Annotated in this window: 34 protein-coding genes and 5 pseudogenes (1 of these 39 running past the window's edge); 18 read left to right on the plus strand and 21 right to left on the minus strand. The window is 69.6% G+C overall.

The genetic code is table 11. The annotated features are described in order from the left end of the window. Positions 1–100: 100 nt before the first annotated feature. The 3 genes from PV350_RS01670 to PV350_RS01680 all read left to right on the plus strand — a co-directional run bounded on the left by PV350_RS01670 (position 101) and on the right by PV350_RS01680 (position 5,396). Positions 101–1,402 carry a VWA domain-containing protein gene (locus PV350_RS01670; protein ID WP_500332581.1) on the plus strand — a complete coding sequence of 434 codons (1,302 nt, stop codon included), beginning with the start codon at positions 101–103 and terminating at the stop codon, positions 1,400–1,402. 80 nt (positions 1,403–1,482) lie between these two features. Then, complete coding sequence (locus PV350_RS01675) at positions 1,483–2,601, plus strand: ATP-binding protein (RefSeq protein WP_499514984.1); 1,119 nt, start codon at positions 1,483–1,485, stop codon at positions 2,599–2,601. Beyond that, complete coding sequence (locus tag PV350_RS01680; protein ID WP_500332582.1) at positions 2,598–5,396, plus strand: DUF5682 family protein; 2,799 nt, start codon at positions 2,598–2,600, stop codon at positions 5,394–5,396. The genes PV350_RS01675 and PV350_RS01680 overlap by 4 nt, the downstream gene beginning before the upstream one ends. A 221-nt stretch (positions 5,397–5,617) precedes the next feature. On the opposite strand, the gene PV350_RS01685 is transcribed toward PV350_RS01680, so the two are convergent. Both PV350_RS01685 and PV350_RS01690 read right to left on the minus strand, forming a co-directional pair. Next, positions 5,618–6,709 carry a hypothetical protein gene (locus PV350_RS01685; protein ID WP_500332583.1) on the minus strand — a complete coding sequence of 364 codons (1,092 nt, stop codon included), beginning with the start codon at positions 6,707–6,709 and terminating at the stop codon, positions 5,618–5,620. A gap of 351 nt (positions 6,710–7,060) precedes the next feature. Beyond that, the gene (locus PV350_RS01690; RefSeq protein WP_500332584.1) at positions 7,061–11,095 is read right to left on the minus strand and encodes a S8 family serine peptidase; all 4,035 of its coding nucleotides are present in this window, start codon (positions 11,093–11,095) and stop codon (positions 7,061–7,063) included. A 229-nt stretch (positions 11,096–11,324) separates the two neighbouring features. Between PV350_RS01690 and PV350_RS01695 the strand changes: the two genes are divergently transcribed. From PV350_RS01695 to PV350_RS01725, 7 genes and pseudogenes are all read left to right on the plus strand, one after another. Next, positions 11,325–12,302: a helix-turn-helix domain-containing protein gene (locus PV350_RS01695; RefSeq protein WP_500332585.1), complete on the plus strand. Its 978-nt coding sequence runs from the start codon at positions 11,325–11,327 to the stop codon at positions 12,300–12,302. A gap of 79 nt (positions 12,303–12,381) precedes the next feature. Then, positions 12,382–13,018: pseudogene (pnuC, locus tag PV350_RS01700) on the plus strand (nicotinamide riboside transporter PnuC). Then, positions 13,015–14,110: pseudogene (locus PV350_RS01705) on the plus strand (AAA family ATPase). Before pnuC ends, PV350_RS01705 begins: the two co-directional pseudogenes overlap by 4 nt. A 744-nt stretch (positions 14,111–14,854) precedes the next feature. Further along, positions 14,855–19,759, plus strand: coding sequence for a DUF3320 domain-containing protein (locus PV350_RS01710; RefSeq protein ID WP_500332586.1), 4,905 nt, complete (start codon positions 14,855–14,857; stop codon positions 19,757–19,759). Positions 19,760–20,136: 377 nt separating this feature from the next. Continuing rightward, positions 20,137–20,538, plus strand: coding sequence for a hypothetical protein (locus tag PV350_RS01715; protein WP_500332587.1), 402 nt, complete (start codon positions 20,137–20,139; stop codon positions 20,536–20,538). Between the two features lie 164 nt (positions 20,539–20,702). Further along, positions 20,703–22,586 (plus strand): DNA/RNA helicase domain-containing protein, encoded by a 1,884-nt coding sequence (locus PV350_RS01720; protein ID WP_500332588.1) that lies wholly within the window; start codon positions 20,703–20,705, stop codon positions 22,584–22,586. Between the two features lie 162 nt (positions 22,587–22,748). Then, positions 22,749–24,869 carry a DUF2075 domain-containing protein gene (locus PV350_RS01725; protein ID WP_500332633.1) on the plus strand — a complete coding sequence of 707 codons (2,121 nt, stop codon included), beginning with the start codon at positions 22,749–22,751 and terminating at the stop codon, positions 24,867–24,869. A gap of 51 nt (positions 24,870–24,920) precedes the next feature. Here the strand turns inward: PV350_RS01725 and PV350_RS01730 are convergent, their stop codons facing one another. Then, positions 24,921–25,052 carry a DUF6408 family protein gene (locus PV350_RS01730; protein WP_500332589.1) on the minus strand — a complete coding sequence of 44 codons (132 nt, stop codon included), beginning with the start codon at positions 25,050–25,052 and terminating at the stop codon, positions 24,921–24,923. A gap of 283 nt (positions 25,053–25,335) precedes the next feature. Here PV350_RS01730 and PV350_RS01735 point away from each other — a divergent pair. Beyond that, positions 25,336–28,041: pseudogene (locus PV350_RS01735) on the plus strand (BREX-2 system ATPase PglY family protein); the annotation flags it as partial. Next, entirely contained in the window at positions 28,038–30,923 is a 2,886-nt protein-coding gene (gene pglZ / locus PV350_RS01740) for a BREX-2 system phosphatase PglZ (RefSeq protein ID WP_500332590.1), read from the plus strand. The pseudogene PV350_RS01735 and the gene pglZ, both read left to right, overlap by 4 nt. 18 nt (positions 30,924–30,941) lie before the next feature. Here pglZ and PV350_RS01745 read toward each other — a convergent pair whose 3' ends face one another. Beyond that, positions 30,942–31,991, minus strand: coding sequence for a CBS domain-containing protein (locus PV350_RS01745; protein ID WP_500332591.1), 1,050 nt, complete (start codon positions 31,989–31,991; stop codon positions 30,942–30,944). Continuing rightward, complete coding sequence (locus tag PV350_RS01750) at positions 31,988–33,823, minus strand: GmrSD restriction endonuclease domain-containing protein (protein WP_500332592.1); 1,836 nt, start codon at positions 33,821–33,823, stop codon at positions 31,988–31,990. Before PV350_RS01750 ends, PV350_RS01745 begins: the two co-directional genes overlap by 4 nt. Positions 33,824–33,996: 173 nt before the next feature. Between PV350_RS01750 and brxD the strand changes: the two are divergent. Next, positions 33,997–34,842 (plus strand): annotated as a pseudogene (gene brxD / locus PV350_RS01755) (BREX system ATP-binding protein BrxD); the annotation flags it as partial. 1,294 nt (positions 34,843–36,136) lie between these two features. Then, positions 36,137–36,313 (plus strand): hypothetical protein, encoded by a 177-nt coding sequence (locus PV350_RS01760; RefSeq protein ID WP_500318377.1) that lies wholly within the window; start codon positions 36,137–36,139, stop codon positions 36,311–36,313. A 324-nt stretch (positions 36,314–36,637) separates the two neighbouring features. On the opposite strand, the gene PV350_RS01765 is transcribed toward PV350_RS01760, so the two are convergent. The 13 genes from PV350_RS01765 to PV350_RS01825 form a co-directional block, all read right to left on the minus strand. Next, complete coding sequence (locus tag PV350_RS01765) at positions 36,638–37,399, minus strand: Rv1363c family protein (protein ID WP_500332593.1); 762 nt, start codon at positions 37,397–37,399, stop codon at positions 36,638–36,640. 34 nt (positions 37,400–37,433) lie between these two features. Beyond that, positions 37,434–37,907: an Rv1363c family protein gene (locus PV350_RS01770; RefSeq protein ID WP_500318379.1), complete on the minus strand. Its 474-nt coding sequence runs from the start codon at positions 37,905–37,907 to the stop codon at positions 37,434–37,436. Between the two features lie 8 nt (positions 37,908–37,915). Continuing rightward, positions 37,916–39,190, minus strand: a complete 1,275-nt coding sequence (locus tag PV350_RS01775) for an MCE family protein (RefSeq protein WP_500332594.1) — start codon at positions 39,188–39,190, stop codon at positions 37,916–37,918. After that, on the minus strand, positions 39,187–40,479 hold the full coding sequence (locus PV350_RS01780) for an MCE family protein (RefSeq protein WP_500332596.1): 1,293 nt from the start codon (positions 40,477–40,479) through the stop codon (positions 39,187–39,189). Before PV350_RS01780 ends, PV350_RS01775 begins: the two co-directional genes overlap by 4 nt. Continuing rightward, complete coding sequence (locus PV350_RS01785) at positions 40,476–41,585, minus strand: MCE family protein (protein WP_500332597.1); 1,110 nt, start codon at positions 41,583–41,585, stop codon at positions 40,476–40,478. The genes PV350_RS01780 and PV350_RS01785 overlap by 4 nt, the downstream gene beginning before the upstream one ends. After that, positions 41,582–42,748 (minus strand): MCE family protein, encoded by a 1,167-nt coding sequence (locus PV350_RS01790; RefSeq protein WP_500332598.1) that lies wholly within the window; start codon positions 42,746–42,748, stop codon positions 41,582–41,584. The genes PV350_RS01785 and PV350_RS01790 overlap by 4 nt, the downstream gene beginning before the upstream one ends. Continuing rightward, on the minus strand, positions 42,745–43,785 hold the full coding sequence (locus tag PV350_RS01795) for an MCE family protein (RefSeq protein WP_500332599.1): 1,041 nt from the start codon (positions 43,783–43,785) through the stop codon (positions 42,745–42,747). The genes PV350_RS01790 and PV350_RS01795 overlap by 4 nt, the downstream gene beginning before the upstream one ends. Next, positions 43,782–45,038, minus strand: a complete 1,257-nt coding sequence (locus tag PV350_RS01800) for an MCE family protein (RefSeq protein ID WP_500332634.1) — start codon at positions 45,036–45,038, stop codon at positions 43,782–43,784. The genes PV350_RS01795 and PV350_RS01800 overlap by 4 nt, the downstream gene beginning before the upstream one ends. An 11-nt stretch (positions 45,039–45,049) precedes the next feature. Further along, positions 45,050–45,874, minus strand: a complete 825-nt coding sequence (locus PV350_RS01805) for an MlaE family ABC transporter permease (RefSeq protein ID WP_386993463.1) — start codon at positions 45,872–45,874, stop codon at positions 45,050–45,052. Between the two features lie 3 nt (positions 45,875–45,877). Then, positions 45,878–46,648 (minus strand): MlaE family ABC transporter permease, encoded by a 771-nt coding sequence (locus tag PV350_RS01810; protein WP_500332600.1) that lies wholly within the window; start codon positions 46,646–46,648, stop codon positions 45,878–45,880. Beyond that, positions 46,645–47,574, minus strand: coding sequence for an ABC transporter ATP-binding protein (locus PV350_RS01815; protein WP_500332601.1), 930 nt, complete (start codon positions 47,572–47,574; stop codon positions 46,645–46,647). Before PV350_RS01815 ends, PV350_RS01810 begins: the two co-directional genes overlap by 4 nt. A gap of 110 nt (positions 47,575–47,684) precedes the next feature. Then, positions 47,685–48,794, minus strand: coding sequence for an RNA polymerase sigma factor (locus tag PV350_RS01820; protein ID WP_500332602.1), 1,110 nt, complete (start codon positions 48,792–48,794; stop codon positions 47,685–47,687). 83 nt (positions 48,795–48,877) lie between these two features. Further along, positions 48,878–49,900 carry a lytic transglycosylase domain-containing protein gene (locus tag PV350_RS01825; RefSeq protein ID WP_500332603.1) on the minus strand — a complete coding sequence of 341 codons (1,023 nt, stop codon included), beginning with the start codon at positions 49,898–49,900 and terminating at the stop codon, positions 48,878–48,880. Between the two features lie 468 nt (positions 49,901–50,368). Between PV350_RS01825 and PV350_RS01830 the strand changes: the two genes are divergently transcribed. Both PV350_RS01830 and PV350_RS01835 read left to right on the plus strand, forming a co-directional pair. Next, positions 50,369–50,962, plus strand: coding sequence for a galactose oxidase early set domain-containing protein (locus PV350_RS01830; RefSeq protein ID WP_500332604.1), 594 nt, complete (start codon positions 50,369–50,371; stop codon positions 50,960–50,962). A gap of 721 nt (positions 50,963–51,683) precedes the next feature. After that, positions 51,684–52,365 (plus strand): annotated as a pseudogene (locus PV350_RS01835) (transposase); the annotation flags it as partial. On the opposite strand, the gene PV350_RS01840 reads toward PV350_RS01835, so the two are convergent. Beyond that, positions 52,251–52,544, minus strand: coding sequence for a hypothetical protein (locus PV350_RS01840; protein ID WP_500332605.1), 294 nt, complete (start codon positions 52,542–52,544; stop codon positions 52,251–52,253). The pseudogene PV350_RS01835 and the gene PV350_RS01840 overlap by 115 nt on opposite strands. A 698-nt stretch (positions 52,545–53,242) precedes the next feature. Here PV350_RS01840 and PV350_RS01845 point away from each other — a divergent pair. Continuing rightward, a complete protein-coding gene (locus PV350_RS01845; RefSeq protein ID WP_499515044.1) occupies positions 53,243–53,569 on the plus strand; it encodes a hypothetical protein in 327 nt (108 codons plus the stop codon). A 369-nt stretch (positions 53,570–53,938) separates the two neighbouring features. On the opposite strand, the gene PV350_RS01850 is transcribed toward PV350_RS01845, so the two are convergent. Further along, complete coding sequence (locus tag PV350_RS01850; protein ID WP_500332606.1) at positions 53,939–54,505, minus strand: hypothetical protein; 567 nt, start codon at positions 54,503–54,505, stop codon at positions 53,939–53,941. 451 nt (positions 54,506–54,956) lie between these two features. Next, positions 54,957–57,185, minus strand: a complete 2,229-nt coding sequence (locus tag PV350_RS01855; protein ID WP_500332607.1) for a carbohydrate-binding protein — start codon at positions 57,183–57,185, stop codon at positions 54,957–54,959. A 382-nt stretch (positions 57,186–57,567) separates the two neighbouring features. Between PV350_RS01855 and PV350_RS01860 the strand changes: the two genes are divergently transcribed. Beyond that, positions 57,568–57,671 carry the beginning of a carbohydrate-binding protein gene (locus PV350_RS01860; protein ID WP_500332608.1) on the plus strand. The gene runs 2,983 nt beyond the window's last position, so 104 of the gene's 3,087 nt are visible here — the first part of the coding sequence; the start codon lies at positions 57,568–57,570; the stop codon falls past the right edge of the window.

A 57,671-nucleotide genomic window follows, 5' to 3' on the forward strand; every position in this document is an offset into this window, starting at 1 on the left:
GGGCGGGCGGGACGAGCGACAAGAACGGCGTCAAGGCCGAGAAGGCCGCCACCGACGCCGTGGACGTCCTGCGGGAACGCGCCGGAAGGCTGCTGCGCAAATGACCGAACAGACCACCGGGCAGACCGGGCACACCGACGGCCCCGACGGGCCTCCCGTCGCCGACCCGCACGACAACCGCCGCCAGGTCCTGTACTGGCGACTGCTGGCCCGGCTCTTCGACCCCGAGGAGCAGGCCGGCCTGGAATCGGCGAGCCTCGCCGTCGTCGAGGACATCGGCCTTCCGCCCGCCCTTCTGGACCCGCAGACCTCCGTCGACTCCATCGTGCAGCGCCACCCGGAGCTGGCCGCCGAGCTCGACGGCCTGATGACCCCCGAACCCGACCCTGAGGACGGCGCACGCGACCGGGCCGCCGAAGTCCGCCGCGCCGGGGGACGGGCGGCAGGACCGGGCGTCAGCCCGACCGGCACCGGCGGCGGGGGCACCACCCCCGACCTCAGCCGGCTGATCCCGGCCATCGGTCCCGAACTCGGCTCCATCGAGGCCGACCTCGTCAAGCGGATGCATCTGCGCGAAGTCCTGGCCGACCCCAAGCTCGCCGCACAGCTGACCCCGAGCATGTCCCTGATCGAGCAGCTCCTGCGGGACAAGAACAACCTCTCGGGCGTCGCCCTGGCCAACGCCAAGTCCCTGATCCGCCGCTTCGTCGACGAGGTCGCCGAAGTACTGCGCACCCAGGTCGAGAAGGCGTCGGTCGGCGCGCTCGACCGCTCGATCCCGCCCAAGCGGGTGTTCCGCAACCTCGACCTCGACCGCACGATCTGGAAGAACCTCACCAACTGGAGCCCGGAGGAGCAGCGGCTCTACGTCGACCGCCTCTACTACCGGCACACCGCCCGCAAGACGACACCCCAGCGGCTCATCGTCGTCGTGGACCAGTCGGGCTCGATGGTCGACTCCATGGTGAACTGCACCATCCTGGCCTCGATCTTCGCCGGGCTGCCGAAGGTGGACGTCCACCTCATCGCGTACGACACGCAGGCCCTCGACCTCACACCCTGGGTCCACGACCCCTTCGAGACCCTGCTGCGCACCCAGCTCGGCGGCGGCACCGACGGCACGGTCGCCATGGCGCTCGCGCAGCCGAAGGTCGCCGAGCCCCGCAACACCGTCGTCGTGTGGATCTCCGACTTCTACGAATGGCGGACGGAGCCGCTGTTCGAGAGCATGGCCGCCCTCCACCGCTCGGGGGTCAAGTTCATCCCCGTCGGCTCGGTGACCAGCTCCGGCCGCGGCAGCGTCAACCCGTGGTTCCGGGAGCGCTTCAAGGACCTCGGCACCCCGGTGATCTCCGGTCACATACGCAAGCTCGTCCACGAGCTGAAGACCTTCCTCGCCTGAGCGCCCCCAGGCGGCCCAAGGCACCACGAAGCAACCCAAGACAACCCGAGCAGCACCCCACCCTGCCCGAAAGGCCCCTCATGTCCGACCTGTTGCGCGCCCCCGCCGAGACCAAGTACGCCGAGGAACTGGACTGGCTGGAGTCGGTGGACGACAACCCCAAGCCCTTCTCCTGGCGCCTGTCGCCCAAGATGGTCCGCCTGTTCATCCTGGGCTCCGAGCCCTCCGACGGCCTGGACCGCGAGATCGCGCAGAAGTGGTTCGGCGACCGCAGCTTCGTCGAGCGCTCCATCGTCACCCTCGCCTCCGACCGCGGCCTGCTGCTCATCGGCGACCCCGGCACCGGCAAGAGCTGGCTCGCCGAGTTGCTCTCCGCCGCGATCTCCCGCAACTCCACCCTCGTCGTCCAGGGCACGGCCGGCACCACCGAGGACCACATCAAGTACTCCTGGAACGTGTCCATGGTCATCGCCAAGGGCCAGTCGCGGGAGTCGATGATCCCCTCGCCGATCATGACCGCGATGGAGACCGGCGCCATCGGCCGCTTCGAGGAACTCACGCGCTCCACCAGCGACGTCCAGGACGCGCTGATCTCCATCCTCTCCGAGAAGTACATCTCCGTCCCCGAACTGGACGGCGACAGCGACAACATCGTCTTCGCCAAGCCCGGCTTCTCGATCATCGCCACCGCCAACAGCCGCGACCGCGGGGTCAACGACCTGTCTTCCGCGCTCAAGCGCCGCTTCAACTTCGTCCGCATCCCCGTCGTGACGAACAAGAAGAGCGAGGCGGAGATCGTCCGCTTCCGCACCGAGGAGCTGCTGCGTCGCCACCAGATAGAGCTGGACGTGCCGCCGACCCTGCTCGACGTGCTGCTGCAGAGCTTCGCCGACCTGCGCGCCTCGGCCGCCGCGGCCGGCAGCGACGACGAGAAGCTGGAGTCGGCGCTGTCCACCGCCGAGCAGATCGGCGTGCTGGAGGACTCCATCCTGCACAGCAACTTCTTCGGTGAGCGCGCCCTGACCGCCCGCGCCCTCGCGTCCTCGCTCGTCGGGTCGCTGGCCCGGCGCGAGCCCGAGGACCTGGCGATCCTCAACAAGTACCTGCACGGTGTCGTCGAGCCGCGCAGCAAGGACGAGGGCGGCGCCTGGCCCGAGTTCCTGGAGGGCGGCCGCGACGCGATCGCCACGCTCTCATGAGCGCCAACCAGAGCCCCGACGAGGGCACTTTCGAGGCGCTGCGCAGCCAGCTCCGCGAGGCGGCCACGACGTTCGCCGACGGGCCCGACGCCCTGGAGGGCATCCTCCTCGGCATGGTCGACGACGTCGACCGCGCGGTGCGCGAGCCGCTGGAGGTCTTCCCCGTCTGCCACCACTCGCCCGCCTCGGCGGTCGCCATGGCACGCCGCCTGCGCGAGAAGCAGCCCAAGGTCGTGTACCTGGAGCTGTGCGAGGACATGACGCCGCTGCTCACCGAGCTGCGCAACTGCCGGCTGCCGGTCGCGGTCCAGGCGTACGCGAGCGAGGCCGACGGCTTCCCTGCCGACTGGGCCCCGCTGTCGGTGGTCGCCCCCATCACCGAGGCCTCGGCGGAGTACCAGGCCATCGCCTACGCGCTGGACACCCCGGGCGTGGAACTCGTCCTGGTCGACCGCTCCTCCGACCACGTCTTCCAGTGGGACGCCCGCGCCGAGCAGCCAGCCGGACCGGACGATCCGGACGCGTCGCCCACCAAGGCGGAGGCGGCGCTGCACGGCGACGCGGTCGGTGTGGAGATCGGCGACCTGCGGCCGCGCTTCGCCGAACTGGAGGAGCACCTTCTGCGCCACGGCCGCGTGCGGCACTGGTCGGAGTGGTGGCACCAGTACGTCGAGCTGCCGCTCGGCGACGCCGACCACGACACGTACCGCCAGGTCATGTTCCTCATCGGCAGCCTCTTCCGGCGCCTCGCCCCCGGCGACCCGCACCGGGTGCGCGTGGACGAGGACCGCGAGCGCCACATGTGGACCCGGATGCGCGAGCACCTGGCCGCCACCGCCACCGACCCGGCGGACTGCCTCTACGTCTGCGGCGCCTTCCACGCCGCCAGCCGCGTCGCCGAGTTCGGCGTGGACGGGGCCGACACCTTCGAGATCACCCCGCGCAGCGCCACCAAGTGGCTGCACGGCCTGATCCCGTCCAGCCACGCGGCGATCGAGGCGCAGTTCGGCCTGGCCGCGGGCTCGGTGTCGATCGCCGCGACGCAGTGGACGAAGAACCTCAAGCGGACCCGGGTCAAGCCGTACCGCCTGACGGGACAGGCAGGCGCGAAGAAGACGACGCCCGCCAAGGCCCCGGCACCCGCCCCTCGGGCCGTACCCGCCGACCAGCTGACCGGGTTCCTGCAGCGCCCGCCCGCCCTGGACCAGCTGGACGAGGCCGAACTGCTCGGCTGGTCGGTGGAGATCGTGCGCGCCGCCCGCCGCAACGGCTACCTCGCCTCCACCGCCGACGCCATCGCCGTGTTCGAGACGTCGATCCTGCTGGCCGGGATGCGCGACCGGGCCAAGCCCACGCCGTACGACTTCCAGGACGCGGCCGTCACCTGCATCGAGAAGGACGCGGTGCCCGGCCGGCGCGACGTGCGCCGGCTCGTCGAGATCATGATGGGCGGCGACCGCATCGGCCAGGTCGGCTACGACGCCCTGCCGCCCCTCGCCCGCGACGTCCACGATCGGCTCGCACCCCTGAACCTCAAGCTCCAGCAGCGCGGCGTGCAGCGCGCCCTGCTCGACATCGCCGGCCGGCCGGAACTCGGCCCGTGCTCTGACGTGCTGTGGATGCTCCGCCGTCTGATGCCCGAGGGCACCGCCCGACCCATCATGGGCGAACGGAAGCTCGGCGAGCGCCCGATCCAGGAGTCCTGGGACCTCGCCCTCGGCACACACCAGCGCGCCCTCATCGAGCTCGGCTACGAGGGCGTCAGCATCGAGCAGGTCCTGGAACAGCGCCTGCGCCGCCGCGCCTACGACCCAAAGGCCACCGCGGCGACCGTCCTGGAAGCCGTCGAGGACGCCACGCTCTACCTGAACAGCCGCCGCCTCGCCGACGAACTCGGCACCCGCGCCCTGGAGGTGCTGTCGGCCGAACGCACCGTCGACGGCGCCCCGGAGGTGCTGCACCGCGTACGCCGGCTGCTCTCCTACTACCGCACCAGCGAACCGACGCTGCCGTCGTGGATCGAGTCCTTCACCAAGGCCGGCTACGCGCATTACTGCACCCTGCTGCCGACGGCGTTCACCGACGAGGACGCCACGGTCCGCCAGGTGGCGGCGATGCTGGGCTTCCTGTTCAGTATGGAGACCCTGGCCCTGTCACTGGGTTGCGACCGCACCCAGCTGGAACTGGCCGTCGCGCAGTCCCACCCCCAGGACCCGTCGAAGACGGCCCTGCTGTGGGCGTCCCAGGTCCACCTCGGAACCCTCACCCGCGCGGAACTGCGGTCCAAGTGCGAGGAACTGCTCGCCAACCCCCTGGTGGTCCCCGCCTACCCCCGCTACCTCAGCGGCCTCCTCCACGCCCTGGAACCGGTCCCGGGCCTCGCCGACGTCGTCGTGGAGGCAGTCTCCAACGCCTTCGCCCGCCTGCCCGACCAGGTCCTCCTCCCGTGGCTCCCCACCCTGATCATGAGCCTCCGCTCCGGCGGCACGGAGCTGGCCCCCCTCCTGATCCGCGAGGCGGGCCGCATTTTCCCCGGCCGTCTCCCGGCCCTCGACGCCTGGATCCCCCCGTGGCGCGCCGCCCAGCCGGCGCCAGCGGCCCTGCACCCGGCACGACAGTCCCCCCGCGGCGCCACCCTCCTCACCGCTCACCCGGCAACGACCGACGCACTGGCCCACCTCCTGGGCTGCAACGACCCTTGGGCAACGCCAGAACCCGAGCTGGCCGGCGCGGCACTGCTCGACCGTTACCCGGAGACGGCTGAGGCACTGGAGGCGTTGTTGGCCAGGGCATGAGATCGGCCCGCGCGGCTGCACTGGACGCAGCGGATCTCGGTGCTGTGCGTGGTGACCGCGTCGGCCGGCGCCCTGTGGCCGGAGGCCCGGACGCCGGGTCGTGGGCACGGGTATGGGAACGCCATCGGTTCCTCGGCTTCCGTAGTCCGGCTTCCCGGCGCAGTGTGTGACAGCCTTCCGCGAACCGCGCACGGCGGCGGTGGCGGGAGTGCCAGCCCGGGTCACGAGATGGCCGGGTCCGACTCCTCGCGCACCGTCCAGGTCGGGCCGTCCGGGAGGGCCCGGCTCGCCGCGCCGACTCCCCGCAGCGGCAGTTGGACGATCACCGCCGAGGCGAGGGCGCACAGAAGCCAGGTGAGGAACCAGGGCAGTTTGTCGGGTCCGAACCAGAGGACGGGGGAGGCGATCACGGCCGCGAGGAGGGCGCCGCCGAGGATGAGTCCGTGCACGGGCGCGGAGAACTTGGCCGTGCGCGGCACGCGTCGGACGGTGCTGTCGGCGGTGCCCGGACTGGCAGCGCCCTTGAGGTAGGGGCGTGCCTCGTCCGGGTCCGTGAGCCCCATGACCGTCTCACCGTTGTCGGCGACGAACGCCGCGGGCAGTTCGTCCTCGATCAGCTTCCAGCGTTCCGGCCAGCAGAGCCATCCCTCCTGGCCGCCGAGGCGCAGGGCCGCCCTGCCCACCTCCCCGTCGGGACCGGCGAGCCTGATCTCGCGTCCGCCCTCCTCGAGGACGATCCAGTGGAACTGCGTGACGTCCAACTGCCCCGGTTTGTCACCACGCTTGAGGTAGCGCATCCGCACCGGCTCACCGACCCGGACACGCACCGTGTGGAGTCCGCCCCGGCCCGCGTCCTCGGACAGCACGCGCATCTTGGCGCGGATGTCGGCCTGCCTGGTCTGGCGGCGGGCGAACTGGAGCGTCTTCGCCGTCAGGACGAAGACGAGGATGATCAGCACGCCGGCGAGCACCCCGCCGGTCCCGGCGGCCAGCCGGGTGAGGAAGAACGGCGTCACGATGAGGAGCACGGCCCCTGTCGCGCGCCCGCCGTCACGAGCGGGCATCGGCAGCCGGCGCGGCACGGGTGGCGGTGAGGACGGCTGCGCGGTGGAGGGCGCCGGGCGCAGCGGCGGTGCCAGGCGGCAGGCGAGCGCCCAGGCCCCGGCGGCCGCTGCGGCCGCACCGAGCGCCGTCAGGATGTCCCACCGCGGGGCGGGCGCGTCGTAGCGCACGAAGACCAGTGCCAGGGCGACCGCGGCGCACGCCAGGGCGCCGCCGCCGAAGCCGCGGGTCAGCAAGGTGGAGTGTCGCATTTGCGTCCTTCGCCGGAGGTCGAGCCGGGGTGGGGCACCGTCTCGCGAGGCCGGGTGGGCGCACGCCGACGGGCTTTCGGGCGAGGTGCGTGGGGGCGAAGAGAGCCGACGGCCGTGCGGTGCACCAGTGTCGTCGGTGATCCACTGCGAAGTAAAGGGCCGAAGCCGCCGCGTTCATCAGCGGCGCAGCGGGAAGCAAGTCCGGTGTCCGTGACATGGATTCGTCCGTGCGAGCCACCCGCGGCACCCACTCGTGGGCCCGATGCCGCGACCGGATAGGTTCGCCTGGCCGGTAGGTGGGCGAGAAGCGGTGACCGCTTCTCGCCCCCCGTGGCACAGATCGCCCCGAGCTCAGTAGGAGAACTGGCGGATCTGACCGTCGTACGCCCCGTACGTCCAGCCCGTGCGGGTCGCCGGGTCCAGCTGGACGGAGTTCATCACACCGCCGTGGACCAGGGGACCGCCGTGGCCCGTGATCTGGAATCCGGTCAGCGTTTTCACCACCTCGCCCGTCGTGACGTCGAAGACGAGCAGCTGACCGGTGGCGTTGTTGTCCGTGACGACGGCGGTGCCGGAGCCGGCGTAGCTCGTGCCCTCCGGTGCTGTGAACGCCGCCACCGCGAGCCCGTTGGCGCCGTCCACCGCCATCCCCGTGGCGGGGCCGCGCCGTACCGCCACCGGGTCGTCCGTCTCGCCGGTTGCCACGTCGAGCGAGCCGAGGACGCTGGTCGGGACAATTTTGGTGCTGATCGCGGTGGCCGACAGGTTGTAGAGCGTGCCCGCGCCGTCGGAGCCGAAGCCGTTGCTGCAACCGGACATGGTCCCCACGAGGCTGACGCTGCGGGTCCCCGTGTTCACGCGCGGGATCTGGACGCCGCCCAGGCAGAGGGCGATAGGAGCGCCCTTCGCCAGGTAGACGTCCCCGGTGGAGGAGTCCATGTCCAGGAGGCTGTACGAGCCCTTGGCGACGCCCGGCAGATCGGCGGGGATGGGATCCTCGGTGGTGCCGTCCTTCAGGTCGACGGGCAGCACCAGGTCGGTGTTGTCGGCGACCGCCCGCAGCAGCAGCGCACCGCGGGAGCGGGCAGCGTCGACGCGTCCGACGACGAAGCGGTAGTCGGCTGCCGCGAGCGTGCTGCGTCCGACGAGGGTGCCGGTGGCGGTGTTCCAGGTCTCCACCTGCACATCGCCGCCGGGCTCCGCCTGGTGCACCGCAAGGGCGCGGTGCGTGGCGGGGGCCACGCCGAGGACCTCGTACTCCGATCCGTCGCCGCTGTCCGAGGCGATGACCGGGCCGTAGGCGCCGGTCCTGGTGGAGTAGTGGCGGATCTCGGTGGCACCGGAGACGGTCCGCAGTGCGGCGACCGAGTCGTCGCCTGCGGCGGCGAAGGACAGCACCGTGCTTTCGGCCGGGGCGACGCCGTCGTCGACCTCGAGGGTCGAGACGGGAGACGCCTGGCCGATGACCCGGTGCTTGCTGTCGAGGGCCATGACGCGGACGCCGTAGACAGTGGAGGAGGACAGGCCCAGCCGCAGGGCGTCGAGGTCGATGCTGCCCTTGGTGGCGGGCAGGACACGGTGGGCTGTGGAGGGCGCGTCGACGCCGTTGTCGTCGAGGGCCGTGCCGTTGGCGTTGGTGAAGGTGTTCAGCGAGTTGTGGAGCGTCGGGGCGGGCGCCGCGAACTCCACCTGCGCGTACTTCGCCCCCGGCACGTCGCGCACGTCGTACCGGACGGCAAAGCCGGCCTTGGCACGGGTGACCTGGGTGCTGTGCGCGGGGATGCCGCCCTGCCCGGTGACCAGCGGTGCCTGCGGGCGCTGCTCGGCGGTTCCGCCATCGACGCGGACCGGCGCGAACTCCCCGTAGGTGGTCAGGCTGGGGTTGCCCCCGAAGCCGGACTGGGCGATGCCGATGCCGTAGAGGCCACCCCCGGCGCTGAACGCGTCAGCGGGGATGGTGACCGTCCCGGAAGTGGCGGTCAGGGACTGGTGCCACGCGGCGCTGAACAGGGGCGCGAGGGCGGGGTTCCAGTGGCCGACGGTGGACACGACGAGCTGCGGGTCGTTGAGCTTGGCGACGCCGGTCATGTCGTAGGTGACGGTGACCGAGTGGCCGGCCTTCACCACCGCGGACGTTTTGGGCGCGGTGCTCTCCACGTAGCGGCCGTCGCTGGGACCGACGGTGAGGGTGCGGCGCACGGTGGCCTGGGTCCGGCCGCCGATCTGTACGCGGTAGGTGGCGGTGATCGTGCGGTCGGAGTCGGAGACCACGGGGAGTCCAGCGGCATTCAGCAGTTCCGTCGGCGTCACCCGGATCGCCGGGGTGGCGGACCGCCAGGTCCGCGCGCCCACGGTGAGCGTGTACGTGGGGCTGGCGCCCTTGGGGAGGCCGGTGACGTCACCGGCGAAGGTGACCGGGCCCACCAGGCCCATACCGTTGCCGCCGGAGGCCATGTCCCCGAGGTCGATGCGGTTCTGGTCGGTCGTCTCCAGGAACTGACCGCCCAGCCCGCCGTTGGTGACCCGGTGGGCGACCGACAGCCGTACGGCTGCGACCTGGCCACCGCGGTGCCCGAGGACGTCCTCGACGGCGGCGGTGACGTCGATCTGCCTGCCGACGTTGAGCTCGCGGTCGATCTGCGCCGGGGTGGCGACCTCGCGGCCGGTCCGCTGCAGGACGTCCCGTACCTGTGAGGGCGTCAGGTGGTGTCCGGCCAGCCCGGCGGCCTGGAGCACCACGGCGGCGGCCGCCGCGATCTCGGGTGCGGACGCGGACGTACCGCCGTTGAGGACGGGGGTGACGGACTGCGCGTCGCCGCGCTCGGTGTGGGTGAAGGCGACGATGTTGTCGCTGGGCGCCGAGAGGTCGATACGGGCGCCGAAGCCGGAGGAGAAGGTGCCGAAGCCGCTGATCCGGGTCTCGGCGGTGGTGGCGGGCCCGGTCCGGGAGGCGAGGGTGTCGTCCAGGGTGGTGCCGCCGGCGGCTATCGCGCCGCTGTCGGGGACGCGCGACGGGGTGGTGGAGTAGGCCACGTCGTCGATGTCGGTGGCTTCCTTGCCGTTCTTGTCGTTCCTCGCGGTGTCGGTGGGCGTGCTGCCGCCGTCGGGGCCGACGGCGGCCGGGGTGTACAGGCGGGTTCCGTCGTTGGAGGAGATCACCACCACGACGTGGTTCTTCTGGACGATCGAGGCGACGACGGACCGGATGTACGGGTCGTCCTCGAGGTAGCGTCCCGGGAAGCCTTGGGCGTCGGTGCCGAAGCCGAGGCTGGCGGTGATGACGTCCGGCTTGGGCGACTGGTGGGCGGCGGCCAGGAGCGCGGTCGCGATCTGGTCCATCGTCGGCTGCTGCGGGACGACGAGGCGGTAGTCGGCGCCGGGGGCGACACCGAGCAGGTCGGTGTAGTCGCTTCCGGTCCGGTCGGGGCGCTGCCGGTCGTGGGCCAGGGGCGCCATGACACTGAAGTCGAGGAGGACTTCGCCGAGGCCGGGGTCCTGGTCCTTGGTGGACGCCGAACCGCTGAGGCTTCCGTCGGGAGCCGCGACGTAGGCGGGGATCAGCGGCATCGAGGGGAGGTCGAGGTAGCGCTGACCGTCCTTGAGGACGGTGGTCGGGCCGTGGCCCTGCACGTAGGGGTCACCGGCGTCGGCCATGGCCTGGTCGGTCAGGTCGCCGATGGAGACGTTGGTGATGGTGCGGCCCGCGCCGGGCTGCTGCCCGTAGCGGCCCTGGAGGATGCCGAAGGCGCCCACCGCGTTGACGCCGCCGGCGTTGAGGAACGCCTGGGCGGAGTTGGTGAGGGCGAAGTTGGTGGGGATGGGGGAGGCACTCGGCGCTGCCGGTGGTGCGTGCTCCGCGGACGCCTTCACGGTGGCGGGCAGTCGCTGCCCGCCGGTGTTCATCGTGTTCACGTAGCGGTTCGGCTCGGCGTGGGTGATCCCCGGCGTGCCCTGGAGGGTCCGGGCGACGGCGGCAGAGTCGCGGTTCCCGGTCCGTACGACGTAGGTGCGCGACAGGTCGGCGGCGTCATCGCCCAGGCGCGTGCGAGCCGATGTGGTCATCGACTCGGTGGCCACGGCCGACAGGGAAGGGAGGAGCGGCTGGAGCGAGGTGGCGCCGACCGCGTTCAGCTTCTCGTTCACGGCGGCGCTGCTGGTCCCGGGGGAATGGGCCTGTGCCCTGTTGCCCGGCAGCTTGCGGCCGGTCACGGCGGTCTGCGGGGAGAGGGTCACCAGCACCTGGCCCGGGACGACGCCGGCGCGCTGGGCGGGCAGCGACTTCTGCGGCGACGCGTCACCGAGAGGCGTAGGGCTGGTAGGAGCGGGAGCGGCGGAGGCCGGGAGCGCGGCGGTGAGGGCCAGGATCACGACGGATGTGACGGACACGGCACCGAGCCGCCGTCTTCCGTGCGGATGGGCACGCGACATGGGACACCTTTTCAGCGGGGCGAGGGTGTGCGGGGGGACACACCGTGGCGCGCTGACGCCCACCTCAACGCAGGGCAGCGCGCTCGTTGCTGGAAGATGTCAAGTGCGGCGGACGAGACGCAAGGTGGGAAAGGTGGCCTACCTTCGCCAGGTGGCCGGTTGGTGCCACGGAGGTGTGGGAGAGGGCATGGATTTTAACGTTCTGGGGTTCACGGCGGACGCGGAGCGCGTATATACGGCGCTGGTGGGAATGCCGCGGTGCACGGCGGCGGAGGTCGCGGACGTGTGCGGCCTGACCGCGCCCGCGGCGGGGAAGCTGCTGTCCGGCCTGGTCAGGGACGGCCTGGCGGTGCGCAGCGCGGGGCGGCCGCCGAGATTCTCGGCCACGGCTCCCGATGTCGCGGTCGGCGCGCTGATCCACGAACGGGAGCAGCAGCTCGGCGAGGCGCGGGCGCAGGTGCAGCGGCTGGTCGAGACGCACCGGGAGGCTGCCAGGATCAGCCACCCGGACATGGCCGCGGAGCTGCTGACGGACCGCGACGACATCAGCAAGGCGGTGCACCGGCTGACGACCGGGGCGCGCCGCGAGGTGTGCGCCTTCGACCGCCCTCCGTACGTCGACCGGCCTGGCAGCAACCTCGACGGCCAGCTGGAGCGCCAGCGGACGGGCGTGACCCACCGGGTGATCTACGACCGCGAGGCGGTGGCCTGGCCGGGCCGGCTCCAGGGCGACATCGTGCCGAGCGTCCGGGCCGGGGAACAGGCTCGAATGCGCCCGGAGTTGCCGCTCAAGCTGGTGATCAGCGACAGCCGTGCCGCGATCATTCCCTTCAGTCTGGCGCCGGGCGGCCAGTCCGCGGCGTACCTGATCCATCCGTCGCCGATGCTGGTGGCTCTGCAGTCGCTGTTCGAGGCGCAGTGGGAGCGGGCGATCCCGCTGGGGGAGGCGGCCGGTCCGATTTCGGCGGAAACGGGGCAGCCGGATGCTGAGACCCTGGCCCTGGTGAGCCTGTTGGCCGCGGGGCTCACGGACGCGGTCATAGCCCGCACGCAGGGCTGGAGCGCCCGGACCACGCAGCGGCGCATCCACCGCCTGATGACCGAACTTGGCGCGTCCACCCGTTTCCAGACGGGGCTGGCGGCGGCGCGGCGGGGGTGGCTCTGAGCCTTCGACCGCGGGCGTAATTCCCTTGCCGGGGGTCGCGGCCCGATTCTCGGCAGGGTGACATTCATGAGGTCGCCGCGTGGTTCTCGCGGACATGGTCACCCGGATCCAGGAGCCCCTGATCACCCTGCTGGACACCCCGTCAGCTGGGTGGAAGTGCTGGGCTTCGGCAGCGGAGCGCTCTGCGTCTGGCTCGTCGCCCGCCGGCACATCGCCAACTGGCCGATCGACATCGCGACCTCTTCTTCATCCTCCTCTTCGCGGGCGCCGGACTGGACGCGGACGCCGCCCTCCAGGTCGTCTACGTGGCGCTGGCCGGGTACGGATGGTGGTCGCGGATCGCCGGTGCCTCAGTGCATCTCGCCGTCTGCTGCACCGACGCCCGCACCTCGCGGATCCTGGCCGCCGCGACGGCGCTCGCCACCGTCTTCCTGACCCTCCTCCTCGACCGGGCCACCGACTCAACGGTGCCCTTCTGGGGCGCGCTCACCAAGGCGCTCTCGCTGGCCGCTCCGTATGGCCAGTGCCGGAAGAAGATCGAGTCCTGGTACCTGTGGATCGCCGCCGACGTCATCTACATCCCGCTGTACGCGTACAAGGCGCTCTATCTCACCTCGCTCCTCTACGCGGGCTTCCTGCTGCTGTGCGCGGTCGGACTGCGCGCGTGGCTCGGCGAGTCGACGGCAGCGGCCCGTAGTAAGGAGGCCCTGGCGTGAGCGAGTTCGACCACGGGCTGGTGGGGCAAGTTCTATCCGCCGCACGCGGGCCACCACCACCTGGTCCGCACCGCCGCCGAGCGATGCAGCCGGCTCACGGTGCTGGTGTGCACCTCCGCCGTGGTCGATCCCGCTCGCGGACCGGGTGGCGTGGATGCGCGAGGAGCACCCGGAGGTGAGCATCGAGGTCGTCGGCGCGGTCGACGACATACCCGTCGACATCTCCGACCCCGCGGTATGGGACGTTCACATGGCCATCTTCCGCTCCGCCGTCCCCGATCCGGTGGACGCCGTCTTCACCTCCGAGACGTACGGCGACGAACTCGGCCGCCGCTTCGGCGCGACCTCGGTGACCGTCGACGTCGTCCGCACGACCTACCCGGTCTCGGGCACCGCCTTCCGCAAGGACCCGGTGCGCTGCTGGCCGTACCTGGCCGCCCCGGTACGCGCGTCGCTGACCCGCCGCGTGGGCGTCGTCGGCGCGGAGTCGACGGGTACCACGACCATGGCCGAGGCCCTGGCGGAGCACTACCGTGCGCGCGGCGGGGTGTGGGCGGCGACGCGGTGGGTGCCGGAGTACGGGCGCACGTACAGCGAGGAGAAGTACGCACAACTCCTGGCGGCCAATCCGAACACGCTGTTCAACGACGTCACCTGGAACTCCGAGGAATTCGAGCTGATCGCCGAGCACCAACTCGCCAGCGAGGACGCGGCAGCGCGCGCAGGTTCCCCCGTCCTGTTCTGCGACACGGACGCCCTGGCCACGACCATCTGGCACGAGCGCTACATGGGCGCCCCCAACCCCCAGGTGGAATCCATCGCCGCCCGCGCCGCCACCACCTCTGGCTCCTCACAGACGACGCCGGCGTCCCCTTCGAAGACGACGGCCTCCGCGACGGCGAACCCTTCCGCTCATGGATGACGACCCGCTTCCGCGAGGAGCTCACCCGCCGAGCCCTCCCGCACGTGCTCCTGACCGGCCCCCACGCCCAGCGCCTGCGCACAGCAGTGTCCTCCGTCGACGCGCTCCTCACCCGCGCCTGGCAGTTCGCCGCCCCACTCCCGGAGCGAGGGCGGCCCGACGGGCTGTAGTGACCCTCATTTCACCCGGGGCGGACCGAGGTGAGCTGTTCCACGGTCCGGCGCCGCGCGGCGTGGGACATCGGGCGTCATCAAGGAACGACGATGCGGAACTGACGCAGGGACGCCGCGAGATCCGATCCGCCCGCGTCGTCGTCCCGGAGGCGGTGCAGTTTCGCATTGGCGAATTCCTCGGCTGCCCGCAGGACCTCGGCGAAGAGTGCCCACCCGGCGACGGCCGATGCAGTGGCCGGCCTCCTGGGCTGCGACGGCACATGAGCAACGGCAGACCCCGCCCCGGCGGGCGCGGGCTGCTCGACCGGTACCTCGAGACGGCGGAGGTACTGGAGGGGCTGCTGGCCAGGGCATGAGGGAGACGGGGTGGGAGCCCGGTGGTGGCGTCTCGCCGCCGGGCTCCACCGCATTCCGCGCCAAGCTGCGCCTACCACCACTTGCACGGAAGAAGTCTCCTGGCGAGCCTGTGGTGGAGAGCGGTCGTGGGGGCAGCAACCGAAGTCTTCCTGACCCCCGACCGGGCCGACCGGGCGAAAACGGGGACAGTGAGGACACGCGGTGGTCCCTGAGGAGTACGCGGGCGCCGACGTAGCGATGCCTGTCTGCCTGCGGGACATGGGCAACGAATTCGTATCTCATCCTGCTGTTTCCGTCGTGCCGTCGGTTGTCCACTGATAGGGAATGTGGCAGGGGGACACGTCGTGGCGCCCTCTTCGACTTGTCCTGTGGAGGTACCCCCCTATGCCCAACCGGCCGACGACCGGCACCGCGCGTTCCGGCAGCAGCGATCCCGGGCTTGGCCGGCTGAAGTCTGTCCTGAACACGTGGCGCGATTCCCTGATCGATTTGGGTGGACGCAACCGGCTGCTCAACTTCCGTCATACCAGGACCGCCACGCTGGAGCTGACCACTCCGGATGCGTCCGCGCTGCTGGCGGGTCTGGCCCGCGGCTTGGACTTCGCACCGGTCGAGGAAGAGCTGGAGTCGGCCGACATGCCTCCTCGCCGGCGCCCTACGGACCGGTCCGGGCTGGTGACCCAGAAGGCGACTCAGGCCGCGCTGGATGCCGCACTGAACCAGCTACGGCAGAAGTCCGGCCAGATGTACAACGACTACGGACTGTGGGTGTTGTGGCTGGGCGTCGGCATGCTCGACTGGCGCGAGATGGGTGCGCACGAGAGCAGCGCGGCGCCCCTGTTGCTGGTCCCGGTCGAACTGCGCCGTGACGGACGCGGTCGTACGCGCCTTCACCTCGCCGATGACCAGGACCGGATCCACAATCCGGCGCTCGCGGTCAAGCTCGACCGGCTCGGTGTCGACTGGACCGCCGTCGCCCAGAGCGACGTCTCCGACTTCGGTGCTGTCCTTGCCGCGGCGCGCCGTGTCGCGGCCGGCCAGCAGGGATGGTCGGTCGGGGAACGGGTTGTCCTCGGTCTCTTCGCCTCGTACAAGGAGGCCATGTACCAGGATCTGCAGCAGAACGAGGAGCAGATCCTCGCCCACCCCCTGGTCCGGGCCGTCGGTCTCGGGCCCGACGCCGGTCTCCCCGACGACCTGATCGACTTCGAGCCACCAGAGCTGGACCGCATCGACGAGATCCAGCTCCCCGAGCGCACGCCGCTCGTCCTCGACGCTGACGCCTCGCAGCGGCAGTGCATCGCCGCCGCGCTGGACGGACGCTCCTTCGTTGTCAGCGGCCCGCCGGGAACGGGCAAGAGCCAGACCATCACCAACATGATCGCTTCCCTGATGCACACGGGGCGCAGCGTCCTGTTCGTCAGCGAGAAGGCCGCGGCGCTCGACGTCGTCCGCAACCGCCTGCGCAGCGTCGGCCTCGGCGACTTCGTCATGGCCCTGCACAGCGGCAGCACCACGAAGAGGGCAGTGGCCACCGAACTCGCCCGGGTACTGACCACGGAGGCGCGCGTCACCGGGGCCGCGGAACACGAACTCGACCAGGCGCGCCGCCTGCGCGAGGAACTGTCCGCCTACGCGGCCGCGATGAACCAGACCCGTGAACCGCTGCAGCGAACCCTGCACGACGTCTTGGGTCGCCTGGTTCTGCTGGAACAGGCCGATACCCCACAGCTGCCCCTGAGTGGCAGGAACACGGGCGCCGTCGGCAACCTCAGCGCCGCCGCCCTGCAGGAACTGATCACTGCCGCCGGAGCCGTCAGCCGCGCCTGGAGGCCGGCCGCCGAGGGTGAGGCATTCGCCTGGCGCGGCCTGGTGGGTGCCTCAGCCCTCACCATCGCCGAAGAGGCCGCCGACGCCCTGCGGGCGCTTCGGGCAGCCGCCGAGCGCCGGCCGTTCGCCACGGCTCTCCCCGAGCCGCGCACCGTGCACGACCTCAAGCAACTGGTACGGACACTGCGAGCAGCCCTTCCGGCCCGTCCCCCTGAGCCAGCGGTGACCCTTCCAGAAGACCTGTCGACCACCCTTGCCCAGCTCGCCGACCTGTTCGGCCTGCCCAAGCCGGGGACGCCCGAGAGCGCCTTCGCGCTTCTCGAACTGGCAGACCTCACCTCCGCCGAACGGCGCCCGCCCCGGCAATGGTTCGCCTCCGAGCCACTCGGCCGGGCCCACCAGGCCGCCGGTGAATTGCGATCCGCGCTCACCGCAGAGGCCGAAGCACGACGAGCCGCCGAGGACGTCTTTGGCGAGCAGGTCCTCACCTTCGAAGACCTTCCCGCTCTGGTACAGCGCTTCGCCGAACAGCACCGCGGGATGATGGCTCGCTTCTCCGCCCAGTACAAGGCCGACCGCGCGGCCGCGGTCGCCCTCTCCCGCAGCGGCATCTGGGACAAGTCCCTCACCGGACGGCTGGAGCAGGCACTCACCTGGCAGCGCGCCACAGCCGAGGCCGCCCGTCTTGCCGAAGCCCACCGCGACCTGCTCGCCCACTACACCCCACGCGCCCTCGACGACTTGGCCGACCTCGACCAGGCTCTGGCCACCGCCGATCGCATCGCCGAGCTGAGAGGGGAGACCGAGAGCCGGGACCTGCTCGCTTCGCACCTCGCCGACGACGCCGATCCCGATCCGCTGCCGGGCCTGCTCGCCCGCAGCGCCCGTGACGCGCTGTCCGACTGGTGCGACGCAGCTGACCAGCGGGCCACCCGCTGGTCCGAGTCCGCGACCGAGTTGCTGCAACTCTTCGACGCTCCCCGCCGGGGCCAGCTCTCCCCGGCGATGCTCGGTGCCCTCGGGCAGGCCCAGCAGGCGGTGGGCGTCTTCCTCGCCGACCCGCGTGGCCCGGAGGAGTGGCAGACCTACCGCGACGCTGTCGCCCTCCTCGACCGGCACGGCGCCGGTGACCTCGCACTGCGCGCCGCCGAGCGTACCGTTCCGGCCGAACAGTTCCCCGCCGTCGTCGAGCAGGCGGTACTCAAGGCCTGGGCCGACGCCCTGCTCGCCTCCGACTCCCGGCTGCGCACCACCCGTTCCGCCGACCTCGACGCCCGCGTCGCCTCCTTCCAGGAAGCCGACCGCCGACTGGTCGCCGCAGCGGGCGGAGCCGTCATCGAAGCCTGCAACCGGCGCCGTCCGCGCCGCTTCGGGAACGGCGCCTCGGCCGTGATCACCCGCGAGGCGGAGAAGAAGACCCGGCACATGCCGGTGCGCGAGTTGCTGGGCCGCACCCGCGAGGTCGTGCAGACCATCAAGCCCTGCTTCATGATGAGCCCGCTCACGGTCAGCCAGTTCCTGCCCGCCGACTACCACTTCGACGTGGTCATCTTCGACGAGGCGTCCCAGGTCCGCCCCAGCGACGCGATCAACTGCATCTACCGGGGCAGCTCTCTGGTCGTCGCCGGCGACTCCAAGCAGCTGCCGCCCACCTCGTTCTTCGACTCGTCCGTCGAGGACGACTCCGACCAGTACGACCAGGACGGACCCGACTCCTTCGAGTCCCTGCTCGACGCCTGCAAGGCAGGCGCCATGCGCGAGCTGCCGCTTCGCTGGCACTACCGCAGCCGCCACGAGGACCTGATCACCTTCAGCAACCGGTCCTTCTACGACAACTCCATGATCACCTTCCCCGGCGCGCTCGACCACGGCAACGACGTCGGCGTCTCCTACCTCCGGGCGACGGGCGCATACGACCGCGGCGGCCGCCGCGACAACCGGATCGAAGCAGCACTCGTCGCTGAACGCGTCATCCATCACTTCGACACCCGCCCTGGCCGCACGCTCGGCGTCGTCGCCCTCTCCCAGGCCCAGGCCTCCGCCATCGACCAGGCCGTGCAGCAGGCCCGGCTGCACCGGCCCGACCTGGACCACTGCTTCACTGAGGACCGCCTCGACGGCTTCTTCGTCAAGAACCTCGAGTCCGTGCAGGGCGACGAGCGCGACGCCATGATCATGTCCATCGGCTACGGTCCGGACGAACACGGCAAGCTCGCCACCAACTTCGGCCCCATTAACCGCGACGGCGGTTGGCGTCGCCTCAACGTCGCCGTGACCCGTGCCCGCTACCGCATGGAGGTCGTTGCCTCCTTCCACGGCACCGCGCTCGCCGACAGCCAGAAGGAGAGCGTCCAGCACCTCAAGCGCTATCTGGAGTACGCCGAGAACGGGCCCGCCGTCCTGGCCCACGACATCGTCCGAGGCCCCGACGAGACCGAGAGCCCCTTCGAGGAATCCGTCCTGAAGGTGCTGCGCGGCTGGGGCTACGACGTCCAGCCCCAGGTCGGCGTCGCCGGCTTCCGCATCGACCTCGGCCTGCGCCACCCTGACGCCCCCGGCTCCTACGCCCTTGGCATCGAATGCGACGGTGCCATGTACCACTCCTCCAAGGCCGCCCGCGACCGCGATCGCCTGCGCGAACAGGTCCTGGCCGGCCTCGGATGGCGCCTCTACCGCATCTGGGGCACCGACTGGTACCGAGGGCGCACCGCCGCCGAGCTGCGGCTGCGCGAGGCAGTCGAGCAGGCAGTCGCCCGACGTCCGCTCCCGGTCTCCGGGGCGGCGCAGACCGTTGGCTCGGAGGAGGCAGGCGGCGGGATCGGCCGTCAGCGCAGCATGCCGCCGGACGCCAGACCTGCCGTGGTGCCGGTAGAGCCCGAGCGGGTCCCGGTGGACACCGAGCCGGAGCGGCCCTGGAGCGCAATGTACGAGGTATGCGACATGACCGTCAGCTCCCTGTACGAGCTCCACACCCCGGAAGCCCGGCCCCAGCTGAAGACTCTGCTGACCAGGGTCATTGCCATCGAGGGCCCCATCCACGAGGAACTGCTGGTGCAGCGCGCCCGCGAGGCATGGGGTGTGGCCAGGGCGGGCAACCGCATCCGCGACAACGTCCGCGAGGTCGTAGGAGGGCTCGAGCGTTCCGGGATGATCTCAGTCCGTACCGACTTCCTGGACGTGGCCGGCCGGGACGAGCTGAAGGCCCGCCACCCCGACGGCGATGACGCGCCACGCAAGGCCGCGCATATTGCCGCCGCGGAGCGCCAGCTTGCCCTCTACGAGCTCGCAGCGGAATGCCCGGGCATGTCACGGGACGAATTGATCCGGGAAGCATGCGACTTCTTCGGCTGGCGGCGGATAGGACGCGACATCCGCGGATTCCTGGAGACCGACATCGCGGATCTCTACGGCCAGGGGAAGCTCATGGGCTCGGACGGGGGCATCACAGCGGTGCGGTGAGCCATGCCTCAGGCACGCGCCGCGTACCCGTGGGCTCATGTCCTTGGCCGCGGCAGTCGCATTTGCCTCCCCGTCGAAGTATTGGAGCACCTATTTGATGGCCTCAGCGAGGGCGATGCGGCGGCAGTTGCCCACCCTGACGCCCGGTTGTTCCAACGCGCGTGCCCCTCGTAGCAGTCGCTGAATGCCCTGAGGTGCGGAGATTCTCCTAGGGGCCCCCGAGAGGTGGTGCACGTTCAGGGGCACGGACGCCCACTTTGGCGGAGTGTGCCGTGACCGGGCTTACAACTCCGGGGATGTGGCTACCGTGGGTGGCCCGGTGTGCTCCACCACTGACGCGCACTACGGGGCCGGGGCCGTTCCGTCGAGGGGGAACTGTGGAGAACTGGATCTACATCCTCAACCCGAACTTGGACACCCTCGACGGGTTGCCGTCCAACCGGCACATCATGCTGCGGCTCGCCGAGAGCGCCTCACCGCACCTCGACCTGTGGCTCCGCCGACGCAACCGCATGAAGCCGGGCGACCGCCTGTGGATCTTCTTCAGCCAACCGGAATCGGCTGTCGCCGCTGTGGCCGAGGTCGACGCGGTACCCCGACCAGAGCCCGACGACTTCGAGCGCCCCTACCGAGTCAAGGCGACGTTGTTGCCAAAGGCCACTCGCGCGCTGCACCGCGAACCGGTCCCCCTCGCGGAACTGCAACTTCTCCAGGTTCGCTCGGTGCAGAAGGTCAAGGCTGCCTTCTTGCCGACCCTGTTGGCCCGATCGGGCCTGTGAGCGGGGCCTTTCCCACGAAGATGAGCCTTCACCATCATCTGCCGCATGAGTACCCTTGATCACATCGTCATTGCGGCCCGACGGGCTTCCGCTCCGCTCCGGTGGAGTCTCGAAGGACATGCCCCCACCCGCACGAGTCACTTCGTGCTGCCTGGGGGAAATCCTTGCTGCTCCGCGCGTCAGCCAGGACGGTCGCCGTCATGGCCCATGACGGGTCGCTCATCCATCACCTCATCGAGCAGTTCGTTCACATGCACGGCTACCGGCCCGGCACGTCCGAGACCCGATCCTGGGAGCGCAGCATCCCGGCACTGACTGCGGCGCTCAACGACGCCGGTCTCGGGGACGTAGAGGTCATGCTGGAGTACGCGCTGCCGCTGAACAGCAAGCGCGCCGACGCTGTGGTCGCCGGCGTGCACCCGGTCACCGGGGAGCCGTCCTACGTCGTCGTCGAGCTGAAGCAGTGGAGCCAGGCCGCCCCGCACGACGACGATCCGGAATTGTGCCAGATCGACGCCTATGCGCGACCGGTCCTCAACCCCATCGAGCAAGTACGGCGCTACTGCGAATACCTGGTCAACTTCAACGGCGCCGTCGCTGAGCATCCGGAGCGAGTCAGCGGCGTGGCGTACCTTCACAATGCGACCGAATTCGGCGTGAGCGGCCTGCGGGAGATCGAGCGGGACGACCGGGGCCGGATGTTCACCGCGGAGGGCCGGGGCGCGTTCCTCGACTTTCTGCGCAACAGGCTGAGCAATAGGCGCTTGGGCGCTCGCGCTGCGGACGAGCTCCTCGCGGGCAAGACGGTTCCGTCCAGGCAACTGATGGCCGTCGCGGCACAGGAAGTGCGCGAGCGGGAGCAGTTCGTTCTGCTGGACGAGCAGCAGGTGGCGTACCGCCTGGTGCTCAATGCCGTACGTAAGGCGAAGCAGTCCGACCACAAGGAGGTCGTGGTCGTCACCGGTGGACCCGGCACCGGTAAGAGCGTCATCGCGCTGTCCCTGCTCGGAGAGCTGTACCGGCAGGGTGTTCCGGCCCTGCACGCCACTGGCTCCCAGTCGTTCACGAAGACCATGCGCAAGGTGGCCGGCGCCCGCAAGCGCGAGGTGCAGGAGCTGTTCAAGTACTTCAACAGCTTTATGACGACCGAGAAGAACACGCTCGACGTGGTGATCTGCGACGAGTCCCACCGCATCCGGGAGACGTCCGCGAACCGCTACACCGCGGCTACCCACCGCACGGGAAAGCCCCAGATCGACGAACTCCTTGACGTGGCTCGCGTTCCTGTCTTCCTCCTCGACGAGCACCAAGTTGTGCGCCCCGGGGAGATGGGCACGGTTGCCGAGATCAAGGCGGCCGCGGCCCGCAAGGGACTCGCCTGCCGTGTTGTTCCGCTGGAGAGCCAGTTCCGCTGCGGCGGCAGCGACGCCTACCTGCGGTGGGTGGTACGGCTCCTTGGCCTCGAGCCGGGTGGTGCGGTGACGTGGGAGCCGGACGACCGCATGAAGCTCTTGGTCGCCGAGAGCCCGCAGGAGATGGAGGCGTTCCTCAAGGAGCGCCGTGCCCAGGGTTACGGGGCACGCATGTCCGCCGGCTACTGCTGGCCGTGGTCACCGGAGCCGAAACCCGGCGACCCGCTCCCGGCGGACGTTGTGATCGGCGACTGGGCCCGCCCCTGGAACCTGCGAGGGGAACGCGCTATTTCCGGGGCGCCCCCGTCCGCCCTTTGGGCGACCGACCCGGCCGGCTTCGGCCAGATCGGCTGTGTCTACACCGCGCAGGGCTTCGAGTACGACTGGTCCGGCGTCATCATCGGCCCTGACCTGGTCTGGCGCGGCGACCTCTGGGTCACCGACCGTACGAAGTCCAAGGACCCGGTCTTCAAGAAGTCCACACCGGACGCAGACGTGGACCGCCTGATCCGGAACACCTACAAGGTCCTGCTGACGCGGGGGATGGTCGGAACGGTCGTGTACTCGACGGACCCGGAGACTCGGGAGAAGCTGCGCGAACTGGTGGGCGTGGACCGGAGCGACGCTCTGGTTTGATCAGCACCCGTGCGGTCCCCACCGGCAGCTGGCAAATGCCGACCGCATGACCGATCGATTTCATAAGATTCTTCATACCGGTTGCGGCCCGACGGGCTTCCTCGATGGACACGCCCCCACCCGCACGAGTCACTCGTGCCCTGGGGGATCCACGTCGTGCCCATGCTCCTGCTGAAGCTTTCCGCGGCGGACCTGCTCACTCTCAACTCCAGGCGTCGGATGGTGCCGCACCTGGCAGCCCGATGGAAGCACTTCCGCGGGGCTGAGGCTTCAGAGTCGGAACGCGCCGCGTGGGCCGAGAGCCTGGTTCACCTCGCCAAGGACTTGGTGGCAGCCGGCCGAGGTGACGTGCAAATGATCGTCGAGTGCGCGGCGACACTTGACCAACCGGAGAATCCCAACGACCTCCGCCTCATCGACGTCGTTCTGGTCGGCAAGCACCCGGAGAGCCGTAATCTGTCGATCCAGCTCGTCGAGCTGAAACGGTGGTCGTCGGTGACACGGGTCGAAGCTGCCATAGCCGAACTGGTACGAGTGCCGGGCATGATCGATCTGAAGAAGCATCCGGCTGCGCAACTGCGTGAGTACTACGAACTCTTCACCGGTACGCGAGGGCCTCTGCAAGGAATCTCGTTCGAGTGTGGCGGTTTCGCGTACCTACACAATGCCACGGATGAGTCCGTCCAGGTTCTTACCGATTTTGGCGCCCCTACCGGCGCCTACGCCCGCATGTACACCAAGGACGGTCGCGCACAACTGCTCTCCGATCTACGGAAGCACTTCGCGGAGGACGGAGGTGCCTCGGCCGCCGAGCAGTTCCTTGACCGCATGTGTTTACGCAATACTCCTCTGCTCGATGCCATGATCATGTCGCGAGGGGAGGACACCGTCTTCACCTTGCGCGGTGCGCAGCAGCAAGTAGCGGAGGACGTCATGGAGACCGCTGGCAAAGTCCTCGGGGACCCGGACCGGCCCGCCCTCGTTCCGGACGACAGGCAGGTCGTCTTCCTGGTGACCGGAGGCGCCGGCACGGGCAAGAGCGCCATCGGTCTCGAGATCAAGGCGGCACTCGAGGCCCAGGGACGGACAGTGAATTACGCCAGCGGGAGTCGTGCTTTCAACGGCGCGATGCAGGAACACGTGGGCTACGGCGACAGGGAGTTCAGGGAGAGCTTCACCTATTTCAGCAGTTTCGTCACCCCGCCCGAACCGCGTCTGGACGTACTGATCTGCGACGAGGCCCACCGTCTCCGGGACCGCTCCACCAACCGATTCTGGCGCCCTGAGCAGCAGGGGACGAAACCGCAGGTGGACGAACTATTGGATGCCTCGCGCGTGACCGTGTTCTTCCTGGACGAGAGCCAGTCCGTGAGACCGAACGAAGTGGGCACGGTCGCGTTGATCGAGGACGCCGCAGCACGGCGTGGCGCACAGCTGGTCCGCTACCGGCTCCGCGAACACTTCCGCTGCGGGGGCAGCGATGCCTACGTCCGCTGGGTGCGAGCCGTTCTGGGTTTGTCGCCTGACCACCCGGAAAAGTGGACGCCGGACGGGCTCATGCACATCGAAGTGGCCGACGCCCCCGAGGAACTGGAAAGAATCATCCGGACTGAAGCCAGGACCGGAGCCTCGGCTCGTATGGTGGCTGGCTACTGCTGGCCCTGGACCAAGCCGCAGGGCCCGGAGGGACGGCTCGAAGCGGACGTCCGCATCGGTGACTGGCACCGCCCCTGGAACGCCGACAGCGAGAGCTTCTGCGAGAACGGCAGCGCCCCGCCTTCGAAGATCTGGTCCGTGCACCCGGCCGGTCTCGACCAGATCGGCTGTGTCTACACGGCGCAGGGCCTCGAATGGGACTGGTGCGGCGTTGTCATGGGTGACGACATGGTCCGCCGTGACGGGCGCTGGGTCTTCCAGCGTGGCAAGGAACGCAAGGAAGCCGGAACGGGAGTCAAGCGGGTATCCGTACCGGGGTCTTTCGATCCGAAGGTGCGGGCGGGCAATCTCGACGACGACGAATTCGCCCGGTGTGTACGCCATGCCTACCACGTGCTGATGACCCGGGCGAGTCGCGCAACCGTGCTCTACTCGACGGATGAGGAGACGCGTGCGTATCTGAGGACGATGGTCGGCGAGGTCCAGATCCACGGTCTGCGCCCCACCTGGGAGAACCTTCCCCCTGCCGCACGGGTGCCCCATCTTCCGCGCCCGAAGCGCGGCAGCGGGAAACGCAAGCGTGATCGCAAGGCGAGATCGCAGGCCGGCCAGCGGCCCTTGTTCTGAGTGCCCGAGGAGTGGGAGTGGCGGGCTCGCCGGGCCCGCCACATGCCCGCCTCAGACGAGCAGGCGCGCTGCCGCCGTCAGGGCCGCCAACACGAGGTTGGAGACGACTCCGGCGGCGGCGCCGACCAGGACCTCACGGATCCAGGTACGACGCGCAGGCTTGTACTCGACAGGGTTGATCACGGACCACTCCTCGGACGTGGGTTCGGAATGGCAGGGGTCGCCCTACCGGGCATCCGCCCTCACGCGAGGTGAGGTCCTGTGGAGGCTCTGCCGTCCGGCACCCACGGCCGTCGAAACGGTCCGGGAAACCTGCTCTCGTACCCTCCGGGAAGGTGCGCAGCGCCAAGAACCCTATCGCACAAAGGAGTTAGTTTGCCGGGTCGTGGTCTCGACGCCGGCCTCGGGCAGGTCGAGTTCGGCCCACACCGACTTGCCGACGTTGGGGCGGGGGTTGGTGCCCCACCTCGTCGACGAGGCCTTCGAGCGGACCAAGAAGGTCGGCACCCAGGTGTGGGACACCCTGCTCGGCTCCGACAAGGCGACGACCGGCGCGGACGCCGAGTCGTTCCGGCTGACCTACCCCTTCTCGCCGGCGTTCATGGACACCCTCGTCCACATCTCGTCCGCGCTGCAGCGCTCCCGTACCGGTCTGAAGCTGATGGGCCAGCTCCTCGCCGACCACCGGGACGACCTGCGGCTCGGGCAGCTCGTGCCGGTCGGCGACCTCTACCCGGTGATTGCGGAGGGTGGCGACAAGCCCTTCACCGACAGTCTGAAGGTCGTTTTCGAGGCCGCCGACAAGCTCTATAAGACCAAGCTGCGGCCGTACCTGCTCACCACCTACGACGTGACCGAGGACGACGTCGAGCAGTTCCTCCACCGGCCGGACACGCTCCCAGACCCCCAGCTGGCCAACCGCTGCCGCATGTTCGTCGGCGACAACCGGCTCGTCTGCACGCTCTTGCTCTCCGCGCTCGCGCCCAGCGTGCCCGCCCTGGCCGAGCTGACCATCCGCCGGCTCGGCGCGCTCAACCACGGCTCCGTCATGGCGCCGATCCCGGGCAGCGAGGTCGGCATCATCAAGAACAAGGTCGCCGAGTGGGCGGCACGGTTCCCCGAGATCAAGGAGACCGGCACCGACGCCAACCCGGGCGTACGGTTGGAGCTCTCCGGCGTCGACGTGGACTCGGTCATCGCCAACGCGCAGGTCAACGACAACCCCGCCAACCGCCTGGCGCTCGCCAAGCGGCTGCTGTCGGAGGAGATCGGCGTCGACCACGGCCAGTTCAGCGACGAGCTGGCGTTCGTGTGGCGCGGCACCGCCCGCACCGTCGAGATCGTCTTCGGGAACCTCTCCGACGAGGACGAGCTGCCCGACCACGACCTGATGCCGCAGGAGGAGGGCCGCTGGCGGATCGCCGTCGACCTGCCCTTCGACGAGGGCGAGAAGGGGCCCGTCGAGGACGCCGAGCGGATGCGCCGACTGCGCGAGCGCCAGCAGGGCGAGCGGTCCCGCACCGTCGCCTGGCTGCCCGCGCACCTGTCCGCGCAGCGCTTCGCCGACTTCCGGCGCCTGGTCGTCATCGACAAGGCCCTCGCCGACGAGCACCGCTTCGACACCCAGTACGCGGGCCACCTCAACGCCGACAACCGCAGCCGCGCCAAGGGACTTCTGGAGACCCAGCGGGAGGCGCTGCTGAAGCAGGTCAAGGGCGCCTTCAAGCAGGCGTACGGGCTCGCGCAGAAGCAGGCCGCGGACGTCGTGGCGGGCTTCGACGACCACCTGGTGGCGCTGCCCGACGTCGACGACCTCACCCTGTCCTTCGGCCAGTCGCTCCACGACAGCAGTCGCCACGTGGCCGGCAAACTGCTCGCCCACCAGTACCCGGAGCACCCCAACCTCGACCCGGACGGCACCGACACCGCCGTCAAGCCCGCCGACGCGCGCAAGGTGTTCACCCACGTACGGGCCGCGGCCGAGGCCCGCGACGGACGCATCGAGGTGCCGGCCGCCGACCGCAAGCTGATGCAACGGATCGCAGGACCGCTTCGGCTCGGGCAGCAGAAGGAGGCGTACTTCGAGCTGTCCCGCTTCTGGGCCGACCACTTCCGCCAACTCGCCAGCAGCCAGGGCGTGACCGGTGACCTCAGCCTGATCACCCTCACCGACTGGACCGACAAGCCGTCCCCGCGCGGACTGCCCGACTTCCTCGCCAAGCTCGTCGTCGCTTCCTTCGCCGAAATGGACGACCGGGTGTGGGTGCGCGGCGGCACCGTCCTCGACCCCGCCCCCGAGCCGACGCAGATCAAGGACCACGACGCGCTGCGCAGCCAGCCCCTGCCCACCGAGGACGACTGGAACACGGCGCGACAGCGCTTCGAGACGATCTTCGGACAGAAGGCGCCGACGCTGCGCCGCGGACGCATGGTCAACCAGTTCGCGCGCCAGATCACCGAGTCGGCCCGTACTTTCCAGGAGCCGGCGGCCGACCTCGTACGGCAGTTGGAGGAGCACTCCGGCTTCCTCGCCCTGGACGAGACCGACGACTCAGGCCGGCTCGCGCTCGCGCGGCGCTCGCTGGAACTCCTCAAGGCCCTCGGCTCCACCGCCGGGCAGGGCGCGGCAGGCGCGAAGAAGACGGTGGAGACGCTCGCCTCCTTCGATCTGGGCGCGGTCAGCGCCGACCGCTACGGGACGTCCATCAAGCAGGCCCGCGCCGTCGCGGAAGCCCTCTCCGCGGCGTCCTGGCACACCCTCGAGCTCGCCTCCGGCGAGGGCCCTGAAGGAGTCGCCCTGCTCGACTCCCTGCGCAACGTGGCACGCGGCGATCAGCGCACCGGCGACCTGCGCGAGGCCCTCGGCCGTACCCAGCGCGAGATCCTGGCACTGGTGAAGCGCAACCGGGTGGTGGTCACCCCGCCGCCGGTGCCCACTCCGCCGCCTGCCGCGGGCGACATCTCCTTGAGTACGAACACCAGCCACCCGCCCGTGTCCGAGATCCCGCAGCCGACCGGCGGAGCCACTTCGCCCGGCGCCGTCCGGCGCTCGGGCGCACACAAGGCATCGGTATCCCAGGCCGCGGCCGCGCTCCAGGCGGAACTGGCCGACCTGCTGTCCCGCGAGCCGGATGCCACCATCGAAATCACCTGGCGGGTCGTCGACCGATGACCACCACGATCGCCGCCGCACCGGGCGCGGTCCGGCTGAACACCGCGACCGTCACCCAGTACCTGTCCGCCCAGTCGTCCCTCGCCGCCTCCCTCGTGGAGGGAGGCCGCGGCAAGCGCAGGTCGGTCCTGCTGCGGTCCGCGCCCCAGTGGGACGGCCCCGCCGAGCCCGTCTGGGGCGAGGGGCGCAGCGCCCGCATCGCCGCCGGACACTCTCCGCTGGCCGTCCACGAGCTCGTACTCGACCACCTCGGGGACAGGGCCCCGGGCCCCGCCGTCCTGGTCGTCCTCACGGACCGGGAACAGAACGAACTCGACCCGGCGATCCTCGCACGCGTCCACAAGCAGCGGATAGAGACCGTCGACAGCTGGGACGTGGTGCGCGAGGCCTTCGGCGCCGAGCACATCGACCCCCGGCTCAAGGACGCCAACTGGGCGGCGGAGGCGCTGCTCGACGCAACCCCGCCTGGCGGCTGGCCGTCCGTGGCAGGCGGCTGGCTGACCCGGCAGAGGGCACTCACCGCACTCGCGCTCCGTCGGCTGCGCCTCGGCCGCTACGACACCGAAAGCGGGGTACGCCGCCCCGCCGACGACCGGCTCGACGCCCACACTCTGCTGCACTGGTCGCTCAGTCGTGGCGGCCCCGAGCGACTCCTGGAGCTACGCGGCCCCGAGCGCGCCGGGCTCACCGCGTTCCTCGCCGAGGACGACCAGGCGGGTCTGGCCGGACGCGCCCTGCTCACGCTCGTCGATGCCGAGCACGGGGCGGACGCGGTGGCGTTCGGCCTGGTGTGCGCGGCACTGTGGCAGCACGCAGAGCCGGACGCGGAGACGTACCGGGCCAGGGGCCGGGCCGAGCGCTGGTTCGGTGAGCAGCCGCCGGCGACCGGAGAGCAGCTCGACGCCCTGGTATCCGTCTTCGGCCGGACCACCGAGGAGTACGTGTCATCGCTGCTCGCGACCGGCAGCAGCAGCGGTGGCGGTGAACCGGACGGCGTACGCGAGGTCCGACGCATCACCGGCACCGTTCTCGACAGGGCAGCCGCACTGGCCCGCCAGTTCGGAGCCGAAGCGGCCGTCGCCGCAAGCCCCGTCATGGCAGCCGGGCTTGAGGGACGGTTCACCGCCGTGGGCCGCACCCTTGCCGCAGGGCAGCCCCAGACCGCGGCCGACGCGATCAGCGTGCTGGCGGATCACCAGCTCGCGTCCACCTCGGACGCCCGCGCCCGCATCGAGCGGACGCGGATGGGGCAGCGGCTCAGCCAGTGGCTGGCCTCCGACCCGGCCGACGAGTCGCCCAGCGTCGGCGCTGCCATAAAACGCCACATCGAGGAGACTGGCTGGGTCGACCTCGCGCTGGAGCACATCGAGGGGGGCGGCGACTCCGATCCCGTACTGAAGGCTGCGTACGACACGCTCGGCACGCGGGTCCGCGAACGGCGCCGGGAGATCGACCGCGCCTTCGCCCGGACTCTCGCGGTCTGGACCGAGGCCGGCACGCAGCCCGGCACGATGCTGACCGTGGAGACGTTCCTCGACCAGGTCGTCAAGCCTGTGGTGAAGAACGCCGCCGGGCGGCGCCTGCTGTTGCTCGTGCTGGACGGAATGAGCGCCGCGATCGCCGGCGAACTGGCCGAGGAACTGCGTCAGTCCTGGGCGGAGTTCGATCCGCTGCCGTACGACGCGCCGCAGCGCCGCGCGATGGCGGCCGCCCTGCCGACTCTGACGGCCGTGTCCCGTACGTCACTGTTCGCGGGCGTTCTGATGAAGGGCACGCAGGCCGACGAGACGCGGCTGTTCCCCGCCCACAAGCTGTGGGGCGGCGCCCCGGCGGCGGTGTTCCACAAGGACGACCTGCGCACCGAGACCGCAGGCGACGCATTCGGCCCGGCACTCGCCCACGCCCTCGCTGACGGCAAGACCCACGTCGCCGTCGTCCTCAACACCATCGACGACCGGCTCGCCAAGGAGCAGAAGCTCGGCGACGGCGCCTGGCGCGTCGACGACGTCGCCGCGCTCCGCGAGCTCCTCCGAGTCGCCGCCGCCCAGGGCATGATGGTCATCCTCACCAGTGACCACGGGCACGTCATCGACCGCCACGGAGCCAAGACCGACGCCGCCGACCCCGCCTCCGCCCGTCACCGCCTCCCCGGTGGCCAGCTCGCGGATCAGGAGATCGCGTTGTCCGGTCCCCGGGTCGTCTGGCCCGAGCCCGGAGCGTCGATCGTCGCCCTGTGGGACGCCGACTCCCGCTACACCGCGCTCAAGGCCGGCTACCACGGTGGAGCCTCCCTGGCGGAGTTCACCATCCCGGTCCTGGCCTTCCTGCCGTTCGGCGCGGAAGCCCCCCAAGGGTGGCGCGAGCTGGGCGACCAGCGGCCGGCATGGTGGTCCCCGGAGACACGGCCCGCCCGCGCCGACCGCCCGGCGATCACCGCGCCGCCCGTGAAGAAGACCGCCGCCAAGCCGAAGAAGAAGGAAGCCGAACTCGCCAAGACCCACGACTCCCTCTTCGACGTGGCCCTGACGACCGGCGGCGACGACGCCCTCCTCACCCCCACGCTGGTGTCACCGGACGAGACCCTCATCGCCTCACTGCTCGCCTCGGACGCCTACCAGGCCCAAATCGGGCTGCTGGCACGCAAGCCGAAGCCGGAACAGGTGGAGAAGGCGCTCGCCGCACTGCTCGACGCAGGCGGCACCCTCCCCGTGACCGCCCTCGCGCAGCGCATCGGCATGCCGCCGGGCCGTGGCGACGGCTTCGCCGCCGTCCTTCGGCAGCTGCTCAACTTCGACGGTGTGCAGGTTCTCGAGACACTGCCCGATGGACGGACATTGCGGCTCAGCACCAGCCTGCTGCGCGACCAGTTCGAACTGAGGTAACCCGGCGGGGGAAGAACGTCAGGAGACGAAGTCCCGGAGCAGCTTGGCGAAGCTCGTCAGCTCGCGAATCTGCTGCTCCGGGAGCGGCTCCTCGTCGAAGTGGGCGATCCGGTTGCGGATCGCCTTCACCCGCCGGAGGTGGCCGATGAACTGGTTCCGGTCCATCGCGGGCCAGTTCAATGCCGCCCAGTTGACGTCAGCCCGCTGGGCTTGAGCCGCATTGTGCTGGTCTCCGTTCAAGAGCTTCAGGTAGTCGCCGAAGACGAGATCCGCGACCAAGCCGGAATTCCCGTAGCTCTGGGCTGCCTTGATCGTCTCCTGGTCCAGTGCAGCGCCGAGGCAGCGGCGCAGAAGCGATTCGATCTCTCCCACTACGAAGAACGGCCGGGCCGACCCCTCGAAGCGGTCGGTGACGTCGTCAGTGGTCACGATGCCGCAGAAGCAACCGTTGCCGTCGCGGAGGAGGAGGTAGCCGTGCTCCCTGAGCGTGGGCAGGGCGCTGAAGAGTTCTTGCCGGGCGTCAACGACCGGCAGCGACTCCTTGTCCATCGCGTTCTCCAGCGTGGGTTCCTTACCCGCTTGGTACATCCGAGCCAGGGAACGCCAGGTGACCACGCCGTGCAGCGTCGTCATGCCCGTCGTCACGGGCAACTGGGCCAGGCCGTGGGCGTGCATCAGCCAGGTGGCCTGGGAGAGCGCGTGGCCCAGACCGACGGACCTGACCCCACGGCGCGCAGCGGGAAGATGTTCGAGCAGCAAGCGCTGGGGCAGCGCGCGGGAAGGCAGTGCTTCCTCGCGCTCGTCCTCAGCCGTCGCGGCATCCGACTCTGCGGCAGCCGGCCGCTGTCCGGGGACGGCGGCCAGAGGGACGATCTCGACTTCGCCGCGTGCGCTGCACACGGCGAAGTCGGGGAGCGTGGTCAGTCCTGCGTCCGCGAGGCACTGCGAGATCAGGTGCACGCTCTGGTGGTCGCGCACCCGTACCTGGAAGAGGTCCAGGATCCCCTGCACGGGCATGGTGGTGCCCTTGCACGCCAGCAACTGCTCTTGAGAAGGCACGGCGTTCATCGCTGCTCGCCCCCCGGCAGCTCACGGTGCATGGTCCGCTTGCCCATGGCCGAGCGCACCAGTTCCTGGAGCTGCATCGAGCGGTCCCGGTAGAAGCGCTCGTAGTCGTTCGCCCGCAGCGCCTCGGGATCGATCAGATGCGTGGCAACCACATCGTCGAACCATTCGGGGCGCATGTCCGAGGCCGCGGCGAGCGTCGGGAGGTAGGAACTGGGCTGGCCCGTCATGGCCTGTGCGGCGCGATAGGAAAGCGGCGTCTTGTTGACGATGGAGTTCGTCGGGGGATGGCTCGAGCCCGGGTTGCTCTCGTTCATCCGCTCGACCCATGCCTTGCTGAAGATCTGTCGGAGGTCCACCGAATACTCCGACAGCTTGCTCGGGCTCAACGGAGCGCCGGTGTGGTGCCAGTCGACCGCACCCTGCTTGATCAGCAGGGCGTAGATGCCCTTGTAGGCCGCGCTGTTGCGCGTGGTGAGGTTGTCCAGGCGGTCGGAGATGAAGAACGCGTCACCGACTGTGTCGGGCGCGATGCCGGCGTCTCTGATCCAGGCGATGAGCTGCTCGACGTCACGAGTGAACCTGGTTTCCGTCGAACCGCCATACATCTCTCCCAGCACGCCGCACCAGTACCACTGAGAGATCATCTCCTCGGCGCGCTGACTGTCGGTCTCCTCACCGATGATCGCCCGCACGGCGGCCAGGGGTACCAGCTGGGTGCGGTACGGCAGGTCGGCGGAACGGACGATGCACTGCTGCTGGAGAAACTCCCCGACCCAGGCGAAAGCGTCGGCCACCTGGGGTGCCAGCCGCACGAAATCGGCCAACGGCAGCTCGAGCAGATCACGCCGCTTGCAGGAGACCGCTGTGCCGGTGCCCGACTGCTTCCGTTCCCAGGTACGGGCCAGAGCCACTGCCTGGAGGAAGTCGCTGCTGCTGAGACCGTTCTCGAGGCCCTTCTCCAACTGCCCGAAGACCGGGTACTTACCCGCCAGATTCTCCTTGATGTCCCGCCACACGTCGGGGAGGCGGTAGTAGTCGCCGTTGTCACGGACGTAGTCGCGGTCGCCGGCGTACGTGGCGGTCAGCAGCTCGAACACGTTCAGAGGCACGCCGCCCGTGTTCACCCGCTCGAAGACCGCGCAGACCGCCTCCATCGAGGTCGAGGCCGCCAGACGGATCATGGGCACCTGGAACGTGCGGATCTGCTGGAGGACCAGCTCGTCGAACTTCCCCCACAGGTCCCAGTTCCGGTCTTCGTCCGCCTTGATGTACGACTTCTTCCAGGCGTTCACCCTCACGCTGTCGAAGATGAAGTGCAGCGGGAAAAGACCGGCTGCGCACTCCTTCTCCTCGGTACTGAGATCGAGGACGACCGTGCGGTTGAAGTCGGTCCGCAGGACCTTGTCCTCCGGCACGGAGATCACCGACTCGTCACGGTCGGTGGATGGTCCGACGGCCTTGGCGACGTCGATGTAGTACCAGCGCCTGATCGGCTTGTTGCGGGCATCCGCCGTCTCAACCGGGACGTCCAGGCACAGGGCCTGGAACAGAGAGGTGAGGCGTTGCTGGCCGTCCAGCAGCAACAACTCAGGCTCGCGGTGTTCGTTCGGCTGCCCGGCGCCGGTGAGCGTACGTGCCCGGAAGGGCGAGGCGGCACCGGTCTGGAGTGTCATGACGACACCCAGAGGGTAGTCGAGGGTCACCGTGGCGATGATGGCCCGGATACGGTCGTCGTCCCACTTCCACTCGCGCTGGAAGTCCGGTAGCTGCAGTGTCCCCGAGGCGACGTCCGCGAGCAGTTCCTTGAGCTTGACGTTGTCGAGCGCAGCCATCTAAAGGCTCCCCCATTGCCTCGCACCACCCTGTACAGAGAGTGATTTCACCAACATGATCGGGTTACCGTCAACCCATTCGGCCAAGCCCGTCACAATCGCTGCCCTGACCGCCACAGGCTGCGGGCTCGAGGGGCGTACGGCACAAGCGTGACAATGGGACACTGGCGCATGTGAGTGCCACCGGATCCACACGTCCCACCCAGGTCAGCGCGGCACGCCGCCGCGCTGTCGTCGATGCGCTGCGGCGCGGAGCCGTGCCAGAAAGCGGGCTCGACCTGCTCGCCACCGGGCTCGACCGGTTCGAGGCTGCGCTCGACGCGGAACTGGACACAGTCGCCTCCGGTGGGTCGGTGTTCAAGGCCGTCCGAGGTGAGTACGGCTCCGGAAAGACCTTCTTCACCCGGTGGCTGGGGGAGCGGGCCAAGCGACGGAACTTCGCGGTGGCCGAGATCCAGATCTCGGAGAACGAGACTCCCCTCCACAAGCTGGAGACCGTCTACCGCAGGCTCACCGAGAGACTCACCACCTCCAGCTTTCCGCCCAGTGCGCTGCGGTCCGTGGTCGACGCCTGGTTCTATGCGCTGGAGGAGGACGCCCTCGCCGCCGGCGCCACCGAGGATGAACTGCCGGGTGAGGTGGAGAAGCTGCTCCTGGCTCGCCTCGCAGAGGTGTCGCGCCACGCCCCGTCCTTCGCTGCCGCCCTGCGCGGCTACCGGGCAGCGCTGGCCGAGGGTGACGAGGCCACCGCGGCCGCAGTGATGGCCTGGCTCGGCGGGCAGCCACACGTCGCAGCGGCCGCGCGCCGAGCCGCGGGTGTGCGAGGGGACCTCGACCACTTCGGGGCGCTCGGCTTCCTGCAGGGCCTGCTCACCGTCTTGCGAGATTCCGGGCACGCAGGACTGTTCGTCGTCCTCGACGAAGTGGAGACACTCGCCCGTGCAGATCGACCCCTTCTGAACCGGGTCGGTGGGGGTGGCGTCGACGGTCACCCAGGACTGGCCGCCGTCGTAGGTGGTGGCCACGTACAGGTGCCAGACGCCCGTGAAGTTGGCCGCGTCCTGATAGTTGCCGCCGGTGGTGGTGCCCAGGAAGGCGAACGCGGCGCGGTTGTCGTCGCCCGCGGTCACGGCCGGAAAGACGATGTTCTTGATGCCGAGGGCCGCGCCGACGTTCTGGTCGTACAGCCACGTCTTGCCCTTGTCGTGGCTGACGGCGATACGCGGCGTGCCGTCGCTGTTCTGGTAGCCCATGTAGACGGTTCCGCCGGCCCCGACTCCCACGCTCGGGTCCGAGTCACCGGGGGTGCTGGACGGGTTCTTGCGGACGGTCCACGTCAGCCCGTTGTCCTCGGAGACGGCCACGGCCTGATTGCCACCGCAGCCCTTGTTGGGCACGTACACCGTGCCGTCCGGGGCGACCTTCACATGCCCGTGCAGGCCGCCGCAGTCCAGCAGCGAGTACATCGGAACGGCGGGACCGTACGTCAGACCGCCGTCCCGACTGACCGCGCAAGAGGCGTCGGCGATGTCCTGGGAACAGTAGTAGACGGCGTTCGGGTACGACGTGACGGTGCCTGGACCGCCCGTGGCGAAGGCGCCGCCACCGATGGTCTGGTGGTCCACACCGGAGTTGATGCCCGAGCCGCCCGTCGGCGTCCACATGTCACCGTCGTCGTCGGTATAGCAGGTCAGGGCGGTCTTGCCGGCGAGCTGCGACTCGAAGGTGCGGTGGGTGACCGGGTCGGTGAACAGGATCGGGTCGAGGCTGGTGGTGCTTCCCTGGGGGCAGCCGTTGGCCGCGCTCGCGCTCTTGTCCTGCCACGTGGCGGCACCGGCACTGTCGTAGGTGACCTTGAGTGTCGACGTGTACGCCTGGAACATTGCGGCGCCGCTCGCACGGTCGACGCCGATCGAGGGTTCACCGGCGTTGTGCGCATCCGCGATGCCGTCGGGTGCCCGGGAGTTCGCGTACGTCGGCGGCGTGGCCGTACTCGGCGGCGGATCGGCCGGAGCGGCGATCAGGCTCGCGGTGCCGTTGAAGCTGTCGCCGAGCGGCGCGTACGGCACCACGCGCACGGTGTACGACGCCGACACCGCCGGGAGCAGCACGGTCTCGGGGTCGCTGGAAGAGGCCGAGGTGGCCACCTCTCGGCCGTCCGCATCGAGGACGTACAGGTCGAAGTCGGCGGCGGAGCCCGGCCACCTGACGTCGATGCGCAGGCTGTGACCGGCGTCGTAGCCCGCAGGCACCGACACCTTCAGGGCGTAGTCGTCGCAGGGTTGCCCATGCCCGCAGCTCACCGTCCCGGCAGTGCCGGAGACATTCGGGACGGCGAAGGGCCCGGCGCTCCACGTGGTCGTGAGCGCGGTGTCGCTGACCGATCCGGAGGACGGGGTCGCGGCGCCGGCCGGCGCACTCGGCAGGGTTCCGGCGACGAGCACCAGCAACCCGACGGCGCGACGCCCCCGCGACCGCAGGTGGTGGTGAAGGCGACGTGCGAAGAGGAGAGCCACGGGTACCTCGTGGATTCGCGAGTCGGATGAAGGGTGGCGGTACGGGTGAAGCCTTCATCTGCTCTACGGGGAGGCAGGCGGTGTCCGTCGCGAGCAACCGATCTCTTTTCGAAGCGGGCCGGACGGGTGCTGAGGGGGGTTGGCCGGAGTTGGTGAGGCAGACCGCTCGGGGGCAAGAACGTCGCCCGGCCCACCACGGCCCGATCGCAGTGAAGCCCGCCGGCCCAGCCCTGCCGCGCCCGTTCCTCTCGAAAAAGTGCCCCCGCGCGACCGCGCGAGGGCACTTACGGAGGCCTGGTCAGAGGGCGTCGACGCCGCTCACCTTCCAGCCGTCGTTGGTGTTGGTGAGCGTCATGCGCACCCTGTTCAGGTCCAGCCGCGGCTGCGGGACCTGAGTGCTCTGGGTGATCTGGTTGACGAAGAGCAGGACGACGGCCCGGTCCCGTGTGGCCGACACGACGGACACCGCCGGGGCGTCACCGTCGGGGGGTGTGGCCACGGTCGCCTTCACCACACCGTGGTACTTCGTCGCGGTCGGCGCGACCACCGCCTTCGTGGTCTTGCCGTACTGCTCGCGGAAGCGCCCGGTCAGCAGGATGCGGGCACGGGAGAAGTCCCGGTCCAGGTGCCGGTAGTCGTACGACAGCACGACCGGCGCCGCATTCCGCGCGGCTGCGAGGGCCTCGTCGCGGGCCCGCTCCGCCTGCCGCCCCTGCTGGTACTCCCGCCCGAGTACGGCGGCCGCGACCAGGGCCGCCACGAGGACGATGCCCAGCGCCGCGGTGAGCACGCCCGGCCCGGCGTTGCGCGGGGACGCACCGACCTCCGTCTTCCCCTCGAACGACTCGGGTGACTCGGGCTCCGGCGGGTCCTCCCAGCCGTTCGGCGGCGGATCGACGAGCAGGGTGCGCCCGGAGCGGGTCTGTTCTTCCTGGTGGGTACCGCATTCGCGAGGCGCAGGCCGTCCGGCGCGTTTGGCCGCCGCGCGGGTGGCCGCGGTCATGGTGCGGCGGGCCGGTGAGCCGGTGCCGCGAGTGCTGCGGAAGGCCGGGTTCGCCACGGTGTCTCTCCTCATTGTTGGTCTCACGGCCGGGTCAGCCCACGAACACGACGTCGGAGGTCAACCAGCGACCTGCTACATACGCGAGGTCGAGCTGGAGCCGGTAGGTGCGCGCCTGGCCCTCGGGCGCGGCGGTGTTGGTCACCTCGCTGTCGGCCACGACCAGGACCCGGGCCGAGCGCCCGTCGTACCGCACGATGCCCGCTTCCAGGACCTGTCCGTCGGACACCGACTTGTTCTGTGCAACCAGCCTCGTCAGTTGTTCGGTCTGCGAGGCGAACTCCTTCTTGAACTCGCCGGTGGCGTTCGCCAGCACATTGGCGCTGTCCCGGTCGTAGTGCCGGTAGTCGAGCGAGGTGAAGCTCAGCGCCGACTGGCGGGCCGCAGCCAAGATGTCCTGACGGCGCTGTTCCGCCGCGCGCTGGTCGGACAGCTTCCAGCCCAGCCAGACACACAGCACGGTCGTCAACACGGTCGCAGCGACGAGCCCCGCAGACAGCAGCCTCATGCCGCCTCTCACACCATCGGTCCCACGAGCAGCCATTGCCACGACTCCTTTCCGAACACGGCCTGTTCCCCGCCCGTCGAGCCGATCTCGAGGAGCGTTCCGTCCGGGCCGGTCACGGTGCCGGTCTCCGGGTCGTACGGGGCCACGAACGCGGCCTGGTCACCGCTGTGCGGGCCGGTCGTGGCGCCGGGCGCGTTCTGCGCTCCGCGCACCGAGGACTTGCTGCCACGCGGTAGCGTGCAGCGCGCGTCGGTGTTCGCATCGCGCGTGCCGGTGTCGGCTGGGTCGCGCCGCTGGGTGTTGTAGCCCTTGGTGCAGGCGGGAGGGGCGTCGGCGTTCACGGTCAGCCCGAAGTGGGTGGTGCCGTCGCCGGGGATGACCGTGTAGCTGCCCGCGACAGTGAGTGGGAGCGTGACCAGGGCCTGTTCGACGCCGGGCAACCGGGCCACGGTGATCTGGCCGCCGCTGATGAGGTTGGCCAGCAGGATCGGCACGTGCGGCCGCGTGGACTTGAGCAGCGAATCGACCTGCCGCGCGGCGGGCACGGTGCTGCCGATCAGCCGGCGAAGGTCGCCGTCGCTCGACTTCAACTGTCCCGTGAGCGTGGCGAGATCGCGGGAGAACGACTTGATGGCCGAGCCCTGGTCGGCCTGTGTCCTGAGTACCTTCCGCGAGTCCTCGATCAGCGAGACCGTCTGGGGGAGCGACTCGGACGCCGCCTCAACCAGCGCGTCACCGGAGTCCACCAGCCGGCTCAGGTTCGGTCCGGTGCCGGAGAACGCCTTGCCCAGCTCGTCGACGGTGACCCGCAGATCGTCCTTGCCGACCGAGTTGACCAGCCGGTCGAGGCTGAGGACCAGGTCGGTGACCGGCAGTGGGGTCCGGGTGCGGCTGCGCGGGATCGGGCTGCCGTCCCTGAGGTACGGGCCGCCCGACCGCCGCGGCTGGAGGTCGACGTACTGCTCACCCACCGCCGATCGGGCGGCGACCACTGCGAGCGTGTCGGCCGGGATCCTCGGGGCGCCGTCCTCGATCCTCAGCGCCACCGAGACCCCGGATCCGGTCAGCTGCAGATCGCCCACGCGGCCCACCGGCACCCCCCGGTAGGTGACCTCGGCACCTGGGAAGACGCCCCCTGACTCGGCGAAGTCGGCGCGAACGGTGTACCCGCGGTGCAAGACGTCGTCCACCAGGCCCGTGTACCGGGCGCCGACGTACGCCACCCCCAGGGCGGTGATGGTCGCGAAGGCCAGCAACTGGGCCTTGACCGTACGTGTGATCACGGCTGTATCCCCTTCAGCATCAGCTCGGCGAGCGCGGGATCGACCCCGGGCGGGAAGCGACGCGCGCCGTCCCCGGTGCCGTAGGCGGCGGTGCACACCGGCGGGCACAGCAGGGTGCTGCCGTGGGAGGGCGTCGACGGCACGGCGGGCGCGGAGGGAACCGAGGGCACCGGGGGCACGGACGGGATGCCCGGCAGGGAAGGGACGGACGGGAGAGGGATGGGAGTGGGGTGGCCGGGAAGATGCGGTGTCCCGGGGGCCGGGGACTTCCCGCCCTTGCCCGGCTTACCGGTGACGTTGCCGTAGAGGTCCGCCAGGTCGAGGTCGGCGGTGATCTTCAGGTTGACGTAATCGCCCTTGACGGCGTCCGTCGCGTTGCGCGGGAACGGGTACGTGGTGAGGAGTTCGAGGGAGTTGGGCAGGTCGTCGCCTGCTTTGTTCAGCTCCTGCAGGATGGGCTGGAGCTTCTTCAGGTTGGTGACGGTGTCGTCGTGGGAGGCGTTCACCACCTTGGTGCCGGTCTTGCCGAGCCTGGACAAGGCGGTGAGCATCTTCGTCAGGTCCTTGCGCTGGTCGGCGAGGGCCTTCAGGGCGGGCGGCATGGTGTCGACGGCCAAGGCGATCGTTTTCTTCTCCTTCTTCAGCCGCTGCGCGAGCCGGTCGACGCCCTGCAGCGCGCGCACGATGTCCGCCCGCTGGCCGTCGAGGCCAGAGAGGAAGATGTCGAGCTGCTTCAGCAGGGATCGGACCCGGCCCTCGCGGCCGCTGAGGGCTTGGTTCAACTCGATGGTGATCGTCTTGAGCTGCGCCACCCCGCCGCCGTTGAGCAGCGCGGACAGCGCCGACAGCACCTCCTCGACCTCCGGGTTGCGGCCGCTGCGGGACAGCGGGATGCGGTCGCCGTCGCGGAGACGTCCGACGGGGCGTGTGTCGGCCGGTGCGGACAGGGCGACGTACTTCTCGCCGAGCATGCTGGTCTGCCTCAGATCGGCGACCGCGTTGCCGGGCAGCTTCACCGAGTCGGCGATCCTGAGCCGTACGCGGGCGTGCCAGCCGTCCAGTTCCACCTTCTCGACCGTGCCGACGGTGACGTTGTTGACCTTGACCGACGACTGCGGCACGAGGTCCAGGACGTCCCGGAACTCGACGGTGACGTGGTAGGCGTGACCGTCCGAGGCCGCGCCGCCGGGCAGCGGGACGTCATACCAGCCGTTGAACTCGCAGCCGGTCAGCAGCAGCGAGCAGACCGCCGTCCAGGCGGCCACCCGCCCCTTGCGCCGCACGCTCATGCAGGTGCCCCCAGAATGCCGCCGAGGGTCTTGTCGACCGAGCCCGTCGACGCCGGGACCGGCGGAACCTCGGGCAAGGAGGCGAAGAGCTTCTTCAGCCCCTCGCAGTTGTCATGGTCGTCGCCGGTCGTCTTCAAGATCGAGCAGAGAAGGGACGACGGGTCCTGGGAGGTTTGCGCGTTGTTGCGGGTGTCGAGAGTGCCGGCGGAGGGGTTGTAGGCGTTCTCCAGGTTCGACAGGCCCGTGGGCGCGACGGTCAAAAGCTCCTCCAAAGCGTCTCGTTGGGTGACGAGGACCTTGGTGACCTCGGCCAGGCCCTGCACGTCCGAGGTCAGCGCCTTCTTGTTTCCCTTCACGAAGCCGGACACGTCGCCGAGTGCGGCAGCCAGGTACTTCAGCGCTGCCGCGAGATCCTTACGCTCCCCGGCGAGCTGCCCGGCCACGTCGGCGAGGTCGGTGTTGAACGACCGCACGCTGGTGTCGTCCGCCGCCAGCGCGGCCGTGAACACCTGAAGGTTCCGCACGGTCCCGAACAGGTCGCCGCGCCCGTCGGACAGCGTGGTGACCGCCTGGGACAGGTCCTGCACCGTCTGGTTGAGGCTTGCGCCCTGCCCCTGGAGGTTGTCCGCGCTCACCCCGAGCAGCCGGGACAGCGAACCCTTGTTGTTGGCACCGTTCGGGCCGAGCGCCTCGGCGGTGGTGTGCAGGCTGTCGAAGATCCGGTCCAGCTCGACGGGAACAGCTGTACGAGACTCGGGGATGACGGCTCCGTCCCGCAGCGCCGCGCCCTTGCGGTACACCGGCAGCAGCTGCACGTAACGGTCGCTGACCACCGAGGAGTTGACGATGGCGGCCTGTGCGTTGGCGGGGACCTTGCGGCCCCTGTCGTATTCCAGCTCGACCCGTACCCGGCCGCCCTCCGGCGTGATCTTCCTGACCTCGCCGATGCGGACACCGAGGACGCAGACGTCGGAGCCGGGGTAGATGCCGACAGTCCGAGGGAAGTACGCCGTGACGCGGACGGGGCCGGGGCCCGGCCAGAGGACGACGGCGAGGCCGACGACGATCGCGAGCGCGGTGAACAGGGCCAGGAGTCTGCGGGTCATCGGGTGCCTCCCGTACGTGGCGTGACCGGGGCGGCGACCATGTTCTGGATATAGGAGTCGAACCAGCGGCCGTTGCCGAGGGTGTTGGTGAAGAGCCGGACGTAGGGGGCGAGCAGCCGGACGCTGCGGTCGAGGCTCGCCTGGTTGCGTTCGAGCATCCTCAGGAAGGTGTTGAGGTTCTTCAGAGCGGGTCCGATCCCCTTGCTGTTGTCGTCGACCAGGCCGGACAGCTCGATGCCCAGCAGCGCGGAGCTCTTGAGCAGCTTGTGGATCGCCCAGCGCCGCTTGTCGATCTCCTTGAACAGGGCGTCGCCGTTCTTCACCAGTGCGGAGACGTCCTTCGTGTGATCGGCCAGCACCTCGGTGACTCCGTTCGCGTGGTCGAGCAGCTGGCGCATCGCCTTGTCACGGGCGGCGACGGTCCGGGATATCCGCGACAGTCCCTTGATCGACGCCCGCACTTCCTCGGGGGAGTCCTGGAAGGTGTCGGCGATCGTGTCCAGTGCCATCGCGAGCCGGCCCGTGTCGACCTCCTCGGCGGTGGTCGTCAGGTCGCTGAAGGCCTGGACGACGTCGTACGCCGACACGGTCCGCCGAAGCGGGATCTCGCTGCCCGGCTTCAACTGGCCGGGCCCCTTCGGGTAGAGGGCCAGGTACTTCGCGCCGAGGATCGTCTTGACACGGATCGACGCCCCCGTGTCGGTGCCGAACGCCGGGCGGCCCTTCACTTTGAAGGTCACCTTGACGTGGTCGCCGTCCAGGTCGACGTCCTCGACCTTGCCGACCTTGACCCCGGCGATCCGTACCTCGTCGTCCGGCTTGAGCCCGCCGGCCTCGGAGAAGGCCGCGCTGTAGGTGTCGCCGCCGCCGATCAGCGGCAGGCTGTCGGCGTTGAAGGCGGCGACGGTGAGCAGCGCGAGGACGGTGAGGCCTACGGCGCCGACGACGACCGGGTTGTGCTCGCGGAAGGGTTTCAGGCGTGGGCGCGTGAGCCGGATCCGGGGCAGCTTCGGCGGCAGGACGCGCACCTTCACGAGGGGTTCTGGGCGTGGTTTACGCCGCGGCAGCAGCCTGGGCAGTTTCGGCAGCTTCGGTGGCAGGACCGGGAACCTCACCAGCGGCTCGGGGCGGCGGCCATCGCGCCGCCTGATGCGGAGGCTCATCCGCCACACCTCGCCCGTGCCACGTGCAGCTCCGGGGTGATCACCTGCTTGGTCTTCGGCAGCACGATCCGGCCGTCGAAGTCGCAGAGGTAGAAGTTGAACCACGAGCCGTACGAGGCCGTCCCCGTCAGCTTCTCGAGCTTGTTCGGCAGCCGTTTCAGGACGCCCTCGACGGTGTGCTCGTTCTTGTTCAGCGTTCCGGTGAGATCGCCGAGCCGGGCGATGTCCTCCTTCAGCGGTGGACGCGCGTCCTTGAGCAGCTCCGACGTGACGTCCGTGAGGTCGCCGATGCTCACCAGCGACTCCCCGATGGGCTTGCGGTCGGCGGACAGCCCTGCAACCACTCGGCGCAGCTGCGTCAGCAGCCCGGAGAAGCGGGAGCCGCGCTCGTCGAGGGTCGCCAGGACGATGTTGAGGTTGTCGATCACCGATCCGATCAGCTTGTCGCGGTCGGCGAGGGTGCTGGTGAGCGAGGCCGTGTGCGTGAGCAGACTGTTCACCGTGCCGCCCTCGCCCTGGAGGGTCTGGACGATCTCGGTGGCGAGCTGGTTGACGTCGTTCGGGCTGAGCGCCGCGAACAGCGGCTTGAAGCCGTTCAGCAGGGCATTGAGGTCCAGCGCCGGCTCGGTCCGGGACAGCGGGATGGTGCCGCCCGGCCGCAGCCGGGCGGTGCCGTCGCCGGTGCCCTCGGTGAGTGCGACGTACCGCTGCCCGACCAGGTTGCGGTAGCGGACGACCGCGTGGGTCCCGGCGAGCAGCGGCCGGTCCGCGCTGACGGTGAACGTGACCTCCGCCAGCGTCCGGTCCTTGATCCGGATGCCTTCGACCTCTCCTACCCGCACTCCGGCCACCCGGATGTCGTCGCCGTTCTCCAGTCCGGTGACGTCGGTGAACACGGCGTGATAGGTGTCCTTGGGGGTGAAGGAGACGTTGACGATGGTGGCGGCGAGGAGCGCCGTCGCCGCGATCGTTACCAGCGCGAAGAGGCTGAACTTGATCAGCGGGGCGGCGGTCTGCCGCGCTCCGGACCCGCTCATGCGACAGTCACCGCCGTTCCGCGAGCCAGCGGCCCGAACAGTAGGGTCGCCACGGGCGGCACCTCGTCCGCGGGGACGCCCATGACGGGGGCCACGAGCGAGCCCACGGCCCGCTGCTCGGCACGGGTGGCGGACACGTCGGCACCTCCGGGGAGTGCGCCGCCGGAACCTCCGGCCGACGTACCGTCGTCGAGATGGGGCTTCGGCCCGGGCACCTGCGGATGCGGCAGACCGCGGCAGTTCGGGCCGGACCGGGCGCCGTACGCCGGCTCCTCGCCGGGCCGGTACGCCTCCTGCGGCCGGACGACCTCAAGGGTGATCCGCATCTCGCCGCCCCGGAACGCCTCCTCGGAGGCCTTCTCCTGCCGGACCAGGCCCTGGAACAGGCACGGGTACTCGGGGGAGTACCGGGCGAACAGCTCCAGCGTGGGGCGGGAGACCCGGCCCAGGGTGATCAGCCGGTCGCCGTTCTCGGACAGGAAGTCGTTCGCTGTGCCCGCCACGGAGGCGGTCGCGCGCAGAGCCGACACCAACTGCTCCCTCTTCTCGACGATCGTCCGGCTGGTGGTGACGGTGTTGCGCAGGATCCGCATCAGGTCGGGCGCGGCGTCGCCGTACACCTCGGCGACGTCCGCGAACCGTGTGATGTCCTCCTTCAGGGAGGGCATGTGCGGGTTGAGGCGGCGCAGATAGCCCTCGACCTGGGTGAGATTGCCTCCGATCCGGTCGCCGCGGCCCTCCAGCGCAGTGGCGAACGCCGACAGCGTGGCGTTGAGCTCACCCGGCCGGACCGTGCGCAGCAGCGGCAGCAGGTCGTTCATCAACTGCTGCACCTCGATGCCGACCTTCGTTCGGTCCTGGGTGATGACGTCACCCGCACGGATGGGCCGAGCCGACGCGCGCGCAGCGCCGGCAGGAGCGACCAGGTCGACGTACTTCTCGCCGAACAGCGTCTTGGGCAGCAGCCGCGCGTGCACGTTCGAGGGGATGTACGACACGTACTGCGGCTTCAGCGCGATGTCCAGGGTCGCCTTGGTGCCGTCGGCACGCACCTCGCGCACCTCGCCGACCAGCAGCCCGCGCAGCTTGACGTCGGCGCGTGCATCGAGCTGGTTGCCGAGGGTGTCGGCCTCCAGGGTGATGGGCACCACCGAGGTGAACGCCTGCTGGTAGACGGCCACCGCGAGCGACAGCAGCAGTGCGAGCACGGCGAGGAAGGCAATGCCGTAGAGCCTGAACCGCATTCTCTGCATGCGCACCGCTCTCACCCCGCCACCCGTACCGTCGTGTTGGCGCCCCAGATCGCCAGGCTCAGGAAGAAGTCCAGGACGTTGATGGCGACGATCGAGGTCCGCACCGCCCGGCCCACCGCGACGCCGACACCGGCCGGTCCGCCACTCGCGTGGTAGCCGTAGTAGCAGTGCACCAGGATGATCAGCAGAGCAAAGACGATCACCTTGCCGAAGGACCAGAACACATCGACGGGCGGCAGGTACTGGTGGAAGTAGTGGTCATACGTGCCGGTCGACTGCCCGTAGTAGCCAGTGGTGATGGTGCGGGCGGCCAGGTACGAGGACAGCAGCCCGATCACGTACAGCGGGATCACCGCGACGAAGCCGGCGATCATCCGCGTCGTCACAAGGAACGGCAGCGACGGGACGCCCATCACCTCCAGCGCGTCGGTCTCCTCGCTGATCCGCATCGCACCCAGCTGCGCGGTGAACCCCGCCCCGACCGTCGCGGACAGGGCGAGTCCGGCCACCAGCGGGGCGATCTCCCGAGTGTTGAAGTACGCCGACAAGAACGCCACGAAGTTCGAAGTGCCGAGCTGGTTGAGGGCCGCATAGCCCTGAAGGCCGACCTCGGTGCCAGTGAAGAAGGAAAGGAACGCGATCACACCGACCGTGCCGCCGACGACGGCGAGCGCGCCGCGCCCGAAGCTCACCTCGGCGAGCAGCCGCAGGACCTCCTTCTTGTAGCGTCGCAGGGTGCGGCCGGTCCAAGCCAAGGAGCGCCCGTAAAAGGACAGCTGGGCACCCAGCTCTTCGAGTGAGCGCAAGGGGCGATCGAGGAGGTTTTGCGGTCTCATCGGCTAACCCCTCTGCGGGACGATCTGGAAGTACACGGCCGTCATCACGAAGTTGGTCACGAACAGCAACATGAAAGTGATCACCACGGACTGGTTGACGGCATCGCCCACGCCCTTCGGGCCGCCCTGCGCCGTCAGCCCCTTGTACGAGGCGACGATCGCAGCGATGGCCCCGAACACCAGGGCCTTGATCTCCGCCGCCCACAGGTCAGGTAGCTGAGCGAGGGTGGTGAAGGACGCGAGGTATGCGCCGGGCGTGCCGTGCTGGAGAACGACGTTGAAGAAATAGCCGCCCGCAACACCAACCACCGAGACGAGGCCGTTGAGCAGTACGGCTACCACCATCGACGCCAGCACCCGCGGTACGACGAGCCGGTGGATCGGGTCGATGCCGAGCACCTGCATCGCGTCGATCTCGTCCCGGATCTTGCGCGCCCCGAGGTCCGCGCAGATCGCCGTGCCGCCCGCGCCCGCGATCAGCAGCGCGGTGACGATCGGCGAGGCTTCCCGCAGCACGGCGAGCACGGACGCAGCACCAGAGAAGGACTGCGCGCCCAACTGCCGGGTCAGACTCCCGATCTGCAGCGCGATGACCGCCCCGAACGGAATCGAGACCAAGGCCGTCGGCAGGATCGTGACGCTCGCGACGAACCAAGCCTGCTGAATGAACTCCCGTGCCTGGAAAGGCCGTCGGGGCAGGGTTCGGACGACGTCCAGCGCCATCGCGAAGAGGCTGCCCGAGTGCCGCAGCGCACCCGTCGGGGAGAGCCTCATGCGCCCCTCACCACCGTTCCGTGCAGCTTGGCCTCGCGCCTCGCGATCGCATCCCAGCGGGGCGGGCGCGTGATGCCGGGGCTGGGCAGCAGGCGCGGGGTCAGCACATCGGCCCGAACACCCTCGTCGATCTGGGCCAGCTCCTGTTCGACCTGGGCCGCGTCCTTCTCTTCCGCCATGCCGATCGGCCCCTGCATCCGGCCGTTCAGGAACTGCCGTACGACGGGCTCGTCACTGGCCAGCAGCTCCTCGCGGGGCCCGAACATCACCAGCTCGCGCCGGAACAGCAGCCCGATGTTGTCCGGCACCTGACGGGCCGAGGCGATGTCGTGGGTGACGATGAGGAAGGTCGCGTCGATCTGTGCGTTGAGGTCGACGATGAGCTGATTGAGGTAAGCCACGCGGACCGGGTCCAGGCCCGAGTCCGGTTCGTCGAACAGGATGATCTCCGGGTCGAGGACCAGGGCACGGGCGAGCCCGGCCCGCTTGCGCATACCGCCGGAGATCTCGCCGGGCAGCTTCCCCTCAGCACCGATCAACCCGACCATGTCCATCTTCTCGAGAACGATCCGCTTGATCTCGCTCTCGGACGTGCGGGTGTGCTCGCGCAGGGGAAAGGCGATGTTGTCGTAGAGGTTCATCGAGCCGAACAGCGCGCCGTCCTGGAACAGCACGCCGAACAGCTTCCGCACCTCGTACAGGTCGCGCTCGCGCAGGCGGGTGATGTCCCGGCCCGCGACCTTCACCGATCCCCGCTCCGGCTTCAGCAGCCCCACGAGCGTCTTGAGGAACACCGACTTGCCCGTCCCCGAGGGGCCGAGCATCACCGAGACCTCCCCGGCAGGCAGCGTCAGCGAGACGTCCTGCCAGATGACCTGGCGTCCGAAGGACTTGGTCAGCCCTTCCACACAGATCTCGACACCCATCCGGTTCCATCCTTCGCCCGTGGAGCAGTCCCGACAACTGCTCTACGGGGAAGAGAGGTGCGTCCGTCGCGGCGAACCAAGAATTTTTTCGCGGACGTGTGTGCGGGGCGCTACGGCAGCTTCGGCGACGACGTGAGCGAAGGCGTCCCCGGGCTGGAGACAGACAGCGGAGGTACGACCGAGGTCGGGGGAAGCGACGGGAGCGACGGGAGTGACGAGGCGACCGACCCCGTCGGCAGACCCGGCACGACGGTCGGCAGGCCCGTCACGGCCGTCGGCAGCCCCGGCACCTTCGGAACCTCGGGCACCTGAGGGACCTGCGGCGCCGAGGGCGGAAACGCGGACACGTCCGCCAGGGATGGCACCGGCACCGGCAGAAACGTTCCCCCGGTGGGTGAGGGCGTCCGGCCCCAAGGCCCGTGCGCCGGCGACGACGGGGTGGGTGTTGCGGGGGCGCGCCCCCGGCCCGTGACCTCGCCGTGCAGGAGCCGCGGGTCGCCGGACACGGCCGGCCGCGGCGCCGGACCACTCCCGTTTCCGCCCGCGTCGAGCGCGTACGGCAGCACGAACCCCGCCACCACCAGGGTTGCCGCCGTCGTAGTGAACGCGACCGCCTGCGCATTGCCGCCCCCGCGCAACCGTCCGCGCCCGACCAGGAACAGCACCAGCCCGAGCGTTCCGGCCAACGAGGCACGCAAAGTCCGCCGGGCCCGGGCCAGCAGCGACTCGACGGTCCGGTAGCTGAGCCCCATCCGCACCGCGACCTGGTTCACGTCCAGGTCCTCGGACCTCAGCCGAAGCGCCTCCGCCTGCCGGGCGGGCAATTCGCCGCTGCGCACCGCCAGCCACTTCGCCTCGGCCCGGTCGCACACCGCCTCCTCGACGGGTACCGGGCCCGGTGTCATGAGTGCGGGGCGGCTGCCCACCTCGGCCTCGCGGTTGACCTGCCGGTGCCGGTCAACGCACAGCCGCATCGTTACCGTCGTCAACCAGGCGCCGAGCCGCTCGTCGTCGAGGTCCGGGCGCTCCGCGGCTCGCAACATCGCTTCGTGAACGGCGTCCTCGGCGTCCTCCCGGCTCACCGATCGCCGCCGGGCCACCTTGAGCAACTGCTCACGATGGCTCCACAGGCGCTGCCAGCGCTCGTCGGCGGCCGCTGTGTCCGCAGGCATATCCGTCGCCATGAGGGCCCGCCCCTTCGCACTCACCCGCCGGTACATGCTTCCGACGTGGCGAGATTACCGCCGAGTAGTGGCAGTTGTGGAGAGGCGGACACCCATGGCGTTCCGGCCCTGGCCAGTGGTCAGCGGCCAACCTCAGGCAGCACGCCGCCCCCGGGCAGCGAGAGGGTCAGTTCGGGGACGGGAACCAGCGGCGTCGCGGACGCCTTCGGGACCCCGGTCGCGAGGGAAGGCCTGGGGGAGGGTGAGGTGGGCGACGTCGACGGCATGCGCGAAGGACCAGTGCTCGGCTTCCGGTCGTCCGACGGCTTCGGCGGCGCAAGCTTCTGCCCCTTCGGGCCGGACGGCTTCGGCCGGACCGGCCGGGATCCGGCGGATGCGTCCGGCACCACGCGGTGTCCGGTCAGGTAGTACACGTACCACGCCTTGACGGCGCGCAGATAGGCGTCCGAGTGGTTGTAGCCCAGTATCGCCCGGTCCAGGTCGGCCGGGTTCGACAGGTCCCGGTCGCCCGCGCACAGGTAGCGGCCGGCTGCGAGCGCCGCGTCGTAAACATTGTTCGGATCCGTCCGTCCGTCGCCGTTACCGTCCGCTCCCCAGCGGGCCCAGGTGGACGGGATGAACTGCATCGGACCGACCGCGCGGTCGTACACCGCGTCCCCGTCGTACGCGCCGCCGTCGGTATCCGCCACGACAGCGAAGGCGCCGCCGGTCAGCCTCGGGCCGAGGATGGGCGTCACGGTGGTACCGTCCCGAGTCACCCAGCCGCCCCGTGCCTGCCCTGACTCCACCTGGCCAATCGCGGCCAACAACTGCCAACGCAGGTGGCAGCGCGGCGCGGTACGCGCCAGATCCTCCTCGGCACGCCAGTACGCGGCGAACACACTCGCAGGCACATTGCCGCCAGTCACTCCCTGTGCCATGCCCTTCTTCCGCGTCCGCAGCGGTGGAAGTTCGGTGCGGTACGGGGTGTCGCCGGAAACGCTGAGGCCGTGCTCGGCGGGTGCCGCCTTCCGTGCGGGCTCTGCGGCTTCGGCAGTGACCGCCCTTGGCGCTTGTGACGCGGTCAGCACGGCAATCGCCGCCGCCGCGATCGCCGTACCCCTGGCACCCTTCAGTGTTCCGATGAGCGCACGCACTGTCATCGTGCAGTCCCCTCCGTGCATGAATCCGTTGTCTGCTCTACGCGGCCGGAGGGCAGGTCCGTCGCGCAAATATTTGGGGATCGGGCGGGCGCCTCTTCAGAGGGCGTGGCGGCGGGCCAGACGTGTGGACGATGTGAGGCGGACCGGCCCCGCAGCCCTGTCCGAGCCGCTAGCTGTATTGAGGAATCCGCAGGCCGCTACGGGCCCCCACTGCGTCCGGGTAAATCGCTATGAGCGGCGCAGCCCTGGCATGCATCGTCGGCACTCGCACGGTGGCCACACGGAAGACTGAAAGGGCTTCAGATTGTCGCTGCTGTGGAAGCGGGGGCCCCGTGCCTGCCCGCCGTCGCGCGATACGCGCAGGGTCATCAGCGGCGCTTCGCGCCCACTCATCGGCGTCTCCGGTTGTCAGACGCATGCCGCGCGACTCAGCGACCCGCAGCGCGTTCGACAGCATGTCGCAGAGCCGTGCCACGAGGAAGCGCGAATGCTCCGGGGCAACTGATCCGCCCCGCAGCCGTCACCCACTCCTCCGACCCCAACCCGCGCCTCGTCGACCTGCCACTGACCGTCAACGCCGACACCATCGACCTCAACGTCACCACCAACCCCAACCTCGCCCCGCCCGGCTGGTGCATGCTCTTCACCGCCGACGCCAACGGCGTGCCCTCGGTCGCGAAATGGGTCCACCTGGACTCCTCCGGGACCGGGTCGGCGCTGCGCTCCACCACCCAGGCCGACGCGGACACCCCGTCCCCGCACATCCACGACTTCGCCCGGGACCTCGCGAACGAACCCCTGAAACCGGGCAGGAAACGGACCTTAGCACCGGTGAAGGCCAGCGTCTCCGGCTGCGACCCCCGCTACGGCACCCCGGACGTCTGCGTCCCGGTCGCGTTCCCGAAGGCGGTCGCCCGGACCTCGGCCGCCCGCTGCGGCTGGCTGGACGCGCAGGGCTACCGGCTCCTCCTCAAGGTCAACGACGCAAGAGACCGCCAGCGGACGTTGCCGGAGCGTGGAGCGAATTTGGCCTGCTTCCGGCAGGCCACGCGACCGCCGTGAGCAGGTTCGTCAGGCCGCAGTGGCATTTGGAGGGATGGACATCCTTCCGGGGGCTCAACCCTGATCTCGGATGTCCGTCGAAGCGAATCAAGCCCACCCATCAGGAGCGTGGCCCGGGCCCCGCCAGGCCACGCGTCCCCGGCGAATGCCGGGGACGACCGGCGCACGGGCCCGGCTCTGTCTTAAAAGGTCGGTGCCTCAGGAGCGGATACGGCTCACCGTGGGCCGGCCATGCCCGCCGCTTACGTCCCCATGAGGAGCGGCGGCCCGAGGTGTCGGGCCGCGCGCCGCCGCTGTGCGTGGCGGGAGCGCCTTGATCGAGTAGGCAGACGTCCAATGAACAGGTTTCGCCTGCAGGAAAGGGCTACGTCTGCTGCTCTTCGATTCCGCTGGGAGAGTGGACGTGCCAGAGCCTTCGCACTGGCGCTCGGCCCGTGCGAAGGCTCCGAGGGTAAAACAGTCCCCGGTAGATCTGCGCGTGTCCTGAAGCTTCAGTCGTCACTGTCGCCTCGGTATCGCGCCGGCTTGCCGGGGGCCTGAACCACATCCTGTCCAAGTCACTCCGCCGACTAGACGTCCTCATCGACTTTGCAACTCTTTCGGTGTTATGGCCTATAAACCACGATGCACAACATATGTAGCGAGTCAATAGGTTTTCGGTAAATTCTGTAGGAAGCTCCACGCGATCACCTTCGACTGCGACACCCGGCTCGCCCTGCGGCGCCGCTGCAAGCTCCGGCCCTCACAGCGGGCCCTGGTCGTGCTGGTGTACCTGCGCAAGCACGAAACCCTCGCGCAGATCGCTGCCGGCTTCCGGATCAGCGTCGGCACCGCCCACGCCTATGTCCGATCCGTCACCAGTCTCCTTGCCCGCCGTGCTCCCGGCTTGGGCCATGCCCCGCGCGCAGCCGATGCGGAGTATGTGCTGGTGGACGGACGGAACCCTCGCCGAGTACGACCGGGCCGGTGACAGCCGCGCTGACTACTCCGGCAAGCACCGCCGCCACGGCGTGAATCTCCAGGTCATCACCGACCCGTAAGGGAAGATCGCGTGGATCACTCGCGCTCTGCCCGGACGCACCCACGGTCTGACCGCGGCCCGCACCCATCGCATCGTGACCACCTGCGTCCGCCTCGGCATCCCCGCCTCGGCAGATCTGGCCTACCTGGGCGCGGGCGGCACCTTTGCCGTACCGACCAGACGCCCGCCCCGCAAGGAGCTCACCACCCGGCAGAGGTCGCTGAACCGGGCGCATACTCGGCTGCGGGTGAATCGGACACTCGCCGGTCACTCACCGTGGATGTCCGGCCGGACCTCCACGATGATGTCCGCGTCCGCCTGGTCGCCCTCCTCGTCACGCCAGAGGAGGACGCGCACGTGCCTCGCGCTGGAAAGGCCGCGCACCTTCCACTCGGTCATCAGGTCGGCGACGACGAGGGCGACGGCGTATCGGGGGCCCTCGCTCGAATCATCTGCGGTGATCGTGCCCCGCCACCGCTCGGAAGCCCTGCCATAAGGGCGCCATCCCTCCGAGCCGTGCGGCTCGAAGACCCGGTACACCCAATCCGTCTCGGTGCCCATAGCACCGATCCTGTCACTGCAAGGAGTCCCCTGTGCCGTATCGGATCGACGCCCGCCGAGCGCGGGTCGACCGGCTACAACAACTGCCCCGACGTTCTGGGCTGGACGACGGCGAATTCCTCGTCATCAGGGAGCGGCTCGGCGCCGGACGTGACCCCCCGGGTGACTGACAGTGAGACCCGACTACCCACGGGATCTCGCCACCCTCTTCCCAGCCGCATTCCGGCCGGCAGCGCATCCCTGCGTACACGTCGTCTCGCGCGTGATCTAGCGCCCGCCAATGCTCCTCCTTCGAGCTGGGCGAACCGCAGCGAACACAGCCAACGGCCACCCTGGCGACCTTGGGGTACTTCGCCTCATAGGCCCGGCGCTGTACACCGCGGCGCCTCGGCTCCATCCCTCTGTACGGATGCTGTACGGCGCGAGGGTCGCCAGTTGGTCGAACTGCGCGTTCTCATGGACGGCCACTTCGATCCCCATCCTGGGGTCGTTGTCGAAGCCGCGGGCTTCGCGGCCTGCACCGATCTGTGGAGCCTTCGGCGGTCGCTAATCCCACTCGACCACGCTCAATAAACAATGGTGCGCATTGCATCACTCCAATGGGGGCATCGAATGGCGGTTCCCTTCCGCCCCGCTCAGTCTGGTGGTCGTGCGTTCGATTCGTCGCGAATGCATGAGCCACTCAAGGAGGTCGAACCATGACCCGCACCAAGCTCCTCGCCCTGGTCGCCGCCCCCGCGCTGGCTCTTAGCCTGGCGTCCCCTGCGCTGGCTGTGGAAGTGACCGCCGCGTCCCCCGACACCGTGAACAGTCCGGTCGGGTCGATTGGAGCCAACCAAAGCAAGATCGTCACTGTCACCTGCCCTGCGGGCACCAATGCCGTCAGCGGTGGCTGGAAGGTGTCCTCCGCCAGCATCGACGTGACGGACAACCGTCCGATGAGCGCCACCCAGTGGCAGATCACGTTCCAGAACGAGGCGAAGACCTCCGGCACTGTGCAGGTCTTCGCCCGTTGCGTGGCCTGATGGCCAGTGCTCGCCAGGGCAGGTTGGTCCGTTCACCGCGCCGCCAGACGCGGTGAACGGGAAGGCCGAGCAGCCTCAAGCGTCGTAACCGGCTGACAGCGAGGAACGACGAGGACGCCGCGGACGGATACGGACGGCTGTATTGCTCTGGACGGCACAAGACCCAGGTCGGGAACCCATCTCCCGACCTGGGCCTTGCCTTCTGGAGCGCGTGATGAGAATCGTTGCGAGCGTGAGGACGGGGAGGTGCCGCAGTCGGAGATCGCGCGGGGCTGGGAGCGGCTCGACGGCTGCACGGTGTCTCCTCGACGGCGCCGCCGGTCCGTGATCTTGTAGCGGCCCTTGCTGCGGCGAGCCGCGATCGAAGTCCTACGAAGGGCCGACCTGGCTGGTGCACGTGAACGGCTCGTCGATCCAGTAAGTATCGTGCTGCTTGTCGTAGACGATCGGGTACTTGGTGGTCGGATCGCAGAGCTTGCCGATCTGGGCCTGGTCCGCAGAACTGATGGTGAACCAGTACTTGTTGGTGTCCGGGCCAACCCCCTGGCATTTGTAGAAGAACCCCTTCATGCCATGACCGAACACGTCGTCGCGGAAGTTGGCGGCCAGCTTCTTGTTGAGATTGATGTTGTCGCAGTCGGCCTTCATACCCTTGACGCTGGTGGTCTCGGCCGCCGCGGTCGTATATCCCTTGGCCGTGTGGGTACCCGACGCCGTCCAGGTCCGTGCAGGCAGAGAGATCTGCTCGGCGACCTGGGCGAGCAACGGGCTGCCGGGTGCGGCCGCCTCGGCCCGTGTCGTGGTGCCCGCATCCGCAATATTGCCGGAGTGGGAGCATCCGGCGACGGCGACACCGGTACCCAGAGCCGCCAGCAGGAGGGGTGCGATCCGGATCCCGTTTCGGACCAGGGATGAGGATGTCACGATGCGCTCCATTCCGGGCAGGCCCGGCGGGCGACTGCCGCCCGGGTACCCGATCGCACCCTAGCCATTCGGGCTTGTGACCGGTGGGATCGACGGCCGGTCGAGGTTCTTCTCCACTCGGTCGACCCAGACAGGCTGGATTGCTGCACCGCCGCCCCCCGGCGCGGTGCAACAGCAACACCACCAGCGGTGTCATCGGGGCCGCGCCGGTTGCTTCCCGCCGTAGTCCGCGAATGGCAGGTGGCCGAGGGAGACAAGGAAGCGGAGTCCCAGTACTTCGACCGCTGGGCCGAGCACGCCCCTGAGCCTCCCGCCCACGTGAAGCCACAGGCAGGAGGCTGAGGGGTCGGGGAGCATTCATCTGCCAGGTGTAGCCACGCCCCCGCCGGCGCCGCGATGTCCGGTGGCGGCCCGCCGTCATCCCCGCCGGTAGCCGGGGAGTGGCGGCGGGCTGCCGGGGGCGCTACGACAGGCGGAGGTAGTCGATGTTGAAGCCGCCGGTCTCGCAGAAGAGCCTGACCGTCTGGTCGCCCGCGACGAGGCTGACCGGTACGTGCACGGACTGGTAGGCGGCCCAGCCGCCCGTGTCCGGGACGGTCACCGTGGCCAGGGGGGTGCCGGTGGCGTCGCGGAAGGTCAGCGCGTCCGGGACGGGGGCGCCGGTGCCGGTGGCGACGCGGAGTTCCAGGTCGTACGTGCCGGCGTTCGGGACGTCGACGGCGTAGTCGAGCCAGTTGCCGGGGGCGGTCCAGCCGACGTTCGCGCCGCCGCTGGCGGCGGGGTTGGTCTCGATGAAGTTGGCCCCGCCGGCCGTCCAGCCGTGCTGGGCGGCGTAGGACTCCGCTTCGACCCGCACCCCGACCGGCGCGCTGTGCGGGCGCACCGTCACGTGCAGGGTGACCTGGGCGTGCGCCGTGCCGTCGGTGACGACCACCGTCACGTCGTTCTCGCCGGCCACGGTCGGGTTGAGGGTCACCGTTCCCGTGGTGGGGCTGACGGTGACGCCGTCCGGGAGGTCGGTGGCGTAGAAGGCGAGCCGGTCGCCGTCGCGGTCGGTCGCCTTGAGCGGGACCTGCACCGTGCTGTACTGGTCGGCCACCACGTCGGGCACGGGGGCCAGCACGGGCGCCCTGTTGTGCGGGGGTCGGGGTATGCGCTGCTGCCACCGGTAGGTGGCGTACGAGTTCGCCGGGACCTTCACCAAGAACGACTTGTTGGCGAGAACGACCCGCACCGTGGTGTCGGTGCTGTTGGCGTTGCCGAGGACCGCGACGAACTTGTCGGCGCCGTGCCGGTAGACGACGTTGCTCACGCCGCCCTCCGTGGTGCTCGACTCCAGGCGTACGTCCCCGGGTGTGAGGTATTTGGCGAACTGTCCCATGGTGTAGAGCTCGTCGCGGACGGTGAAGTCCCTGCTCGTGGTGTTCACCTTGACCAGGCGGTCGGGCCACTTGGTCGTTGCGGCGACTTCCTCCCAGTCGATGTTGTTGTCCCGTGCGGGCGTCCAGTGCAGCGTGCCACCGTCCTGATCGGTGGTCTGCGCCCACATGACGTAGGAGCTCGCGTCGAGGCGGAAGTAGTTCAGGATCGTGGCCGCGGACAGGTCGCTGGTCTCGGTCATGTGGACCGGCTTGCCGGTCTGCTCGAACGCGTCGCGCATGACCTTCGGGTCGCCCCAGTAGGGGTGGAAGGCCACGGCGTCCGTGGCGTTCAGGACCTGCTTGCCGGTCACGGACCCGTCGGGGGCGTCGTTGAAGATGCGGTAGTAGTTCTTGGTCGCGGTGCTGTTCGGGTCGCGCCAGTCCCAGAAGTTGAAGTCGTGGACGTACAGGCCGGTGTTCAGTCCAGCCTTGTGCAGGGCCTTCTTGATCGCGATGGCGAGCTTCTGCTGCTGGGCGACGCTGATGTCCATGGCCGGGTAGACCACGTCCATGCCGGGCTCGTTCAGCAGGGTCAGGGCGTCGACGCGGATCCCGTGCCGGGCGTACGCCTGGACGAACTTGACGTAGTAGCGGGCGAAGACGTCGATGCAGTCGTCGCGCAGCTTGCCGACCTGGTAGTAGTCCGTCGTGCTTCCGGGCTTGAGCGCGACCTCGCCCGTGAACCGGTTGTTGGTCTTCATCCACGCCGGGGCGCTCCACGCGGACGCGAAGAACGTGGCCTTGGGGTTGTAGCGCTGGATCAGCTTGATGGTGTCGACGATGTGCAGGTCGATGTCGCGCTGGATGGAGAAGTACTTCAGCCGGAAGTCGTCGGTGACCCCGGCGGGGAGGTCGTCCTCCGACCAGAAGGGCAGGTGCTCGATGAGGTCGGGGCTGCCGATGGTGAGGCGGAACCGGTTCAGGCCCGCCCCGGTCTTCGGGTCGACGAGCAGCCGGACGGCTTCCTCACGCTTGGCGGGGGTGAGCTTCCACAGGTTGGAGACGCTGGTTTCGTCGAGGGAGAAGCCGATGCCCGAGTATTTCTGGCGGGTGGTGCTGGGGTCGACGACGACGGTCGCATCGGTGGGGGTGCTCGTGCTGCTGGTGTCCGCGCTCGGTAACGACTGCCACGCGTGGGCGGCCCCTGTGGAGTAGGTGCCCGTTACGGAGTTGGGGCCGTGGTGCGGTACGGCGGCCGGGGCCGCTGACTCCGTGCCGGCGAGAACGACCAAGGTGAGAGCCGCGGCTGCCCCGATGAGGGAACGTCTCACGGTGCCTTCCTTCCTGAGGGGGTACCGGGTCGTGCGGGGTCCCGATCCCGCGCGGCCCGGCTGCTGACAGGGGTTCGCTCCGGATGCGCGAGCAGATCGAAACAGCCTGTCGGTGTTCTGTCAAGACATGAAAAAAGGCGTGAAGAAAGTGCCTCCGGGCTTCGTCAGTGGGATCCCCAAGGTGCGCGAGCTGCCCGTATGCCTGCAGTGGTGCCAATCTTGCATGGGTGTGCCGAGAATTTGCTTGGCGTGTTCAGAACCTTGCGGGGTCTGGTGTCGATCTGTACGTTCGGGGCGCCGGTTCTCCACGTTCCTGAAGGAGCCTCAGATGCGGGCGATCCCCAGACCTTCCCGCGGCAGTCGCCGCGCCGGGCGCAGGTTAGTGACGATCGCTCTCGCCGCGGTCGGCGCCTTATGCGTGCCGGCTGTGTCGGCCGTACCGGCGGGCGCCGCGTCCCATCGCGCCCCGGCGGCCGAGGCCTCGGG

The sequence above is a fragment of the Streptomyces sp. PA03-6a genome (assembly GCF_033792765.1).
Taxonomy (GTDB): Bacteria; Actinomycetota; Actinomycetes; order Streptomycetales; family Streptomycetaceae; genus Actinacidiphila.

What these genes read in the sequence shown, in the direction of transcription:
- PV350_RS01670 (WP_500332581.1), top strand. Translation starts at nt 101, where the DNA reads ATGACCGAACAGACCACCGGGCAGACCGGGCACACCGACGGCCCCGAC.
- PV350_RS01675 (WP_499514984.1), top strand. Translation starts at nt 1,483, where the DNA reads ATGTCCGACCTGTTGCGCGCCCCCGCCGAGACCAAGTACGCCGAGGAA.
- PV350_RS01680 (WP_500332582.1), top strand. Translation starts at nt 2,598, where the DNA reads ATGAGCGCCAACCAGAGCCCCGACGAGGGCACTTTCGAGGCGCTGCGC.
- PV350_RS01685 (WP_500332583.1), bottom strand. Translation starts at nt 6,709, where the DNA reads ATGCGACACTCCACCTTGCTGACCCGCGGCTTCGGCGGCGGCGCCCTG.
- PV350_RS01695 (WP_500332585.1), top strand. Translation starts at nt 11,325, where the DNA reads ATGGATTTTAACGTTCTGGGGTTCACGGCGGACGCGGAGCGCGTATAT.
- PV350_RS01710 (WP_500332586.1), top strand. Translation starts at nt 14,855, where the DNA reads ATGCCCAACCGGCCGACGACCGGCACCGCGCGTTCCGGCAGCAGCGAT.
- PV350_RS01725 (WP_500332633.1), top strand. Translation starts at nt 22,749, where the DNA reads ATGCTCCTGCTGAAGCTTTCCGCGGCGGACCTGCTCACTCTCAACTCC.
- pglZ (WP_500332590.1), top strand. Translation starts at nt 28,038, where the DNA reads ATGACCACCACGATCGCCGCCGCACCGGGCGCGGTCCGGCTGAACACC.
- PV350_RS01745 (WP_500332591.1), bottom strand. Translation starts at nt 31,991, where the DNA reads ATGAACGCCGTGCCTTCTCAAGAGCAGTTGCTGGCGTGCAAGGGCACC.
- PV350_RS01750 (WP_500332592.1), bottom strand. Translation starts at nt 33,823, where the DNA reads ATGGCTGCGCTCGACAACGTCAAGCTCAAGGAACTGCTCGCGGACGTC.
- PV350_RS01770 (WP_500318379.1), bottom strand. Translation starts at nt 37,907, where the DNA reads ATGAGGCTGCTGTCTGCGGGGCTCGTCGCTGCGACCGTGTTGACGACC.
- PV350_RS01780 (WP_500332596.1), bottom strand. Translation starts at nt 40,479, where the DNA reads ATGAGCGTGCGGCGCAAGGGGCGGGTGGCCGCCTGGACGGCGGTCTGC.
- PV350_RS01785 (WP_500332597.1), bottom strand. Translation starts at nt 41,585, where the DNA reads ATGACCCGCAGACTCCTGGCCCTGTTCACCGCGCTCGCGATCGTCGTC.
- PV350_RS01790 (WP_500332598.1), bottom strand. Translation starts at nt 42,748, where the DNA reads ATGAGCCTCCGCATCAGGCGGCGCGATGGCCGCCGCCCCGAGCCGCTG.
- PV350_RS01795 (WP_500332599.1), bottom strand. Translation starts at nt 43,785, where the DNA reads ATGAGCGGGTCCGGAGCGCGGCAGACCGCCGCCCCGCTGATCAAGTTC.
- PV350_RS01800 (WP_500332634.1), bottom strand. Translation starts at nt 45,038, where the DNA reads ATGCAGAGAATGCGGTTCAGGCTCTACGGCATTGCCTTCCTCGCCGTG.
- PV350_RS01805 (WP_386993463.1), bottom strand. Translation starts at nt 45,874, where the DNA reads ATGAGACCGCAAAACCTCCTCGATCGCCCCTTGCGCTCACTCGAAGAG.
- PV350_RS01810 (WP_500332600.1), bottom strand. Translation starts at nt 46,648, where the DNA reads ATGAGGCTCTCCCCGACGGGTGCGCTGCGGCACTCGGGCAGCCTCTTC.
- PV350_RS01815 (WP_500332601.1), bottom strand. Translation starts at nt 47,574, where the DNA reads ATGGGTGTCGAGATCTGTGTGGAAGGGCTGACCAAGTCCTTCGGACGC.
- PV350_RS01820 (WP_500332602.1), bottom strand. Translation starts at nt 48,794, where the DNA reads ATGTACCGGCGGGTGAGTGCGAAGGGGCGGGCCCTCATGGCGACGGAT.
- PV350_RS01825 (WP_500332603.1), bottom strand. Translation starts at nt 49,900, where the DNA reads ATGACAGTGCGTGCGCTCATCGGAACACTGAAGGGTGCCAGGGGTACG.
- PV350_RS01840 (WP_500332605.1), bottom strand. Translation starts at nt 52,544, where the DNA reads ATGGGCACCGAGACGGATTGGGTGTACCGGGTCTTCGAGCCGCACGGC.
- PV350_RS01845 (WP_499515044.1), top strand. Translation starts at nt 53,243, where the DNA reads ATGACCCGCACCAAGCTCCTCGCCCTGGTCGCCGCCCCCGCGCTGGCT.
- PV350_RS01850 (WP_500332606.1), bottom strand. Translation starts at nt 54,505, where the DNA reads ATGGAGCGCATCGTGACATCCTCATCCCTGGTCCGAAACGGGATCCGG.